The following is a 56,718-nucleotide window of genomic DNA, read 5'->3' on the forward strand; positions in this document are numbered from 1 at the left end:
AGTCTAATCCCTATTATATGGTCAAGTGAATAAGCGTACATGGCGGATGCCTTGGCGATTACAGGCGATGAAGGACGTGGAAGTCTGCGAAAAGTTTCGGGGAGCTGGCAATCAAGCTTTGATCCGGAAATGTCCGAATGGGGAAACCCGCACAGGCTTAAAACCCTGTCATCCTTTTACTGAATATATAGGTTTAAGGAAGCGAACCTGGTGAACTGAAACATCTAAGTAACCAGAGGAAAAGAAATCAATTGAGATTCCCGCAGTAGTGGCGAGCGACCCGGGAAGAGCCGATATGTGATAATTTATTGTATAGAAGAATCATCTGGAAAGATGAGCCGTAGTGGGTGATAGCCCCGTATTTTAAATACAGTAAGTGGTACTAGGCATATCAACAAGTAGGGCGGGACACGAGAAATCCTGTCTGAACATGGGGGGACCATCCTCCAAGGCTAAATACTCGTAATCGACCGATAGTGAACAAGTACCGTGAGGGAAAGGTGAAAAGAACCCCTGTGAGGGGAGTGAAATAGAATCTGAAACCGTGTACGTACAAGCAGTGGGAGCCCTTTTTAGGGTGACTGCGTACCTTTTGCATAATGGGTCAGCGACTTATATTCTGTGGCAAGCTTAACCGAATAGGGGAGGCGTAGGGAAACCGAGTCTTAATAGGGCGAATAGTCGCAGGGTATAGACCCGAAACCAGGCGATCTACCCATGGCCAGGCTGAAAGTTAGGTAACACTGACTGGAGGGCCGAACCCACATCTGTTGCAATAGATGGGGATGAGCTGTGGGTCGGAGTGAAAGGCTAATCAAGCTTGGAGATAGCTGGTTCTCCCCGAAAGCTATTTAGGTAGCGCCTCATGTAATTTACTTCCGGGGGTAGAGCACTGTTTCGGCTAGGGGGTCATCCCGACTTACCAACCCGATGCAAACTCCGAATACCGGAAAGTATTATCATGGGAGACACACAGTGGGTGCTAACATCCATTGTGGAGAGGGAAACAACCCAGACCGCCAGCTAAGGTCCCTAAATTATCGCTCAGTGGTAAACGATGTGGGAAGGCATAGACAGCTAGGATGTTGGCTTAGAAGCAGCCACCATTTAAAGAAAGCGTAATAGCTCACTAGTCGAGTCGGCCTGCGCGGAAGATTTAGCGGGGCTCAAGCGATATACCGAAGCTGCGGATGTATATTTTAAAATATATGTGGTAGGGGAGCGTTCTGTAAGCCTGTGAAGATGGACTCGTAAGAGCTGTTGGAGGTATCAGAAGTGCGAATGCTGACATAAGTAACGTTAATGCGTGTGAAAGACACGCACGCCGAAAGACCAAGGTTTCCTGTTCAACGTTAATCGGAGCAGGGTGAGTCGGCCCCTAAGACGAGGCAGAGATGCGTAGTCGATGGGAATCAGGTTAATATTCCTGAACTCTCGTATCATGCGATGGAGGGACGGAGAAAGCTAGACCAGCTGGTGATTGGTATACCAGTGTAAGCAGGTAGGCAGAGATCTTAGGCAAATCCGGGATCTTAATGCTGAGATGTGAATGCGAGGAGGTTACGACCTCCGGAGTGGTTGATGCTATGCTTCCAAGAAAAGCTTCTAAGCTATAGTGATATGAGAACCGTACCCCAAACCGACACTGGTGGTTGGGATGAGAATTCTAAGGCGCTTGAGAGAACTCGGGTGAAGGAACTCGGCAAAATCGTACCGTAACTTCGGGAGAAGGTACACCTTCCTTGGTGAATGCTTTACGCAGTAAGCTGAGGAGGGTCGCAGTGAAAAGCTGGCTGCAACTGTTTATCAAAAACACAGGACTCTGCAAACACGAAAGTGGACGTATAGGGTCTGACGCCTGCCCGGTGCTGGAAGGTTAATTGATGGGGTTAGCGTAAGCGAAGCTCTTGATCGAAGCCCCAGTAAACGGCGGCCGTAACTATAACGGTCCTAAGGTAGCGAAATTCCTTGTCGGGTAAGTTCCGACCTGCACGAATGGCGCAATGACGGCCAGGCTGTCTCCACCCGAGACTCAGTGAAATTGAAATCGCCGTGAAGATGCGGTGTACCCGCGGCAAGACGGAAAGACCCCGTGAACCTTTACTATAGCTTTACAGTGGATTTTGAATCTTTTTGTGCAGGATAGGTGGGAGGCTTTGAAGCTAAGACGCTAGTTTTAGTGGAGCCATCCTTGAAATACCACCCTGAAAGTTTTGGAATTCTAACTTAGATCCATCATCTGGATTAAGGACATTGTATGGTAGGTAGTTTGACTGGGGCGGTCTCCTCCGAAAGAGTAACGGAGGAGTACGAAGGTACCCTCAGCCCGGTCGGAAATCGGGCTATTGAGTGCAAAAGCAAAAGGGTGCTTGACTGCGAGACAGACACGTCGAGCAGGTACGAAAGTAGGTTTTAGTGATCCGGTGGTTCTGTATGGAAAGGCCATCGCTCAACGGATAAAAGGTACTCCGGGGATAACAGGCTGATTCCGCCCAAGAGTTCATATCGACGGCGGAGTTTGGCACCTCGATGTCGACTCATCACATCCTGGGGCTGTAGTCGGTCCCAAGGGTATGGCTGTTCGCCATTTAAAGTGGTACGCGAGTTGGGTTCAGAACGTCGTGAGACAGTTCGGTCCCTATCTGCCGTGGGCGTTGGATGATTGAGAGGGGCTGCTCCTAGTACGAGAGGACCGGAGTGGACGAACCTCTGGTGTTCGGGTTGTCACGCCAGTGGCACTGCCCGGTAGCTAAGTTCGGAATCGATAACCGCTGAAAGCATCTAAGCGGGAAGCGAGCCTCGAGATGAGTCATCCCCAGGTCCTAGAGACCTCTAAAGGGCCGTCCGAGACCAGGACGTTGATAGGCAGGGTGTGGAAGCGCTGTGAGGCGTGCAGCTAACCTGTACTAATGACCCGTGCGGCTTAACCATACAACACCCAAGAAGTGTGAGGCCTTGCAGGCTCAAGAGCACAACCTATTCATCGAAATAGTTTTTTCCGAATTACGATTTTATGCCTGGCGGCCATAGCGTTGTGGAACCACCTGATTCCATGCCGAACTCAGCAGTGAAACGCAACCGCGCCGATGATAGTGTGGCAGCTGCCATGTGAAAGTAGGTCACTGCCAGGCACCCAATATAGTACTCCTGACTATACAGCTTTTGCGGAGCGGTAGTTCAGTTGGTTAGAATACCGGCCTGTCACGCCGGGGGTCGCGGGTTCGAGTCCCGTCCGCTCCGCCATCATACAAAAGCCCTGACCTTACGGTCGGGGCTTTTTTCATGTCCGGCTGCGCCGGTGCGCCGGACTTGCTGGATGAGGTCGGTGCTGCGCACCTCAGCCTTCAAACCCAGTGCGTTTGCCACTCCGCCATTTTAAAGAAGCCCTGAGTTAACGCTCAGGGCTTTTATTTCTGGCCAAAGCTGCATTTTTTCTTTTTCCCTTGTTATAAGCTGCCTATACTCGTTCAATTCGTAGTAAATATTACTTAGGGATGAGTAAATATGATTAAAACCATCAGACACAAGAAGTCTGAGCTCTGTAGCCTGGTCGTATTACTTGCTTTGTTTTCTTCTGGTGCTTCGGCATCCCAGTCCTGTGTAGCAGAACCTTCAGTTGTTAATTCTGCGCCTTCCACATCTGCAATGAATCAGTCGCAGCTGCCGGAAACGATGACCAAAGAAGTAGAGAGTGCGGTTCGTCGTACTCTGGATTATGTATCCGCACCTGGCGTTATTGTCGGCATACAAACGCCTGAGGGAATATGGAAGAAAGCGTGGGGAGTGGCTGATCCTGCAACAGGTGAAGCAATGAAAGCAGGCATGCATACTCGCATTGGCTCTGTGACCAAAACCTTTACCGGCACTTTGCTGATGCAGCTGGCTGACGCCGGCAAATTATCGCTGGATGACACCATAGACACTTATGTGGCCGGTGTGCCTAATGGTAATAAGATTACGCTTCGCCACCTCGCCAATATGACCAGTGGTGTATCCAGCTATACCCGTGCAGAGGCGTTTCTTGATATTTTCTTTGAAGATCCTTCCCAGACCTATACTCCCGAGCAATTACTGAATTTTGCATTGCCGGCATCACCGGAGTTCGAGCCCGGCGCATCCTTTGATTATTCCAATACCAATACAGTGCTGCTGGGCATGGTGATTGAACAAGTAACAGGAAAACCTATTGAACAGAGTTTATCAGCCATGATCCTGGAGCCTCTTGGGCTCACGAATACTGTCTGGCCTGGTAATGCTGCTGATATGCCTGACCCTTTTGCACAGGGTTTTACACTGCAAGGAAATGCGGCCACACCTGAGCAGCCTTCTAATGCCACTCACTGGAATCCTTCCTGGGGCTGGACTGCCGGAGAGATGATTTCCACCATGGATGATCTGCTGATTTATGGCAGAGCGCTGGGTACTGGTAAAGGGTTACTTTCGCCAGCTGCTCAGCAAACGCGTTTAACATCATTTCCTGATCCCATGGGGTACGGGATAGGAATGGGCTGCGCTGCTGGCTGGGTCGGGCATACCGGTGAGTTGCCCGGATATAACACTACGCTGTTCTATCATGTTGCCAGCGATACCACTGTGGTGGTTCAGGCTAACAGCGATATACGCTCCGGAGACTGCTCTGATGAAGAAGTATTACCAAATAATCCTACCGGAATAAGCTGCGCTTCACCGGCATCGCGGGTATTTGAGGCAGTGTCTGTGGCACTGGGTCATCCTTTTTCCATGACAGCACCAGAGTAACGCCACTTGAATAAAATACAGCCATATCATTACCCGTATCTGTCAGCCTGTTTTACTGCGTTGACCATGCTGTCCCTGAGCACGTCTTCTCCGGTATTGGCTCAAGTCAGCGAAGCAGAGCAGGCTGTCGTAGAGCAAACCATTATTCTTCAGCGCCTTACCCCACCACAAAAGCGCGGCATGATTGATATTGACATCATGGATCAGCAAGATGAGCTGTCGGAGCAGGAAGCAGAAAAAGTCACGCTGGTACTTAATTCTGTTACTGTGGACGGTGCATTTACGCTTGAGCCGGAACAGCTCAGGGCCAGCTGGCAGTCTTTACTGGGAAAAGAAATAACTCTGGCCGATCTGTATCAGGTGGCCCGGGATATTGATGCAGCCTATCTGGCAGCAGGCTATTTCTCCATGACAGTAGTACCGGTACAGGATCTTGAGTCCGGTCATGTTCATTTTCAGGTTTATGAAGGCTATGTAGAGCGGGTAGAAATTACCAGTGATATTCCTGGCATGGAGCGGAGGCTGGCTCCCTATATTGATCGCCTGATGGCCATGCAGCCCATTCGAGTTAAAGAGGCGGAGCGAGTACTGCTGTTAATGAGTGATCTGGCCGGTGTTAATATTGAAGGAACCTTCATCAAACCCGATACGCCCCGGGCCGGAGGCCTGCTTAAACTGAATATCGGATTTAACCCGCGCTCAGTGATGGTTGCGCTGGATAATTTTGGCAGCGACGAGGTCGGGCCCTATGAGCTGGCCGCCAGTGCCGGGTTTAACGATGTCTTTGGCTATTTTGAGAGCAGTAACCTGCTGGCTCTGACGATTCCTGATGCACCGGAGCAAATGTCTATTTTTCAGCTCTCTCAGAATATACCTCTCGGTTATAACGGGTTGTTTACCGGTTACAACCTGTCCTACATTGAACAGCAACTCGGCGGATCTCTGGCGTCGCAGCATATAGAGGTTGAGTCAGTGGTCGTGAGTGCGGAGCTGTCTTATCCTTTTGTGCGTACTTTGCAGCAAAGCCTGTTTGGTCGTGCTGAAGTGACATTTCAGCACGATGATGTCGATATCATGAATACAGCGGTTGCGCGCACTCGTATACGCCGTGCCGAACTGATGCTGGATTATGACAGTGCCCTGAGCAGTGGCGACTTGTCTGCCATGGCCGGAGTGGGAGCCGGGCATATTTCCGATATGGATCTGGGTGAGCAGCCCGGTAACTATCATTACTGGCGGGCAGCGCTCAATTACTTGTATCCGGTAAATAATAATATCAATATGCAGCTGCGGACCGTCGGGCAGCATTCTCCTATGATGCTGCCGGCGTCTTCACAGTTTTCGGTGGGCGGGTTTTCATTCGGACGCGCCTTTGAAAGCGGAGCTATCAGCGGAGACAGTGGCATGGCTGCAGCTGCCGAACTGATGTATGAGGTGACAACAGATTTGTCTTTACTGCCATCGGTCGTGGTGACGCCTTTTATTGATTATGGCGTCACTCGTGAGCATCAACCGGGGGCGAGGGCTGAATATCAGGAATTGGGCTCTTACGGCATCAGTCTGGGCGGGACCCTTGCTGATCGCGTTTTGTTTGAGGTGAGTGTCGGTCTTCCCTGGCACAAGCCTGCCGACACAGACGAATCTGGCGGGCAGCTACTGTTCAGGCTGAGCAGTGTGTTTTAACTTATGCGGGCAGAGCCTGCCCGCATCGGTTTATACTGCCATAAAGTCCTGATGAAACGACTTCTCGCAGTAGCAGCAGCGAAAATGCACCTGGCCGCTGACGGCCCTTACGCGGAACTGGCTGCTGACCGGCTCTCTGCGGCTGATACAGTTACCGTTTGGGCAGGCAAATACGCCTTTGATCTTTTCCGGCAGATGTAACTGCAGTTTTTCAACTACTTCAAAGTCTTCAATCAGATTCACGGTCGCATCGGGTGCAAACAGCGCCAGCTGGTTGGCCTGTGCCGGTGACAGCCGCACGTTTTCTACTTTGATAATATCTTTGGCACCCAGTGCCTTGGACGGCAGATTAAGACCCACGGTAATACGCTCGCGGTTCTCTGCCAGACCAAACAGCTGCAAAATACGAATACCCTGACCGGCAGGAATATGGTCGATCACGGTGCCATTGTGAATGGCCTCGACTTGTAATTGGGTTTTATTCACGGCTGCTCCTTACAGGGTTTCATTCAATACCAGGGCCAGCAGGGCCTGGCGAGCATAGACGCCGTTCTCGGCCTGCTCAAAATAGTAGGCATAAGGGGTGTCATCCACCTCTACCGTAATTTCATCAATGCGCGGCAGCGGATGCAGTACCTTGAGGCTGTCTTTGGCATTTTCCAGTACTTGCGGTGTCAGTACATAGCGGGATGCCACATGCATATATTCGGTTTCGTCAAAGCGCTCTTTCTGTACCCGGGTCATATACAGAATATCGAGTTCGTCCATGATTTCTTCCATGCTGTCACGAAACTCAAAGTTAATGCCTTTTTCCTTGAGCTCATCACACAGATATTCCGGCATGGCCAGCGCCTGAGGGGCGATAAAGTAGAATTTGCAGCCAAACAGGCTCAGTGCCTGCGTCAGTGAGTGCACGGTGCGGCCGTATTTAAGATCACCCACAAAGGCCACGGTCAGGCCCTGCAGTGTGCCCTGAGTTTCATAGATGGTAAACAGATCCAGCAAGGTCTGAGTGGGATGCTGGTTGGAGCCGTCTCCGGCATTGATCACCGGCACTGATGAAAACTCCGCCGCCAGCCTTGCCGCGCCTTCCTGAGGATGGCGCATGACAAAGGCGTCGCTGTAAGAGCTGATAATGCGCACCGAGTCGGACAGAGTTTCGCCCTTTTTAGCCAATGAGGTGCTGCCGCTGTCGGAAAAGCCGATGACGGAACCGCCCAAACGATGCACGGCCGTTTCAAATGACAGCCGGGTGCGGGTGGAGGCTTCAAAAAAGCAGCTGGCAACCACTTTTTGTTTTAACAGCTCGGGTTGGGGCTGACTTTTAAGCTTCACGGCCGTGTCGATAACCAGTTCCAGCTCGGAGCGGGTAAAGTCAGATATGGATATGACATGCTTTTGATATAAAGGGTTTGCCATCAGCTGTGCTCTTGAAGTGAAATACGGGCCATAAAAAAGCCCCTGAATGGGGCCATCACAGAAACAGGATCGCAAACGCCAAAGCCGGTGCCGGCACAGGGCACCACTACCAATGAGTGGCAGCAGCAAGAGTAAGTCATGGGCAACTCCATGGGTTTGCGAATCGACCGGAATTATAGATAAATGCGTCGCCAAAGCAAAATTCACACAGCAGGACAGTGCCGGCGGTGAAAGAGTGAGCGAACAGGCTTGGGGTAAGCAAAAAGCCCTTTACCTTTGAATTCAGCTCTATATAATTCGCTTCGTGTTGCAGGGGCATAGTTCCAATTGGTAGAACAGCGGTCTCCAAAACCGACGGTTGGGGGTTCGAATCCCTCTGCCCCTGCCAGCTTCACCGAAAAGGCCAGCCTCAGTGCTGGCCTTTTTCGTTATGGAGTATTGATGAAATCACTACAGACCCGACTCTGGCAGTTTATGGCATTACCGGTATGGCAGTGCGCTCATGCCGAACGGCTGCCTTATGCTCCTGAACCCGTCCCTGTCGTTGCTGACGTTCGTCTTGTGATCGGACAAGGCCATCAGCTGCCGGCAACGCTGCTTAATGATCTGCTGATTGCGCTTGAAGGTGTACAGCCCGATATTCAGGAGGAAACGGCCTGGCTTGCCGCAGGCTGTCCTGATGCGCGTATTGTGCTGGGGTTTAACCTTACCGAGCCGGCCGGGCAGCTAAACTGGCAAGGTTCACTGCCGTTGTCTGCTTTACAAAAACGTGAACTCTGGAGCTGTTTATGCAGCCTGAATACCGGGCACTGACACCGGCAGATCTTGATGCCATGGTGGCGGTAGAGCTGGCTGCCCATCAGCATCCCTGGAGCCGCTCTTTACTGGCTGGTGCCTTTGACGCACGTTATTTCACCGGCTCCTTCTGGTATCAGCAACAGCTGCTAGGTTACTTTATTGCCGACAGGGTACTTGATGAAACCACCCTGATGAACATTTGTATCTCTCCTGAGTGGCAGGGTAAAGGGTTGGGCCGGTTACTGTTGCAGCACTATCTGGCTGACGCCCGGAAACTGGGTCTGTACTATTACTGGCTGGAAGTGAGAGCGTCCAACCAGGCCGCGATTGGGCTTTATCAGTCCTGTGGTTACCGGGAAACCGGCCGGCGTCGTGGTTACTATCCGGCAGGCAGCGGCACCGAAGATGCCGTCATGATGCAAAAACACGGTTAGTTTCTATACTGAAAAGCACACACTCTCGCAGGGACGCATTATGAGAGGCTTGCTTGCCATTGTGCTGGTGCTTGCAGGAATAGCACCTGCTCATGCCACTATCTATCAATATCGCGATGCCGCCGGTGTAGTGCATTACACCGACAACCGGCTCAAAGCCACTATCAGCCAGCGCTGGCATCAGGATGCCATTAACAAAGACGGTATTCTGGTGCGGGTGGTTAAACAAAACGATGGCCACCATTTCTATGCCCTTAACCGCCTTGCCAGCCAGGCGCGTTTTAATCTCAGGTTTGTAAAGCAGCAGAATGTCAGCATACCTGACGCCATGGAGCAACCGCTGATCCTGCCTGCCCGCCAGGAAACCTTTATCGGCAAGCTGGCGCCAGATAGCAGCGGCAGCTGGAGTTATGATTACGGTTTTGCTTACAGCAGCCATTATGAAAAGAATAAGGTCAACCAGGGGCACAAGGTACAGAAAATAGCCGGCAGTACTATTGTCAGCCCCCGGGTTAATGCCTGGAAGCAGCATTACAATCAACCCCGGCAAGGTGTACTTAATCTCTCCGGCGCTGTGAATATCAGCCCGCCGGTGGCCGGTGCCTTTCGTATTTCGCAAGGCTTTAACGGTGACTTCAGTCATAACAAGCGCTCCAACCGTTATGCCCTTGATATTGCATTGCCCGTTGGCACGCCTTTGCTGGCTACTGCCGATGGGGTGGTGGTCGCCGCGGTGGACCATCATGTTGGCGGTGGTCTTGAGGCCAGATACCGGGGCAAGTCCAATCATCTGCGCTTGCGTCATCCTGACGGTACCATGACGCTTTATGCTCATCTGAATACCGGCTCACTGAAAGTGAAAAAAGGCGATCGGGTAAGAGCCGGGCAGGTGGTGGCGGCCTCCGGGCATACCGGTTACAGCTCAGGCCCGCATTTGCACCTGGCGGTGCAGGTAAATAACAAGGGGCGAATGGAGTCCATCCCCTTTACTCTGAATGGCCGCCTGCCTGATGCTGGCAATACGCTGTTGGCCCGAGGCAGTGAAGGTAGTAACGAATGAAATTATTTCATTTGGTAAATGCATCATCAAGCGAGTGAACAAACCGTTTTGTCTTTGTATGATGGGGTTAACTGCTGCTGAATCTGCCTGACCTGGTTGTTGTTGTTGTTTGAGCGGTTATCAGGCAACTGCCGGCAGTTGCTTTATGCTTTTTGCTATGGTTTTTTAATCGACTTCTTATATAAAAAACCACAAAAAAGCAGGAACAGCAGTATGTCACAGATCGCCGAAGCAGCGCAGCGCGAGCCTCGCAGTATCAGTCACTATATGAGGGTATTGGGTCCGGGGATCCTGGGCGCTGCCGCCGCCATTGGCGGCTCTCATCTGGTGGCGTCCACCCAGGCCGGTGCCATTTATGGCTGGCAGCTGGTGGGGCTTATTCTGCTGGTTAATCTGCTCAAATATCCCTTCTTTCAGATTGGTGCCCGCTACACCATGGCCGCCAATGAAAGCCTGATTCAGGGCTATGATCGTATCGGCCGTGGTTATCTGCGTTTATTTACGCTGCTGAACCTGTTTTCTTCCGTGGTCAGCACGGCGGGTGTGGCCATGCTCTGTGGCAGCATTCTGGGGTTATTCATCGGCGACAGCCTGAGCGTGACTCAGCTCAGCATGATAGTGCTGGCAGGCTCACTGGCGTTCTTGATCACCGGTCACTACCGAACCCTGGACAGTGTGACCAAATGGATTATTGTGGGCCTGGCCATTGCCACCGTCACCGCCGTGTTTATTGCGCTTAACCGGGGGGGCGTGGCTACACCGGACTTTGTGGCACCCAGCCCCTGGAATCTGGCCTCGGTAGGCTTTCTGGTGGCCCTGATGGGCTGGATGCCGGCTCCTATTGAGCTGTCTTCCTGGAACAGTGTCTGGCTTCGGCAAAAGCAAAAGGATCTGGGGGGAACGCTGGAGTATAAAGACGCTCTGGTCGATTTTAACGTCGGTTACGTTACCTCCACGCTGCTGGCACTGGCCTTTGTAGCGCTGGGCACCCTGGTACTGCACGGCAGCGGTGAAACATTGGCTACGTCAGGCATTGCTTTTGCTCATCAGCTGGTGAACGTGTACGCCAGTGTGATGGGGGAGTGGAGCCGCTGGCTGATCGCCATAGTGGCGTTTCTGTGCATGTTTTCTACCACAGTAACCGTGCTCGACGGCTATAGCCGGGCGCTGAGTGAATGCTTCGTACAGTTTGGTCAGCTACAGGGCAGCGGCCCTACCGGCAACGGTGCCCGTTTCACCTATCCGCTGATGATAGCCATGGGCGTGGTGGCCGCCTTGATCATCATGTTTTTTAAAGGGGCGCTGCTGGCCATGCTGGAGTTTGCCATGATCTCCGCCTTTATCAGCGCCCTGGTGTTTGCCTGGCTGAACCTTCGACTGATGCGTTTGCCACAGGTGCCGGAACGCTACCGGCTGGGCAAGGGCATGGTGGCTCTGAGCCGGGTTGGCATTCTGTTCTTTGCTGGTTTTAATCTGCTGTTTGGTTATTGGTATTTGTTTGTGAAATAAGGCTTGCCGGCCCTGTGGTTCCGCAGGGCCGGCTGCGTTATACCGCTATTCCCGCCTTATGTGATCCTGCTCGCTAAATGACCACTTGGCCGGCACTGGATAAGTGTTACCTTACTCATTGAAAGTCAGAGCCTATCGAGGCTCGCGGAAAGATCAATTTATCTTTTTTGACCGTAACCAGTATATTGGCTTTCACGCTGTATTTTTCCTACGCACTACCTTCACTTGAAATTAATTGTATGTGTTTTAGGGTGTTTTTGTATCCAATATTGCCTAAAAATACAAAAAAAATTACTAGGTATGCGTTGGTAAAGTAAATGCGTTGTAAAAAAACGTCATTTTACTGGTGTGACACAGGCAAGGCTGCCGGAAGTTGAAGGAACAGCTTGCTGAAAACCGGGCGTGTTTGCCCGGGGTAATATCAACAAGGATCAGGGAATTATTATGTTAATCGGAATTCCAAGGGAAACGCTCAGCGGAGAGACACGGGTGGCCGCCACCCCCAAGTCCGTTGAGCAGCTGCGCAAACTGGGCTTTGAGGTCAGCGTCGAGCAGGGCGCGGGCAGCAAGGCCAGCTTTGAAGACGCTGGCTATCAGGCCGCCGGCGCGCAACTGGTAAATGCCGACGACGTCTGGCAGGCCACCATTATTTACAAGGTGAACGCGCCCACTGCCGACGAAATTGAGCGGCTGCAGGCAGGTACTACTCTGGTCAGCTTTATCTGGCCGGCGCAGAACCCTGAGCTGGTCGAGCAGCTCAAGAACAAAGGCGTGACCGTACTTGCCATGGACATGGTGCCGCGTATTTCCCGCGCCCAGTCGCTGGATGCGCTGTCGTCCATGGCCAACATTGCCGGCTACCGTGCCGTGGTGGAAGCCGCCCACGAGTTTGGCCGCTTCTTTACCGGTCAGATCACCGCCGCCGGCAAGGTGCCGCCGGCCAAGGTGCTGGTGATCGGTGCCGGTGTTGCCGGCCTGGCTGCCATTGGTGCTGCCGGCTCTTTGGGTGCCATAGTGCGCGCCTTTGATACCCGCCCCGAGGTAAAAGAGCAGATCAACTCCATGGGGGCCGAGTTCCTGGAGCTGGACTACGAGGAAGACAGCGATTCTTCCGACGGTTATGCCAAGGAGATGAGTCAGGCCTTTATCGACGCCGAAATGGCCCTGTTTATGGAGCAGGCCAAAGAGGTGGATATTATCATTACCACAGCGCTAATCCCTGGTAAGCCGGCCCCCAAACTGATTACTGCCGACATGGTGGCTGCCATGGCTCCGGGCTCTGTCATTGTGGATCTGGCCGCCCAGAACGGCGGTAACTGTGAGCTGACCAAGCCGGGCGAGCTGTTTGTGTCCGACAACGGCGTTAAGATCATCGGCTATACCGATCTCAACGGTCGCCTGCCGACCCAGTCCTCCACCCTGTACGCCACCAACCTGGTTAACCTGGCCAAGTTGCTGTGCAAGGAAAAGGACGGCAATATCCATGTCGACTTCGACGACGTGGTGCTGCGCAATATGACGGTGGTAAAAGACGGTGAAGTCACTTTCCCACCGCCGGCCATCAGCGTGTCGGCGGCCCCCAAGGCTAAAGCGGCTGCTCAGCCTCAGGCCGAGCCTGAAGCCAAAAAGCCAAGCAGGCTCAAATATTACCTGGGCGGTGCCGGCATTGTGTTGTTTGCCTGGCTGGCGGCGGTGGCACCGGCTGAGTTTCTGTCTCACATTACCGTGTTCGTGCTGGCCTGTATCGTGGGCTACTACGTGATCTGGAACGTGTCCCATTCCCTGCACACGCCGCTGATGTCGGTTACCAACGCCATCTCCGGCATTATCGTGGTAGGGGCCTTGTCCCAGGTGGGGTCGGAGAGTGGTTTTGTCAGCTTTATCGCCTTTGTGGCGGTGCTGATCGCCTCCATCAACGTGTTTGGCGGTTTTACCGTGACACATCGCATGCTGAAGATGTTTAGGAAGGGCTGATTAAATGTCACAAGGATTAGTAACTGCATCTTATATCGTGGCCGCCGTGCTCTTTATCATGAGCCTGGCCGGTCTGTCCAGGCAGGAGTCGGCCAAGGCCGGTAACTGGTATGGCGTGGCGGGCATGACCATTGCCCTGCTGGCCACCATTTTTAACCCCGAGGTCACCGGCCTGGGCTGGATTATCGTGGCTATGGCCATTGGGGCCGCTATCGGCATTCGCTTTGCGCTCAAGGTGGAAATGACCGAAATGCCGGAGCTGATTGCTATTCTGCACAGCTTTGTGGGGCTGGCTGCGGTCTTTGTGGGCTACAACACCTATATCGATCACGGTGACCTGTCCGGTGCCATGCTGAACATTCACAATACCGAAGTCTTCCTTGGTGTGTTTATCGGTGCGGTCACCTTTACCGGCTCCATCGTCGCTTTTGGCAAGCTGCGCGGCCTGGTGTCCTCCAAGCCGCTGACCCTGCCGCACCGCCACAAGCTCAACCTGCTGGCAGTGGTGGTGTCGGCCATGCTGCTGATCTGGTTTGTGCAGGTGGAAGGCTCTACCTTCGCCCTGCTGGTAATGACCCTGATTGCCCTGGCCTTTGGCTGGCATCTGGTGGCCAGCATCGGCGGTGCCGACATGCCGGTGGTGATCTCCATGCTCAACTCCTACTCGGGCTGGGCCGCGGCGGCGGCGGGCTTTATGCTGTCCAACGATCTGCTGATCGTGACCGGTGCCCTGGTGGGCTCTTCGGGTGCCATTCTGTCCTACATCATGTGCCGGGCCATGAACCGCTCCTTCATTTCGGTGATCGCCGGTGGCTTTGGCTCCGACGGCACAGTGTCTTCCGGTGAGGAAGAAGAGGGCGAATACACCGAAGTGAACGCTGAAGATGTGGCCGACATGCTGAAAAACTCCAGCTCGGTAATCATCACCCCGGGATACGGTATGGCGGTGGCCCAGGCCCAGTATCCGGTGGCGGAGCTGGTATCCAGGCTGCGCGCGGCGGGCGTCAAGGTGCGCTTTGGTATTCACCCGGTGGCGGGTCGTCTGCCCGGCCATATGAACGTGCTGCTGGCGGAAGCCAAGGTGCCCTACGATGTTGTGCTGGAAATGGACGAGATCAACGACGATTTCGACGATACCGATACCGTGCTGGTGATTGGTGCCAACGACACGGTTAACCCGTCGGCGGCGGAAGACCCGGCCAGCCCCATCGCCGGCATGCCGGTGCTGGAAGTGTGGAAAGCCCAGCAGGTGGTGGTGTTCAAGCGCTCCATGAATACCGGCTATGCCGGGGTGCAGAACCCGCTGTTCTTCCGGGAAAACAGCGTTATGTTGTTTGGCGACGCCAAAGACAGCGTGGACAATATTCTGCGCGCGCTGTAAGAGCCGGAAACGATTCGAGGGACGCTGCGGCGTCCCTTTTGTTTTGCATGTACAGATAAAAAAGAGAGCCGAAGCTCTCTTTTTTATTCAGGACCTGGTGTTCACTACAGCTGCACAGATTAGTTACCGCGGTAGGTAGAAAAGCCGTAAGGGCTCAGCAGCAGCGGCACATGGTAATGCTCTACCTGGCCATCGGCACTGAAAATTACCGGGATTTCGGGGAAGAAGGTGGCTGTGTCGTGCTTTTCAAACCACTCACCGGTTTCAAACGTCACTTTATAGGTGCCTTTTTCAAGCTCCTTGCCTTCCGGGTACAGGGCGGTAATACGACCCTGTTCGTTGGTGATGGCACTGTTAAGCTGTACCCAGTTGTCTCCCTGCTTCTGCTCCAGTACTACCTTCACATCGGGGGAAGGCAGACCATTTTCCAGGTTGAGTACATGAACGCTCAGCGGGTTGCCGGCAGCGAAGGTCAGGGTGGATACACCGGCCATCATGGCGCCGGCCAGAACATGTTTAAAATTCATGGCGATTCTCCGTGGTTAAGATTGGGTATAGCGTCACTGCTTGTATGTTCGCCGTGTCTGGCGAGATGGGTTCATCATGCCTGAGCTCGTCTTGCAAACCGCTTACTGCTTCATTACAAAACTGTCATTCGGCCGGCAACACACGGTTCTAATGGTAGACTGGCTTTATTAAATGGCACTGAGCGAGGCTGCATATGCGCATTCTGGTAGTAGAAGACGAAGCCAAAATTTCCGATTACCTTAAAAAGGGGTTTACCGAGTCCGGTTATCAGGTCGAGATAGCCAAAGACGGGCTGGAGGGGCGCTATCTGCTGGAAGAAAGCGTCTTTGATCTGGTGATCCTGGACATTATGCTGCCGGGGCTGAATGGCTGGCAGTTGTTACAGTTTATTCGCAGCGAAAGCGATACGCCCGTTATTTGCCTGAGTGCCCGGGATGCGGTGGAAGATAAGGTTCGTGGCCTGGAGCAGGGGGCCGATGACTATCTGGCCAAGCCGTTTTCGTTCGCCGAGCTGCTGGCCCGGGCCCGCAAGTTGTTGCGCCGGGGCAAGCCGGCCGAGCCGGTGTTTTATCAGCTGGCGGATCTGCAGCTGGATCCGCTGGCACGCCGGGTCAGCCGCAGCGGGCAGCGCATTGATCTTACCAATAAGGAATTTACTTTGTTACAGCTGCTGCTGTCTCATCAGGGCGAGGTACTGTCGCGTACTTATATTGCGTCACAGGTATGGCATATGAATTTTGACAGTGACACCAATGTGGTAGACGTTGCCATTCGCCGGTTGCGGGCCAAAATTGACGACGGCTTTGAGCCCAGGGTCATTCATACTGTGCGTGGCATGGGCTATGTCTGTGAGCTGAGAGAATGAAACAGATCCTGTCTTCGTTAAGTTTCAGGCTGGCACTGATGTTTGCGCTGGTCAGTGCCGTGCTGCTGGGCAGTATTGGTTTTTATCTCTATTTTTCACTGGAGCGTGAACTGGCCTGGCGGGATGATCAGAGCCTGCTCGGGCGTCTGGAACACATGCAGGCGCTGTTGACAAGCAGTGACAGTATCAAGGATTTACGCGACCGGCCTACGCTTTATGCCAATATGCTGGGCAATGAAGACAGCCTGTTATGGGTGCTGGATCAGGATGGTGAAGTACTGATCTCGGTGAATCCGGCCGGACTATCGGTACCTGTTGGCCTTTCCGCCGGGCAAACCCGTCTGGGTTATAACGAGGAAGGTAATGCCCGCCTTGCGTGGCATTACCTTAAACAAGGTAACCTTAATCTGATGTTGGTGGCGGGCAAGCTGCTGGCGCCAAGAGAGCAGATGCTGGCCGCCTACCGCCTGCGTTTGTTACTGGCGCTGGCAGGAGGGGCGCTGATAGCATTTTTATTGGGTTGGCTGGTCAGCCGGCGTGGCTTGATGCCGGTACGACGGCTGGCTAAGCAGGCAGGAGCCATTGATGTTCGCGAGCTGCACCGGCGTCTGAATACACGGCAATTACCTGAAGAGCTGCGTGAACTTGGCCATAGTCTCAACCATATGCTTGCTCGCCTGGAAGAGGGGTTTGGCAGGCTGTCGCGTTTTTCGGAAGATCTGGCTCATGAGGTCCGCACTCCGCTCAGTAATCTGATGGGGCATACCGAACATGTTTTACGCCGAAACCGCAGTACGGAAGAGTATGAAAGTTTGCTGGCGTCTCACCTGGAAGAGTATCAACGGCTGAGCCGTATGATTAACAGTATGCTTTTTCTGGCTCGCACCGAGCAGCCTCAGGCAGTGATTCAAGCTGAAGCGGTCACCCTGTCTATGCTGGTTGAACAGTTGTGTGAATATTTTGAAGGCATGGCAGAAGAGGCTGATACCAGCCTGGTTAACCAGGCCCACGGTGAAGTGTGGGCTGATCAGGAGCTGCTGCGCCGGGCGCTGGCCAATTTGCTGGCCAATGCCTTGCGTTATGGTGAGCCGGGACAGCCTATAGTGATTGGCAGTGAACACACTAGCAACAGCACTGTGATCAGCGTACACAATCACGGGCCGGCCATTGCCGCTGAGCACCTGCCCCGGCTGTTCGACCGCTTTTATCGCTGTGATCCTTCCCGCACTCAGGGAGGGGATACGGGTGGCCTCGGGCTGGCCATTGTCGACTCCATCATGCAGCTGCATGGCGGTAACGTCAGCGTGCGCAGCGATAACAGGGGCACAGTGTTTATGTTGCATTTTCCCATCAACGTTGCCATCGAGCCAGGCCGTGCTGATCCAGATAAGCGATGGTAAAGCCGGTCGCCTTGCCATTTTCCACAGTGAAATGCACCGAGCTGCGCGAACCTGCAGGCGCATTTTCATTATTGGGTTCAATGGCAAAGGTGTTACCACTCCAGTGAGTAAGGGGCAGCGGCACTCTGGCCGGCCCCAATGTCAGCAATAGTGCCCCTTGTTGCTGAGTGATAACGGCGGGGCCAAAATATGTGCTTTTATATTCACCGGTATAAGATTCATTTGCCTGTGCCGGCGTGGGAGATGTCGGGGCTTGCTGGCCTGCCAGATCTCCCACCGGCTGATACAGGGTTTTCATGGGCTCACGGTAGGCAGCATACCAGTCACGTTGCGGGCTGCCATAGCGTACTGTATCGGTAAAATCGGCAATCAGGCTTTCAGGCACGCCCACAGGGCCGCCGTTGGTGAGCACGACCATACCTATGTCTGCGGCCGGCCAGAGCTGAAACGCCGTGCTGGCACCCAGCAAAAATGCTCCCGAGTGGCCCAGGCGCAGATCGCCGGCTTCATCAAACCCCACATTAAACCCATAACCATAAAAAGAGGGTGGTTTCAGCAGACTGGGCAGCGGTTTATGCAGAGTTTGCGGGCTCATGGCCGGCAGCAGGGCCGCTTGTGTCAGTAAAGCTGATTCCCCCTTGCCGGTGTTGAGCAGTAATTTCAGCCACAGTGCCAGATCAGCAACCGATGAGGACACACCACCGGCAGGGGACTGAGCATCCGGAGTTCGCTGATAGAGCGGCTGAAACTGCTCATTTTCAAATGCATGCAAGCTGGCCCGGTTATCATGCGCCAGATAATCCTGATAGCGCGCACTGGTGCGCGTCATGCCCAGCGGCTGAAACAGGCTGGCTTCAGCCAGTTGTTCCCAGCTGGTGTTTGCGGCTGCAGCAACGGCTTCTGCAGCAGTGGTAGTGCTGAAATTGGCATAAGCATGAGACAGGCGAAAAGCGGTCAGGGGCTGTTGCTGCAGCCTGGCTATAATCTGCGCTCTGGAAAAGCCGATATCTTCCAGCTCGTCGCCGGCGGCAGCGGGCAGGCCAGAGCGGTGCGCCATCAAGTCCCCTATGGTGGCCTGCCTGGTTACATAGGCTGAGGCCAGTGCAAAATCGGGTAAATAGTCTGACACCGGATCATGCCAGCCGAGCTTGCCCTGAGTGATCTGGGTCGCGGCAATGGTAGCACTGATGGGTTTGGACAAAGACGCCAGCTGAAACACGGTATGTTCGTCCACCGCCCCGGGTTCGCCTTTCTTTCTGATACCAAACCCTTTGGCGAACAGGGTTTTATTATTATGCACCACGGCCACGGCAATGCCCGGTACGCCACTGCGCTGCTGAGTGCTGGCAATGTAGCCGGGCAGTTTTTCCAGCGCGGCTAATACGGCATCCTCTGAAACGTTTTGTTGGGCCTGTGCCAACACCGGCGTTGTGCTGACACCCAGAGCCAGTACAGTAACCAGCATGCTGGCTCTGGCAGAAAACAGTGATATGACGCCCATAAAGAAAGTCCGTTAAAAATGAATGAGTTCAAGATTATGCACAGCCGGCCAGATACGCCAGTCAATCAGAGCATGGATATAGGCCGGGGCTGGCCTTGCTGATTGCCAATTCATTAATAAACCCTTATTTTACAAAGGATTAAATAAAGGAGCAGAATAATGACAAGCAAAGGCGGGCTAGTGTCGCTGACACTGCCGGTGATGATGGGATATTTGCCGCTGGGAGCCGTGTTTGGCGTGCTTTGGGTGGATGCCGGGCTGACCTGGTACTGGGCACCGCTGATGAGTGTGCTGGTGTATGCCGGTGCCATGCAGTATCTGGCGGTGGGCTTGCTGGCTGCCGGCATTGGCTGGGTTGATCTGGCAGTAGCAGCGCTGCTGGTCAATTTCCGTCACTTGTTCTATGGCCTGTCGCTTTATCATTTGCTGCCCAAAGGCGTGATTGGCCGGCAGTACTTTATTTTTGGCATTACCGACGAAACCTATTCTCTGCTCAGTGCCTCGGGCAGAGTAAAAGATCCTGAAACCGCACTTTGGGTGGTATTGCTCAATCAAAGCTACTGGGTGCTGGGTACCCTGATTGGCATGGTGCTGGCAAAGGGATTACCGCCGGGCCTGCAGGGGCTGGATTTTGCTCTGACAGCACTGTTTACCGTGCTGGCAGTAGAGCAGATCCGCGCCAGAAAAGACTGGGGAGCAGTAGCGCTGGGCGTGATGGCTGCGGCTGTCTCTGCCATTTGGATGAGTGAGTACTTCCTGCTGGCTGCCTCCCTTATGCTGGTGCTGGTATTGCTGGCCTGGCCCGAGCACAAGAAAAAGGAGAAGCCGGCGCATGTCTGATGTGGATTATCTGTGGGCCGCGCTGATCATGGGGGGCGTTACCTTTGCTCTGCGCGCATTTCCCTTTGTAGCCAGAGGCGTTATTGCTCATCATCATCGTATTCAGGTCCTGGGCCGGCGGCTTCCGGTGGCCATGATGGTATTACTGACCCTGTATGCGGTAGGAGTGCATCACTGGAGTTCTCCTGCCGATGGCCGGGATCAGTTAATTGCCGTTGTGGTCGTGGCGGTGCTGCAATTATGGCGGCGGCAGGCGCTGACCAGCATTCTGGCGGGTACTCTGGTCTATATGACACTGGTTAATGGCTGGATTGGACTCTGAACCGGGCTGTTTTCGGCTATAATGCCGGTCTTTCTTGTTTAAAAGGAACCGAACATGAGTATTTCTGTACCCGTACGTCTGATGGGGCTGGCTGCCCTGTGTCTGAGTGGTCTGAGTCAGGCTGAGACCTTTGTGTTTACTGCCATTCCGGATCAGGATGAGCGCCGTCTGACCGAGCGTTTTGGCAAAATTGCCGACTATCTTTCCGAGCAGCTGAACGTAGACGTGAAATATGTTCCGGTAAAAAGTTATCCGGCCGCGGTCAGCGCTTTTCGTAACGATCAGGTTCAGCTGGCCTGGTTTGGCGGCCTGACCGGCGTGCAGGCCCGGGAACTGGTGCCCGGCAGTGAAGCGATTGCACAAGGTGCGGAAGACACAGCTTTTGTCAGCTATCTGATTGCTCATGAAAGCACGGGCCTGGCTGCAAGTGAGCAGTTACCTGCTGAACTGGCCGGCAAGCGCTTTACCTTTGGCGACAAGGGCTCTACCTCCGGCCGCCTGATGCCCGAGTTCTTTTTGCGTGAGCACTTTGAGCAGGCTCCTGAAACCTTGTTCTCCCGGGTGGGCTTCTCCGGTGATCACAACCGCACCATCAGTCTGGTGCAGTCCGGTGCCTATGAAGTGGGTGCCGTGAACTACGCAGTATGGGATGCCGAGCTGGAAAAGGGCAATATTGATGAAAGTAAGGTTAAAGTGATCTGGACCAGCCCGGAGTATCCCGATTATCAGTGGAGTATTCGTGGTGATGTAAATGCCCGCTTTGGTGACGGCTTTAAAGAAAAAGTGAAGCAGGCACTGCTGGAGATGAAAGATCCCGAGCTGCTGGCTGCCTTTCCCCGCTCCGGTTTTGTGAATGCGACCAACGACGATTACGCGCCCATTCGTGATACTGCCGTGGCCATTGGCATTATGGATCCTGAACAATAATGAGCGAGCCTGCCAGCCTGTTTCAGTTCCATGATGCCAGCCTTGGCTATGCCGGGCAGCCGGTATTGGAAGCGCTGAATCTGAATGTAAGGCAGGGAGACAAAATCGCCCTGCTGGGTGAGTCGGGCACCGGTAAAAGCACGCTACTGCGCCGGCTGCGTGAACTGCGGCCGGATGAAGTTGCTTGGTGTCCGCAGCAGCCCGGCCTGGTGCCTGTGCTGAGTACCTTTCACAACATTTATATGGGGCGACTGGCAGGCAATCCGTTCTGGTATAACCTGGCCAATCTGGTGAAGCCATTGGCCGGGCCCAAAAAAGAAATTACCGGGCTGGCCAGCCGGCTGGGTCTTTCCGGTCAGCTATGGCAACCGGCAGGAGCGTTATCCGGTGGTCAGCAAAGCCGGGTCAGTCTGGGCCGGGCCCTGTATCAGCAAAAGCCGGTGTTCATTGGTGATGAGCCGGTGTCGGCGCTGGATGAGCGTCAGGCTGCCGACCTGCTCACATTGGTGTGCGAACGCCACCAGACGGTGGTACTGGCGCTGCACAACGTGGAGCAGGCTCTTACTCACTGCACTCGCATTGTGGGACTGCGCCGGGGAAGGCTGGTGCTGGATGCGCCCAGCCGTGATCTGACGCCTGCCCAATTACGGGCTTTATATACTTCCTCATGACAACTTCTGCTTCAATGGGGCGAACCAGCCTGTTGTTTGTGGCGCTGGCGCTGCTGTGTCTGCCCTGGGCGGATTTTTCCATTACTGCTGTCGATCCCTGGTTTGAGCTGAGCCGTCTTGGTGCCGGCTTATTGCTACCTGCCTGGCCAGATACAGAAGTACTGCTGGCCGCATTGGCCAATACGCTTTCCTTTGCTCTGCAGGGGGTGGCGCTGGGGGCTGTGTTGGGGCTGGGCCTCGCCTGCGGCTATCGATCGGCGGGGGTGCGCCGGCTGGCAGCAGGACTGCGGGCAGTGCACGAGCTGTTCTGGGCTTTGCTGTTTATGCAACTGCTGGGGCTGTCGGCGCTGGCGGGTGTACTGGCCATCGCACTGCCCTACGCGGGCACCTTTGCCAAGATTTACGGTGAGCTGTTTGAAGAAGCAGATCCGGCCCCCGAGCAGGCACTGGCGGCGGGCTTTGGCCGCTTGACCCGGCTTGTCTATCTGCAATTACCGCTGTGCTGGCGGCAGATGGCGACTTACACCGGATACCGGCTGGAGTGTGGTATTCGCAGCTCCGCGGTGCTGGGTTTCATTGGTCTGCCCACCCTGGGCTACCATCTTGAATCTTTGTTGCGGCAGGGATATTACGATGAAGCCGCCGCTTTTTTTTATGCGCTGGTGCTGATTATCGCTACCCTGCGCTGGTGGTTGCGAAGCCGGCTGGTGCCGCTTTATCTGCTGGCCGCCATTATCTGGCTGCCGCCGGTGGCCAGCCTGAACTGGTCGCTGATGGCCCGTTTTTTTACCGAAGACATTATTCCGGCTCCGCTGAGGGCAGGGGACTGGGCCGGGCTCTGGCCCTGGTGGGCGCAGTTATGGCAGCAGCAGGCAGGGCCCGGACTTGCCAACACCCTGGTGCTGGCACTGGTGTCACTGGTACTGACCGGTATACTGGCACTGGTATGGTTTCCGGCCATTTCCCGGCGTTTTGGCAATGCCGTCAGCCGGCACGCCAGTCATGGCTGGCTGGTGCTGATGCGCTCACTGCCAGAGTATTTACTGGCCTTTGTAGGCATGTTGCTGCTGGGGCCGGGCATGCTGCCGGCCATGCTGGCGCTGGGGCTGCATAACGGGGCCATCATCGCTCATCTGCTCGGGCATCATCTCAACACCCTGAGCCTGCGGGAAGATGCACCGGGCGGTCTCAATCTGTATTTTTTTGAGGTGCTGCCCCGGCTGTATCGTGCCTTTATGGCCTACAGTCTGTATCGTTTTGAGAACCTGATCCGCGAAACGGCAATTCTGGGCATGCTGGGTATTCCCACGCTGGGCTTTTTTATTGATTCGGCCTTCAGTGAATTTCGTTTTGACCGGGCCATGGCGCTGCTGCTGGTGTGCGCCGGACTGAACATACTGGTCGATGTGGCAGCCCGCCGGCTGCGGCAGCGGCTGCACCTGGGCAACCGCGCCGAGGTGCTTTAAAGCACCAGGCCCCCATCAATTTTCAGCACCTGCCCGGTAATGTAACGGGCGCGGGCACTGGCCAGAAACAACACGCCCTGGGCAATGTCTGCAGGCTCCCCCAGGTGGCCAAGGGGAATGCGGGCAGTCAGTTTATCCAGCACCTTTTGCGGCACCGCCTGGGTCATTTCGGTATTGATAAAGCCGGGGGCGATGCAGTTGGCTCTTATGTTTGCGCCGCCCCGGGCCAGTTCTTTTGCCCAGCCTTTGGTCATGGCAATAATACCGCCCTTACTGGCAGCGTAGTTGCTCTGGCCGATATTACCGTCGGTGCCCACGATGGAAGAAATGCTGATAATACTGCCGCTGTGATGCTGCTGCATCAGTGGCAGCATGGCCTGAGTCGTTAAAAATACTCCCTTCAGATTGACCTCCAGCACGCTGTTCCAGTCGGCTTCAGTCATGCTGCCGAGCAGAGCATCCCGGGTAATGCCCGCGTTGTTTACCAGCACATCTAGGCGGCGCTGCTCGCTGTAAATGCGTTCATTAAGTCGTGCCAGCGCAGTTTTGTCACATACATTCAGCGTAACAGCAGTAACATTGTCATACTCTCTCAGCCAGTTTTCTGCTGGTGTCATATCGATATCACAGGCGTAGACCCGGTTTGCGCCGGCCTGAGCCAGGGTTTCACTGATACAGCGGCCCAGCCCGCGGGCAGCGCCGGTGACCACACATACATTGCCTTGCATATCCTGAGTCATGCTGTTCATCACGGATTCCTTATTAAGGTGGTGCCATTTAAGGCTGAAGCAAAGCAATGATAGTATAATTTTTGCGTTGCAGTATATTTTTTGGCTTTATATAGAAAGGCTGTTTTATTTCTTGTTGTGCAGCGCAATGTTAAGCGTGACTGAAAAATAACAGGCACAAAAAAGCCCGCACAAGGCGGGCTTTATAACGACGGAGGTAGTGTAATGCTTACTGACCGTTCCAGGCGGCGACCAGAGCACGCTCTTCATCGGTCATGCCGGTGATGTTACCCAGCGGCATATATTTGTTAGCCACAACCTGCTTCACAGTACCGGCCTGCAGCAGCAGATGCTCTTCGGTATCCAGCATGACGCCGGCAGGAGCTGCAGCAAAACCGGGTTGGCTAGGATTAGCTGCATGGCATTGTACGCAGCGGCTTTCCATTACCTGCAGTACCTGAGCAGTAGTCACTGCGGCTGCGGCAGGGGCGGCTGCCTCTTCGCCGGCAGCGGCAGTTTCAGACTGAGTCGCAGCCGGAGCAACTGCAGCAGGAGCAGGGGTGGATTTGGGCGCGCCAATCCAGATAGCAACCAGCAGCAGTGCAACACCGGCAATCGGGTAACCCGGACGAATGTGACCGGCGTGCATCAGCACGAAGTACTGACGGATCAGAGCACCTGCAAAGATGAACAGGGTCATGATCACCCAGGACAGTTCATGGCTGTAGGTGAAGGAGTAATGGTTACTCAGCATCAGCAGCACAACAGGCAGGGTGAAGTAGGTGTTGTGCACGGAACGCTGTTTGCCACGCTTGCCGTCAATCGGGTTTGGCGTTTCACCGGCTTTCATGGCAGCCACCATGCGGCGCTGGCCAGGAATAATCCAGAAGAATACGTTGGCAGACATGGCGGTAGCCATCACCGCACCGGTCAGCAGGAAGGCAGCACGGCCGGAGAAGATATGAGTGCTCAGATAAGCCACCACCACCATCATGACAGCAACCGCCACGGACAGAATGCCGTCGCGCTCCATGTTGGGACTGATACGCTTACACAGCTCGTTATACACGATCCAGCCCAGCAGCAGGAATGCCAGCGCGGCAATGTTAGCCTGCCAGCCAGTCATGTTGGCGGCCCACTCCCAGGGAGAATTGCGGTTAACCAGGTAGAAGCTGGGCTTGGTCAGATACAGCAGGGTGAACAGACCAAAACCTGACAGCCAGGTGGTGTAAGACTTCCAGAACGACCAGTGCAGGTCTTCGGGCAGCTGCTCGGGGCTGGTTGCATATTTCTGGTTGTGGTAAAAACCACCGCCGTGCACGGCCCACATTTCACCGAACACGCCTTTTTTCTTGCATTCTTCAGACTTGGGCGGACGCAGGCCGTTGTCGAGCATTACGAAATAAATGGATTCCCCTACCCAGGCAATGGCGGCAATCACGTGCAGCCAGCGGAGCAGCAGGTTACCAAAATCCAGCAGATACGCTTCCATGATGGTCTTACCTTCTCTGTTTCATTTGTATTGTTTGAGACCCTAGCGCATCGAAACAGATGCCCTGCCACTGGCGGGAGCTGAGACCACATGCGCTGCCTTGTGATTATCAAACTGTATACAGTTCAAAAATTAAACTGTTGACAATTTGTGTGGTGATTTTTTTCAAAAACATGAACTTTGTCAACATTCATTAACAGTTATTTTTCTTGCATTTGCAACCATTTGGTTGGGTTTAGTGCGGGTTGATATGAAAAAGTAACAGCTAATCAATGGTTTAAAGTTTTACCCTGAGGGAGATCACCAATTTGACCCACGAGTGAACTTTAAACGGCCGACATCATAGCGCATCTGCTTGTCGCTGCAACTATGCCGGCACGTCAGATTGAGACCGGAATCAGGCCATTATGTTTACATATGAATTCTCGGGCGGTATTCAATCGGTCTGGTAGCTCCTGAACTGAGCGACTCTGCAGGTGAGTAAATGGTGCAGGTGAGCAGGTTCAAAATCCGGGGCAAGCGCATTGAGCACATGGGCTACGCTTTCCAGCGTAGACAAGTTTTGCCCGCCGGGCCCTTTGCGCATGAGATAACGGCCGGCAGGGGCCCGGCTGAAACTGAGCTGTGGCAGCGTATTCAGCCAGGGGTTAAGGTAACGCAGCAAGCGGGTTTTGCGCCAGGTGCCATCGAGCACGATCAGACCGCCAATATCGGTTCTGATGCCGGGCTGTGAATCCACATCGGCGGCATTTTCTCCCGGATACAGCAGCCACCAGCGCCCTTGTGCCGGTGCCGGGAGCGGCGGCATGCGCTCTGCGACTATCCGTTGCAGGCCGGGCAGGGCCAGCTGCAGTAATGGCACTGTGCTTTTGGCGTGTCTGGCTTCCTGCGGATGTTGCAACACTACCACCGGCAAGGGGCAGGCCTGAGCGTTCACCTCGGCACAAAGGCAGGTGCGTTCCGGCAGAGCACAGCGGGGGCAGACAAGGCGGGACATATACCATCCTGACTGAGAAAAGGCCGATCATAACGGTGCAGAACCAGGGAAGAAAGTGCGAGGCGGCATCAGATGCATTGTGAAGCGTCGCCGAATAGGCGAAAATACTCACAGTTCAAATAACCCCAGCGGATTTCATGTTTTAAGGCGCTTTCGCCGCCGGCTCCGGTCCGTGTCAACCCAGAAGATTACACCATGTCAAACAGCACCATAGCGCAGGAAATTGCCAAGCGCCGTACCTTTGCCATTATTTCTCACCCTGATGCCGGTAAAACCACTATCACCGAAAAAGTGCTGCTGCACGGTCAGGCCATTCAGAGTGCCGGCACCGTCAAGGGCCGGGGGTCTGGCCAGCATGCCAAATCTGACTGGATGGAAATGGAAAAGGAGCGGGGCATCTCTGTGACCACGTCGGTGATGCAGTTTCCCTATAACGGCTGCCTGGTCAATCTGCTTGACACGCCGGGGCACGAAGACTTTTCGGAAGACACCTACCGCACCCTGACGGCAGTAGATTCCTGTCTGATGGTGATCGATGCTGCCAAGGGGGTGGAAGACAGAACCCGCAAGTTGATGGAGGTGACCCGGTTGCGGGATACCCCCATCATTACATTCATGAACAAGCTTGACCGGGACATTCGTGATCCCATGGAGCTGCTCGACGAAGTAGAAACCGAGCTGAATATCATGTGCGCGCCGGTCACCTGGCCCATTGGCAGCGGCAAGCTGTTCAAAGGGGTGTATCACCTGCATCGGGATGAGACCATTTTATATCAGTCCGGTCAGGGACATACTATTCAGGATGTACGCATTATCAAGGGACTGTCCAACCCTGAACTGGACGAAGCCGTGGGCGACGGCCTGGCAGAACAGCTGCGGGAAGAGCTGGAGCTGGTGATGGGGGCTTCCAACGAGTTTGATCAGGAGCTGTTCCTGTCCGGTGAGCTGTGTCCGGTATTTTTTGGTACTGCGTTGGGCAACTTTGGTGTGGATCATATGCTGCAGGGCCTGACTCAATGGGCACCGGCCCCTCAGCCTCGCCAGACCCACGAGCGTGAAGTGACGGCTGACGACGACAAGTTCTCTGGTTTTGTGTTCAAAATACAGGCCAATATGGATCCTCGTCACCGGGACCGCATTGCCTTCATGCGCATTGTGTCAGGTAAATATACCCAGGGCATGAAAATGAAACACGTGCGCATTGGCAAGACAGTGAGCATTTCCGATGCAGTCACCTTTATGGCCGGTGATCGTGAACGGGCGGAAGAGGCGTATGCCGGCGATATTATCGGACTGCACAACCACGGCACTATTCAGATTGGTGATACCTTTACGCAGGGTGAAGACCTCAAGTTTTCCGGTATTCCCAACTTTGCCCCTGAGCTGTTCCGCCGTATTCGTCTGCGCGACCCGCTCAAGCAAAAACAGCTTCTCAAAGGACTGGTGCAGTTGTCGGAAGAAGGTGCTGTACAGGTATTCCGGCCACTGGATAACAACGATCTGATTGTGGGTGCCGTGGGTGTGCTGCAGTTTGATGTCGTGGTGGCCCGCCTGAAGGCAGAATATAATGTTGATGCTCTGTACGAGTCTGTCAACGTGTCCACCGCCCGCTGGGTGTATGGCAGTGATGCTAAAAAACTGGACGAATTTCAGCGTAAGGTATCTGCAAACCTGGCCTTGGACGGCGGCGACAACCTCACCTATATCGCCCCCACCATGGTGAATCTGAACCTGACTCAGGAACGTTATCCGGATATTCAGTTCAGCAAAACCCGGGAGCACTAAGGCGTATAAAGTCCTGCAGCCGCCTGACGGCTGCAGGACTTCATCAGGCGTCGCTTTAGCCGGCGCAACCCCTCCGGTCATTTTTTCCTTAAAGGTGTTACACACCTTCTGCCAACTAAAGTGGCAGCTACAATACAGCTACCTTGAAGAAGTCTGCAGATATCGTGTTTTAACGTATGAAACTCACCGACACTCACTGTCATTTCGACTTTGACGCCTTTGCCGATAACAGGGCCGGCCACTGGCAGCGGGCGCAGGCTGCGGGTGTGCACCGGCTGCTGATCCCGGGCGTGGAAGAAGCCCAGTGGCCCGGACTGCCCCGCTTGTGCCGGCAGTTGCCCGGCACCCGCTATGCGCTGGGCTTGCACCCCTGGTGGCTGAAAACGGCGTCTGATCAGTGGCAGCAGAAGCTGATAACAGCGCTAAATAGCGCCGGTAACGATTGTGTGGCCATTGGCGAAACCGGGCTGGATATGGCCTGCAAGGTGCCCATGGAGAAGCAGGAATACGCCTTTGTATTCCAGCTCCGGCTGGCCTGCGAGCGCGGCCTGCCGGTCGTCATGCACAGCCACAAAACCCACGACGTGCTGCTGAAGTGGCTGCGTCGTTACCCGCCGGTGGGCGGTGTGGTACACGGCTTTGCCGGCTCGCTGCAACAGGCACAAAACTTCTGGAAGCTGGGTATTCATATCGGCGTGGGTGGCACCATTACCTATGAGCGGGCGCAAAAGACCCGTAATACCATGGCTGCCATGCCAGCGGAGTCTCTGGTGCTGGAAACCGACGCTCCCGACATGCCGTTGTGCGGCTTTCAGGGCCAGCCCAATCATCCGGAAAGGCTGCCGCTGGTGCTGCAGGCACTGGCGGATATTCGCCAGCAACCGCTCCCGGAGCTGGCTCTGACATTGGAGCAAAATGCAGCGCGATTGCTGCAGTGGTAACGAGGCTTTGCTCATAAAACCATCATTTCATTGAAATAAAGCTCGAAAATAGCCAGCTTTTCTCTACCCTGTGAGAGTCGGTCCTCAGTTTAAGGAAGAAGGCGATGACCCTGATCATGAGTGTGGTGGGCATGGCGGTGCTGGTGCTGATTGCCCTGCTGTTTTCAACTAACCGCAGCGCAGTCCGGCTTCGTACCGTGGCCGGCGCCTTTGCCATTCAGGCGGGGCTGGGAGCGCTTGTTCTGTATGTGCCTGCCGGCCGGGAAATGCTGACGTCATTATCCGATGGGGTGGCCCAGATTATTGCCTATGCCAATGACGGCATGAGCTTTTTATTTGGCGGCCTGGTGGGGGACGCTGCCTTTGAAAGCGGCCTGGGCTTTATCTTTGCGGTACGGGTGCTGCCGGTCATTATCTTCTTTTCGTCACTGATTGCAGTACTTTATTACGTGGGCATCATGCAATGGATTATTCGGCTGCTGGGGGGCGCGCTGCAAAAGGCGCTGGGCACCTCGCGTACCGAATCGCTGTCGGCCACCGCCAATATCTTTGTGGGGCAGACCGAAGCCCCCCTGGTGGTTCGCCCCTATATTGCCCGCATGACCGAATCGGAGTTGTTCGCGGTCATGTGCGGTGGTCTGGCGTCGGTGGCCGGCTCCGTACTGGCGGGTTATGCCTCTTTGGGGGTGCCGCTGGAATACCTGATTGCTGCTTCCTTTATGGCCGCGCCCGGTGGTCTGCTGTTTGCCAAGTTGTTGCTGCCGGAAACCGAAAAACCGGTCGCACAGGAGCACAGTGCCGCCGACGCCGCCACTGCAGACGATGAGCGTCCTGCCAACGTGATTGATGCCGCCGCCTCGGGGGCCAGCGCCGGCATGAAGCTGGCGATGAACGTGGGGGCCATGCTGCTGGCCTTTATTGGCCTGATTGCTCTGATCAACGGCATGCTGGGCGGCATTGGCGGCTGGTTTGGCATGGAAAATCTCAGTCTGGAGTGGTTACTGGGCTGGCTGTTCTCGCCGCTGGCGTTTTTGCTGGGAGTGCCCTGGGAGGAAGCCCGGCTGGCGGGCTCCTTTATTGGCCAGAAACTGGTGCTGAACGAGTTTGTGGCTTATGTGAATTTTGCCCCGTATCTGTCGGACGATCTGCTGCTGGAAAGTACCGGACAGGCCATGAGCGAACATACGCGCGCCATTATTTCCTTTGCTCTTTGTGGCTTTGCCAACCTGGCCTCGGTCGCCATTCTGCTTGGCGGCCTGGGTGGTATGGCCCCCGGCCGGCGGCACGATATTGCCCGTCTGGGGCTGAAGGCAGTGCTGGCAGGTACCCTGTCCAACCTGATGTCTGCCACCCTGGCCGGTTTTTTTCTGGCACTGGGTGCGCTTTAACACATCGTTACAGGAGATAACCCCATGAGCAAGGCAGACTCCGCCATCCGCATCCTGAGCCTGATGGATCTGACCAGTCTTAATGACGACGATACCGATGCGAATATCATTGCACTGTGTCACAGTGCGGTAACCACTGCCGGCAGCCCGGCGGCATTGTGTGTGTATGCGCGGTTTGTGCCTTTGGCCAAAACTACACTGCAAGAGCTGGGAGTGGCGAATCATATCAGCGTGGCCACCGTGACCAATTTTCCTGCGGGTGATAGTGATATTGCCGCTGCTGTGCAGCAAACCCGGACAGCCATCGCAAACGGGGTTGATGAGGTGGATCTGGTGTTTCCCTGGCGGGCGCTGATGGCCGGAGACGAGCACATTGGCCTGGCCATGGTCAAAGCCTGCAAGGCCGTCTGTGGTGAACGGCTGCTCAAGGTGATTATTGAAAGCGGAGCGCTGGCCGAGCCGGTCTTAATACAGCGGGCCAGTGAGCTGGCCATTGAGGGTGGAGCCGACTTTATTAAAACTTCTACCGGCAAGGTGGTGGTGAATGCCACTCCTGAAGCGGCAGAAGTGATGCTTAACGTGATTCGCGACAAGGGTGGTCATATCGGCTTCAAGGCTGCTGGCGGAGTGCGCACGCTGGAGCAGGCAGAGGCTTATCTGGCGCTGGCCGCACGGATAATGGGACCGGGCTGGGCCACGCCGGCGCGGTTTCGTTTTGGTGCTTCCGGCCTGTTGCGTGACCTGCTTAAGGTGTTGCAGCTACCTGAGCAGCACGCCAATAAAACGGCCGGATATTGATCTGATTGATGCCGCTGGTAAAGGCGGAAGGAGACCCGATGAAACGCGCTATTGTGCTGGTACTGGACTCTTTTGGTATTGGTGCCGCTCCCGATGCCGCCAAGTTTGGCGACGCCGGTGCCGATACCCTGGGGCATATTGCTGCCGCCTGTGCCGAAGGCCGGGCCAATGATGGCCGCAGCGGCCCGCTTCACTTGCCCAATCTGGCCCGGCTGGGGCTGTTTCATGCCCATGCCGGCAGCACGGGAGCAGTGGCTAAAGGGGTGCAGCTGCCCGCCGAAGTGACCGGCAGTTACGGCTATGCCGCCGAGCTGTCGTCGGGCAAGGACACGCCATCGGGCCACTGGGAAATTGCCGGTGTGCCCGTGCTGTTTGACTGGGGCTACTTTACCGACACCGACAACAGCTTTCCCGCATCCTTGGTAAATGATCTGGTCAGTCAGGCTGGTTTACCGGGCATTCTCGGCAATTGCCATGCCTCGGGCACCACCATTCTGGAACAGCTGGGCGAGGAGCATGTGCGCACCGGCAAACCCATCTGCTACACCTCGGCCGATTCGGTATTTCAGATTGCCTGCCACGAGCAGTACTTTGGCCTGGAACGGCTCTATGCCCTGTGCGAGATTGCCCGGAAATTACTGATGCCGTACAACATCGGCCGGGTTATTGCCCGGCCCTTTGTGGGCGAGAGTGCCGTCGATTTTGTGCGCACCGGTAACCGCCGGGATTACAGTATTGAGCCGCCGGCTTCCACAGTGCTGCAGAAGTTGACCGACGAGCTCAACGGCGAGGTGGTGTCCATCGGCAAAATCGCCGACATTTACGCGCACTGCGGCATCACCCGCAAGATCAAGGCCAGCGGCCATGATGCCTTGTTTGACGCCACTCTGAGTGAGCTGAGCCGGGCCGGCCACAATACCCTGATAATGACCAACTTTGTGGAGTTTGACTCAAGCTTCGGCCACAGACGAAACGTGGCGGGATATGCGGCTGCGCTGGAAGCCTTTGATCGTCGTCTGCCCGAGCTTCTCGGCCAGCTTGCGCCTGATGATCTGCTGATCCTGACCGCGGATCACGGCTGTGATCCCACCTGGCCCGGCACCGAGCATACACGGGAATATATTCCCGTGCTGGCCACCGGTGCCGGTCTTGAGCCGGGTTCGCTGGGCCAGCGGGATACCTTTGCCGATATCGGGCAGACACTGGCAAATTACTTTGGAACCAGCCCCATGAATTACGGGCGTTCCTTTCTCTGAACTTTTTATTCGTTAATGGGAAGAGACAATGGCGACTCCTCATATCAAGGCTGAGCGTGGCGATTTTGCCGATACTGTGCTGATGCCCGGCGATCCGCTGCGGGCCAAATACATTGCCGATACCTTTCTTGCCAATGTGCGCCAGGTGAATGGAGTGCGCAATATGCTGGGCTTTACCGGCAGCTACAAGGGCAGAAGCGTATCCGTGATGGGTCATGGCATGGGCATTCCTTCCGTGTCCATTTATGCCAAGGAACTAATCACCGAGTTTGATGTAAAAAAACTGATTCGAGTAGGTTCCTGCGGTGCAGTACGGGACGACATCAGGCTGATGGACCTGGTGATTGGCCTGGGAGCCAGCACCGAATCAAAAGTGAACCGCACTCGCTTTATGGATCATGATCTGGCGGCCATAGCCGACTTTGCGCTGACTCAGAATGCAGTGATGGCGGCTAATAACCTTAGGGTGCCGGTCAAGGTGGGTAACCTGTTTTCGGCAGATCTTTTCTATACCCCGCAGAGCGAGCTATTTGAGCTGCTCAGGCGTTACGGCATAGTGGGTGTCGAAATGGAAGCGGCGGGTCTTTATGGTGTGGCGGCGGAATACGGTGCTCAGGCGCTGACCATCTGTACCGTGTCGGATCATATTCTGCGGGGCGAACAACTCAGCGCTGACCAACGCCAGACCGGTTTTGATCAAATGATGGAAGTTGCGCTGGAGTCGGTGTTACTGGAAGTCTGATGGCCGGCGCAGGCGGAGCAGGGTAAAGACCAGCAGAGCGCCCAGCGCGCTGGTCAGGGGCAGCAGCCAGCTCAGGTGCTGATATATACGCCGCCAGATGGATACCTGCTCATCATTCAGTGCAGCACTGGCCATATTGAGTTGCAGAAAGCCGGCAATGCGCTCCTGCTGGTAAATAGCACGCACATAAACCCGGCTGTTGTTGCTTTTATTGGGGGTGACGGCGGCCAGCAGACGTCCGCCACCGTCGTACAGACGTGCCCCCAGCACAAAAGGCGACTGGCTGAGCTCGGTGACCAGCTGCTGCTGGGCATCGCTGTCTTCGGCGGTCAGTGCCCGCAGTGCCTGAAATTCGGCAAAGTCGGCCAGGGCCGACGCCGAGTTTTGATACGGCAGCCGCTGCCAGCGCTGGCCCAGCTGGTTCAGTGCCAGCCACTGCTGTAGTGCCAGCAGTAGCAGCAGCAAGGCTGCCAGCGGCCCGAGCCAGCGTTTGTAATCTGATGGAAGCTTTCTCATGACCGCCAATATTGTCTCTTGCCTGCTTAAAAAGCAATACGCTACCCTGAGCGCCGGTTTGTCGTCATGAAAGGAAGAAAAGTGGCACTGTTTCTAAATGAGTTGCACGAGCGTGTGGTGCAATGGCAGGGCGTGCTGGCCCAGCAAACATATCTTTGGCAGCAGGGTAAATGGATAGCAGGGCAGTTGCCGGCTACCGGTGGCTGGCTGGTTTTGCTGGCGGAACAGCTGAACAAGCAGGCATTTGTCAGCAGCCTGCAGGTGCTGGATGAAGCCGGTGTAAACGCTGAGCTGTGCAAGGTAGAGACGGTGGCAACTCGTGAGCTCGCCGTGCTGCGGTTGTCGTCCTGGTCTCCTGCGCTCAAGGCCGCGCTGCAGCAGCAGGCAACCGACTGGGATGTAGCCTGTGTACCTGAGCTGCCGTCAAGTAACCAGCCCGGTCTGGTGCTGATGGATATGGACTCCACCGCCATTCAGATTGAATGCATAGATGAAATTGCCGCGCTGGCAGGTGTGGGTGAAGAAGTAGCCGCCGTGACCCGAGCTGCGATGGAAGGGGCACTGCCGTTTTCTGAAAGCCTGCGCCGGCGGGTGGCAGCACTGGCCGGTGCCGATGCCAGTATTATTGATGCTGTCATTGACCGCATGCCGCTGATGCCGGGACTGACCGAGCTGGTGACCGGTCTTAAGGCTATGGGCTGGAAAGTGGCGATTGCTTCTGGTGGCTTTGTGCCCTTTGCCCGCCATCTGCAGCACCTGCTGGGGCTGGATGCCGTGTTTGCCAATACCCTGGAAATTGTCGACGGCAAGCTGACCGGCAGAGTGCTGGGCGACATAGTGGATGCCGAGGCCAAGGCTCGTATTCTGGAAACGCTGGCTCAGCAGCACGGCATGGCGCTCAGCCAGACAGTGGCCATTGGCGATGGTGCCAATGATCTGCACATGCTGGCTAAAGCCGGTCTGGGCGTGGCCCTGCATGCCAAGCCGCTGGTACAGGAGCAGGCACCTGTATGCCTGAACCAGCTCAGTCTTGAGGGGGTGTTGGGGCTGCTGCGGGCCCGTTAAGCTGTACTCTTGCCCGTGCCAGATCGGTAATGTTGAAGATCTGGCACTGTAACGCCAGCTCCGCCAGATTTTGTTCCAGCAGTTGGGTTTTATAGAGTGATACCTCAGCCAGCTGATTCCATTCCGGTACATTTAACGTCAGCTGACGTAATTGCAACCGGTTCACTGCAGCAAGACACACAGTGACTCTGTCCTGGCCTGCCATCAGTTGCTGCTGCTGCTCTGCGGCCGGGTTAACCTGCAAGAGTGAAGTCTGATCTGCTTTTTCTGTTATCCATAACTCGGTTACCAGATGGCTTTTGCCATCTGGCCGTTGCAATGCACTTGCCATGGATTGCAGCAGCTGACGAGTAATCAGCAATCCCAGCTGCGCCAGCCTTTTATCGTCGGTGAGCATGGTCATCAGCCGCTGCCGCACCGGACTTGCCAGGCTGCCCTGTACGTAAAACCCACCATCGTTGCGGCCAAGTAAAAAGGCCGGTCCGGACAGCTGCTGCAATGCCTGCCGGATCAGCCATCTCATCCAGGCGGGTTGCTGGCTTCCTTCGGCTCTTGCCCGCAGCTTGTCCTGGTTCTGGTTCAGCAGTGCACTGAAAAAACGGCTGCCACCGTGGCCTTTAGCCCCTTGAATAGCATGCAGATGCATCACCTTACCGCCCTGGCTGATATTGACTACCCGGTAGGGTAACTTTTTCAGGTTCCAGTCCGGGCTGAGTTTGTTCAGCTCCGGCAGGCTGATGTGAACAGTGGCCGGCAAGGTCAGCTCAACCGGCTGCGGCAGCATCAGTTTCATGCCTGCGACGGAAATATCTTCACTAGCACCGTGTAATGGCTTGTCGTCCAGCAGTAATTCTACCGGCGTTTCAAAACGAAACCGGGTTTCCTTGCGGGCTGGTGACTGACGCAATAACACGGGGGTTATTTGTTTTGCCGGTGATGTCAGCAGCCAGGGCAGCAGCAAACGGCCATTTGCCGGAAGCAGTGTCCGGGGCTCCGGTGCCGGCAAGGGTGTTAACCATAATTGCCATTTGAGTGGTGAAAGCCGCTCCTTGCCCAGCAGATCCAGGTTTTCGGTGATCTGATCAGTAAACAGTACGGGCCGAATGCTCAGATGATAAAGCTGCAGGGTACCTGCACGTTGGCCTTTGCAGATAAACTGTTGTAGCAACTGCTTTTGCAACAACTGACTTTGCTCGGCAGCAAAATAATAGCTGTCCTTTTTACCCTTCAGTTTAAAACCATACAGGAACACAGGCTCATGCTGGCGCGCTGCCATGGCAAGAATTCGTTCGGGAGGCAGCAAGACCGGCAACAAATCACCTGCCTGCTCGTGACGCCAGTATTCCAGCAGCTTTTTACCGAAGCGGTTGCACAGTATTTCCTGTAATTCGCCCTGCTCATCAAAAAATAATGACTGCCCCAGCCCGGACTCCAGCAGCGTCTGCCCCCAGCACTGTGCCAGCGCTGTACTATACAGATCTTCGGCATTCTGTCCGTAACGTGCCCGGTTTTGTTCGATAAACAATGACAGCGCCTCTTGCCAGGCGGAGTCCGGCTCTATGCGCTGCAGCGCAGCCCGTTCCTGGCGCTGCGTTTTTTCCTGTTCTTTGGCTGAGACAGGCAGCTGTGTCAGCTGAAAGCACTTTGGCTCAGCCAGACAGGCAAATTCCGGCAGCTCGGCAAGCGCAGGAAAAGATACGGATACTTTTTGGGGCAGGATCAATCCGGGGGGCACCGTCAGCATGATGCCACTGACTGAAATATCCAGGGTATTGACCTGAATATGGCCATCTTCAAGATGCAGCTCAGCCGGAGTAACAAACTGCACCCTTGGCTCTTTGCGCCGGGTGCCGAAACCGGGCTGATGCCAGGGAGTAGCATTAAACAACGCCGGTTGTTTGCGCATGGCAGCCAGATCAGCCAACAAGGTTTCGTAGAGGCCCCGGGTATAATCACCGTTATATTGCCCCAGCAGCTGCATAAAACGCTGCTCCAGTTTGGGGGGAAGCATATGGTTAAGGCCACGATGAAATACCTGGCGGCATTGTTCCGGAAACAGCTGCTGTAAATCCAGCACACGCAGACAGGGCGCTTTCAGCCGGTTGATTTCAGCGGCCAGCTGGTAGCGGGTTTGAGCATCAGCATCGGGTAATAAGCCTGCCAGCAGGGTCTCTGTGTCCTGCTGATAACTTAGCGGGATAAGACGGTTTAGCAAGGCTTTATAAGGGCTGAAGTCCATATCAGTACAGGCTTGAGTGAGCGAAAAACTTAAGCCAGTATAACAGCTTGTTAATTAATGAGTGAGGCAGCATGGCCAAGTCTAAAACCGCTTTCGTCTGTGGCGAGTGTGGTGCCGAATTTCCCCGCTGGCAGGGACAGTGCTCTGAATGTAAAGAGTGGAATACCGTCAGCGAAATCCGGCTGGCCCCGGCCACATCTTCTGCAAGCCGCAATTCCCGTTTTTCCGGTTATGCCGGCGTGCAGGAAAGCAAGGTGCAGACCCTGAACGAAATTGCCATGACCGAAATTCCCCGCATTGACAGCGGTTTTCGCGAGCTGGACCGGGTGCTGGGCGGCGGTCTGGTGCCGGGCTCTGCCATTCTGATTGGTGGCAACCCGGGGGCGGGCAAAAGTACCTTGCTGCTGCAGGTAATGTGTGGCCTGGCCGGACGTATGAAAACGCTTTATGTTACCGGCGAGGAGTCATTGCAGCAGGTAGCCATGCGAGCTCAGCGGCTTAATCTGCCCCGGGATCAGCTGCGCATGCTGTCGGAAACCAGTGTGGAGCAAATTTGCCATGTGGCCCGGGAAGAAAAGCCGGCGGTCATGGTGATCGACTCGATTCAGGTGATGCATGTGGCGGATGTGCAGTCGGCACCGGGCTCGGTCAGTCAGGTGCGGGAAGCGGCCGCTCAGCTGACCCGTTTTGCCAAGCAGCAGGGGGTGGTGATCCTGATGGTGGGGCATGTGACCAAAGACGGCACTCTCGCCGGCCCCAAGGTGCTGGAACATTGCATTGACTGCTCGGTACTGCTCGATGGTGCTGCCGACAGCCGCTTTCGTACCCTGCGCAGCCACAAAAACCGCTTTGGCGCGGTCAACGAGCTGGGGGTGTTCGCCATGACCGAAACCGGCATGAAAGAAGTGAGCAATCCTTCTGCCATTTTCCTCAGCCGGGGCGAGGAAAACGTTAATGGCTCTGTGGTGATGGTGATCTGGGAAGGTACCCGTCCCCTGCTGGTAGAGCTGCAGGCGCTGGTGGACTATTCCCAGCTGGCCAATCCGCGCCGGGTAACCGTGGGCCTGGAGCATAACCGGCTGGCCCTGTTGCTGGCGGTGCTGCACCGTCATGGCGGTATGCAGATGGCGGATCAGGATGTGTTTGTTAATGTGGTGGGTGGCGTGCGGGTAGAAGACACCAGTGCAGATCTGGCATTGTTGCTGGCGCTGGTATCAAGCTTTCGTGACAAGGCGTTACCTAAAGAGCTGGTAGTGTTTGGCGAAGTAGGGCTGTCAGGAGAAATTCGTCCTGTGCCATCGGGGCAGGAGCGGCTGATGGAAGCTGCCAAGCACGGCTTTACCCGCGCCATTGTACCTTGGGCCAACCGGCCCAAACAGGCTCCGGAAGGTATGGAAGTGATCGCCGTTAAAAAACTGGAAGAGGCGCTGGAAGCACTGTAATTGCCGGGGCTGCGCGCCGGCGTCAGGCCGGCGTGCCTTATTGGTCTTCTGCCAGCAACTGTTCAAACTGGCGGTGCAGTAACTGCTCGTTGCCCAGATTGAGCTCTACCAGCCGGCGCAAGCGAGTGGCACTGTCCAGATCCAGTTGTTTACATTCCAGTCCCAGCAGATGATTTTCATGATGACGCTGGTATCCGTGCATGGTGATCTGGCTGCCATCATCGAGCATAAGCTGCAGGATCAGTTCACCGCCGTCGTTGATTTGCCATGGCGTGTTCAGCGTCAGCAGGGCACCGTGCAGGGAAATGTCCTTTACCTGTGCTGTAAAGGGATGGCCGTCGGCGTCGATCAGCAGGGCACTGGCGTTAAACTCAATGCGGCTGAAGGCTCTGCGTTCACTCATAACGGCTCCTTCAGGCCGGTTCACCGGAAGCGGGTTCGCTGGTATCCAGGTGATCGGCAAGACGAATGGCCGTAACAAGGCGATCTTCCAGAGAGAAACGCTCTTCCAGTACCTCACCAAGCCGGTTTAAATCCTGATCAAGCTCCATCATGACCTCGTCATCGGCCTCGTGGTACTTGTCATGAAAGTTGAGTGCTTCATCTGTATTACGTTTAATACGCGGATAAATGCGCTCTGCCAGCACACGGGCGTTACCCGTTGAAGCTTCATAGGCGGCAAGCACGTGGTCATAGACTTCAAAATGACCGGCAGACACATAATCTACCAGCTGACCACAGAACTCATGCAGCTCTTCATTGGCGGGCAGTGTTTTCTTGTTGGTAGACAGGCGAATATATTCAACGAGTAATTGCTGACGTGCATTCAGAAAGGTGTCCAGTGCCTTGTGTATTCCGCCAAGCCTGGCTTTGGTTTGTTCCAGTTTCCCGAGCATGGTTCCCTCCGTGGGCTGCCTGATGGGCTCAGCTTCTATAACTAATGAAAAGTGATGCTGGGGTCAATAGCCAGTGGTGAATTTGTAACCGGAGCGGGAGCCAGAGCCGGCTTTTTCGCGTTCCTGTGCTGTGATGGTACAATGCGGCCAAATTTTGTCACCCGATGCGGAAACACGGAATGAAACCACTCAAGAATGATACTTATCTGCGTGCGCTGATGCGTCAGCCGACCGATTACACTCCGGTATGGATGATGCGTCAGGCCGGTCGTTATCTGCCCGAATACAAGGCAACCCGGGCCGAAGCCGGCGATTTTATGTCTTTGTGCCGTAATGCCGAGCTGGCCTGTGAAGTGACTTTGCAGCCGCTGCGTCGTTTTCCGCTGGATGCGGCCATTCTGTTTTCCGACATTCTGACCATTCCCGATGCCATGGGGCTGGGCCTGTACTTTGAAACCGGTGAAGGTCCGCGCTTTGAGCGTCCGGTTACCTGTGCTGCTGACGTCAAGCGCATCGGTATGCCCGATCCGGAAGGCGAGCTGGGCTATGTGATGAACGCAGTGCGCACCATTCGCCGCGAGCTGCAGGGTGAAGTGCCGCTTATCGGTTTTTCCGGCAGCCCCTGGACCCTGGCCACCTACATGGTGGAAGGCGGCAGCTCCAAGGCCTTTACCAAAATCAAGAAGATGATGTATGCCGATCCGCAGACGTTGCACCTGCTGCTCGACAAGCTGGCTGACAGCGTCATCAGCTACCTCAATGCTCAGGTGGCGGCTGGGGCCCAGTCACTGATGATCTTTGACACCTGGGGTGGCGTGCTCACGCCGCGGGACTACAACGACTTCTCGCTGCAGTATATGGCCAAAATAGTCGATGGTCTGACCCGTGAAGCCGATGGCCGCCGGGTGCCGGTGACACTGTTCACCAAAAACGGTGGTCAGTGGCTGGAAGCCATTGCCGCCACCGGCTGTGACGCCGTGGGTCTGGACTGGACCATTAATATTGCCGATGCCAAACGCCGGGTGGGCGATAAGGTGGCGCTGCAGGGCAATATGGATCCGTCCATGCTGTATGCTTCCCCTGAGCGCATCGAGCAGGAAGTGGCCACCATTCTGGACGGCTTTGGCCATGGTCCCGGCCATGTGTTTAATCTGGGCCACGGCATTCATCTGGATGTGCCACCGGAGCACGCCGGTGCCTTTATTGAGTCTGTCCATCGTCTGTCTCGCCCCTATCACGCCGGGTAAGCCAGGGCACAGATATAAAAAAAGCGCCGAAAGGCGCTTTTTTTATGCTGGTATATTAACTGGCACCAAGCTGTTGCTTGAACTGTTTGACCCGGGTCAGGAAGGCTTGTTTTTCCTTACCGGTCAGGCCTTCGGCCATGGGCAGTTTAACCTGCATGGGGTCGACGGCTCTGTTGTTGACCAGAAACTCGTAATGCAGGTGCGGACCGGTAGAGCGACCGGTGTTGCCCGACAGTGCAATGCGTTCACCGCGGCGTACCTTGTCACCGGGTTTAACCAGGAATTTGCTCAGGTGCAGAAAACGGGTGGTATATTTACGGCCGTGACGGATCACCAGATAGTTGCCTGCCAGCCGGTGGCGAACGGCTTTAACCACAACACCGTCACTGGGTGCCAGCACCGGTGTGCCGGTAGGAACGGCAAAGTCAGTGCCCTTGTGCGGCCGAACCCGACCGGTAACAGGATGCTTGCGATGCAGGTTAAAATTGGAGCTGATGCGGGAGCTGTGCTTAAGCGGTATACGTAAAAAACCACGCTCCATGCTGTTGCCTTCGGCATCATAGAAATTGCCGTCTTCATGGCGGAACACCTGATAAGTGCGACCGCCATTAACAATTTCAACAGCCTGAAGTTCAGATTTGCCGGTGCTCTCGCCTTCTACAAATTCACGCTTGACCACCACTCTGAAGGTATCGCCCTGGCGCAGGTCACGGGCAAAATTCAGCTGCCACTGAAACAGGTTGGCCACTTTCTGGATTTGACCGGCAGACAGGCCGGCACTGCGGGCACTGAGATAAAAGCTGCCATTGATGGTGCCCTTGAGGCTGCGGCTTTCCCAGTGGCTTTCCTCGGTTTTCAGCCGGCTTTCATAGCCATCGCCACTACGGCTGAAAATGCGGGTATGCATAATATCCCGCTGCAGTTTGAACTCCTGCAGCAGGTTGTCCTGGTCAATCAGCAGATACAGGGTCTGGCCCGGACGCAGACCGTCGAGTACTCTGTTTTCATCGGCATCCAGCAGCTTGTACATAGTGGCCAGAGGCAGACCAAGACCGTTAAAAATGGTGCTCAGAGTATCACCGTTCTGCACAACATATTCCTGCCATTCGGGTTCCTGGGCAGCAATTTCATCCAGCGCATCCACCGGCTCAACCGCGCCGATATCATCATTGGGCAGTGCATAAAACTCGGTACTGTCAACCCGCTCTTGCTGAGGAACATGCAAAGCAGCCGGAATACTGATCCGTACCGGCTTGTTCATCAGCTCGCCGGGTGTAGGTATCAGAGCGGCAGTAGAAAGGGTCAGACCACTAAGCAGAACAATGCCATACAGGTGACGCTTGGGCAGGGGAGAGGGCATGTCCTGCAGTCTGCTTTGTATCGGGCGGAAAAACTTCATCCGGGTTACCTGTGCCTGTGAAAACTACACGATGCAAGCGTGTTGTTATGACTTTCTAATACAAAAAGCGATAAAAACACCATTTTTAATTACAAAATGGCCCGTTACATGACGGGCCACCAAGGTTAGTGCATCACTTGATATGAAAGTTCGGCATTATACAAAAAATAGTGTCCGAGTGTTTATCTTTCATTCAATAAACAAGCGGCCATATCGTCCGCCAGCTTTAACATAAAGTGGAAATAGCCGTCTGAATCTGGCTTAACCGCCGTGGCCAGAGGATCCAGTTCAGCCACCCTGGCCTGGGTTCCTCGTACGACTGCATTGACTACCGCTGGCCGGAACTGAGGCTCGGCAAACACGCACTCGGCGTTCGCCTGCTTCAACGCCTCATGAATGCTGGCCACGGTTTTGGCACCGGGAGCCCGCTCCGGGCTAATGGTAAAATGCCCGAGAGAAGGAATGTGGTAGTGCTGTTCCCAATAGCCATAGGCATCATGGAATACAAAGTATCCTTTGTCTCTGGCCGGTGCCAGGCGTGCCGACACCTGTTCGTCAGCCGCCGCCAACTTTGCCTCAAAGCGCATCAGGTTTTGTTGATATCGATCAAGGTTGGTGTGATCCAGCTCACCCAGGCGAGTTGTGATCATTCGAGCAATCTGCAGCGCATTGTGCGGATCCAGCCAGATATGAGGATCCCGGTCGCCATGATGATGATCATGGTGATCTTCCTGCTGAGTGATCACGATTTTCCCGTTATCATGGTGCTTGTCTTCATCATGATGATGCTCGTCATGAGGTTCATGTTCATCATGGTGATCATGAGGTGACAATCTGTTCATTAATGCCAGGCTGCCCGAATGATCTTTCAGCAAAGGCTCAAGAAACTGTTCCAGCTCCGGGCCCACCCAAATGACCAGATCAGCGTCATTGATACGGTGCAGATCAGAAGGCTTAAGGGCATAGTCGTGCGGTGAAGTACCCGGCTTTAACAGCAGGGCGGCAGGCTCGCCGCCGTCGGTAATGGCATTGGCAATCAATTGCAGGGGTTTGACCGTGGTCAGCACGTTCACGGCATTGGCCTGGCCGGCAAAGAACAGACCGAGAAAAAACAGGGCTCTCATGGCGGGTACACTCTGGATGATGAATGGAGTTTATCTGAATCGAAATGTTATAATATTACAAATGCTGAAGTAAAGGCGTATCGCCAATGACCAAACTGGTAGAGCTGACCAACGTCGGCCTGGAGGCTGACGGTAACGTCATTCTCGATAGTATTTCTCTTAGTCTGCACAGGGGCGAGATCCTGACCGTGGTCGGCCCCAACGGTGCAGGTAAAAGTTCATTGATCAAACTGGTGCTGGACTTGCGCAAGGCAACTCAGGGCCGGCTGTGGCGCAAGTCCGGTCTGCGGGTAGGGTATGTGCCGCAGAAACTGCATCTTGATCCTGTGCTGCCGCTCACGGTGGCGCGTTTTCTGAGTTTGTCCTGCGGCCGCCGGCTGACAGTGGCACAGGCGCTGGCCCGGGTAGGTGCTGAGCGGCTGGCCGAGCGGGCCATGCAGGCACTGTCCGGCGGCGAAATGCAGCGTATTCTGCTGGCCCGGGCGCTGATGATGGCACCCGAGTTGCTGATCCTCGATGAACCCGCTCAGGGGGTGGATGTGCACGGCCAGACCGAGCTGTATGCGCTGATCCAGCAGCTGGCCGGTGAGCTGCAATGCGGTGTCCTGATGGTGTCTCATGATCTGCATCTGGTGATGGCCAGTACCCACAGAGTGATTTGTCTCAACCGTCATGTCTGCTGCCACGGCGAGCCCGAACAGGTAGCCCGTCATCCTGAATTTGCCCGTTTGTTCGGCCGGCCTGAGCTGGCACAGCTGGCGGTGTATACCCATCATCACGACTGTGACGACGAACACCACGGAGATGTGCGCCATGTGGGATAGTTTTTTGCTTTACGCCTTGCTGGCGGGCCTGGGTATCGCCTTGCTGGCCGGGCCATTAGGCAGTTTTGTGGTGTGGCGGCGCATGGCCTACTTCGGCGATACCCTGGCTCACTCTTCCCTGCTGGGTGTGGCCATGGGCCTGCTGCTGCAGATTAACCTGACTCTGGCGGTGCTGGTAGCCTGTGTGCTGCTGGGTCTGTTGCTGGCCGGACTGCAGCGTGGCAGCCGGCTGGGCACGGATACTCTGCTCGGCATTCTGGCCCACACTTCCTTGTCTCTGGGGCTGGTGGCTCTGGCCTTTATGGATAATATCCGGGTCGATCTGATGGCCTATCTGTTCGGGGACCTGCTGGCCATTCAGACCTCCGATCTGCTCTGGATTTATGGCGGTGGTGCCCTGTTGCTGCTGGTGCTGCGCAAGTTCTGGAGCCCGCTGTTGTCCATTACTGTCAGCGAAGAGCTGGCCCGGGTGGAAGGTCTCAAGGTAGAGCGGCTTAAACTGCTGCTGCTGCTGATGATAAGCGTCTTGATTGCGGTGGCGATGAAGTTTGTGGGGGCGCTGATTATTACTTCACTGCTGATTATTCCTGCCGCCACCGCCCGGCGCTTCAGCCGCACGCCCGAACAAATGGCCGCGCTGGCCTCGGGTATCGGCGTGCTGGCGGTGCTCGGCGGCCTGCAGTTGTCGGTAAGCTACGACACCCCCACAGGCCCGTCCGTGGTGGTGGCCGCCGCCGCGCTGTTTCTGCTGTCTCAGGTTGTGCCAAAACGGGGTTAACCAGTAGTGCGAAGTTGCATGTTGTCTGCTTTGCCATGCTTCCCCGTCGGACAAAGCGCACTGCTTCTCCGGCACGCCGTGAATACCTCCCTGTAGGCTCCGTCGCGCCATCCCTGGCGCGAAGGGCACGGCGAAGCAGATACCCTTTGCCCTCCCTAGGCTGGCATCCAATTGCCTGTTAGTTTTTAAATCGGCAGCTCTACCATTTCACGAAGTGACAGCGGGGATTGCCGTAGCCGACCGTCAAATGCCAAGGAAGGCATTTGCCGAGCGTCCCATGGAGGGGCTTGAAGCGTGTCGGCGTAGTGCAACCGTGCTGTCGCTTCGCATTGCGGAGTCTTCCGGCTTTCAGCTCTTCAACACGGCATGCACCCGCGCTCTTAGAGCGGGTAGCTCTTCCTGCTCGAACCAAGGGTTTTGCGTCAGCCAGCGGCGGTTACGTGGGGAAGGGTGGGGCAGGGGCAGGCGGTCCGGAGCGAATTCGCGCCAGTGACGAACTGTGTCGGTAAGGGTGGCACAGCGCTTGCCCAGATAATAACGCTGAGCATACAAACCAATAAACAGCGTCAGCTGCACATTGGGCAGGGCGGCCAGAATGCGTTTGTGCCAGGCGGGTGCGCATTCGGGCCGGGGCGGCAGATCGCCGCTGTTGCCCCGGCCCGGATAACAAAACCCCATGGGCATAATGGCAATCTGCTCAGGATCGTAAAACTGCTCGCGGCTTACCTGCAGCCAGCGGCGCAGCGTATCGCCGCTGGGGTCGTTCCAGGGAATGCCGGTTTGATGCACTTTTGTGCCCGGGGCCTGGCCGATGATCAGAATACGCGCTCCCGTGCCCAGCTGCACCACAGGGCGCGGCCCCAGAGGCAGATGAGCTTCACACAGCCGGCAGGCGCGTATCTCGGCAAGCAGCGTTTGCATCAATAACCCAGATCGAAGTTCACCACGCCTTCCATGGTTTTGCCTTCAATAAACTTCAGATAGTTGCGGCTGAACCGGGTCACGATTTGATCCGGAAAGCTGTAGCCCGAGTTATGGGGTGTGATCACTACATTGGGCATGTCCCACAGCGGGCTGTCTTGCGGCAGTGGTTCGGTGGCAAACACATCCAGCACGGCGGCACCAATACGGCCGGTGCGCAGGGCGTGCAGCAGGGCGGTTTCGTCCACCGCATCCCCCCGGCCCACGTTACAGAAAATCACCCCGGGCTTGATGTGATTCAGCCGGTCTTCATCAAACAGCTTGCGGGTCTGGGGAGTAGACGGCAATACGCTCACCACTACATCGGCCTGGGGCAGCACCTTGTTCAGCGCTGGCGGCTGAAAGGTACGGTCAAAGTTGGGCGCTTCGCGGCCGGTGCGGCTCATGCCCAGCACCTTCATGCCAAAATGACGGGCGGTACCGGCCACATGCTGGCCAATGCTGCCGGTGCCCAGGATCAGCATGGTTTTTCCCGCTAGGCTCTGGTATGCGATAGGCTGCCAGTTATGATGACGTTGCTGCTCCCGGTAATGACGCAGATGGCGGGTTAGCGACAGCAGATGAGCAAAGATATATTCACTCACCAGCGGGCCAAAAATACCACGCACGTTGGTCAGCTGATAGTCCTGGCGAAGGCCCGGGCCCAGCAATACATCCACGCCGGCATAAGTAGACTGCACCCACTTTACCTGGCGGGCTTCCTTCAGCCAGGGCTTAATGCGGGCAGGCTCGCCCAGCAGAATGTCAGCCCGTTCCAGACCGGCACGAATTTCGTTTTCATTGCCGGGCATCAGCACCGTCAGACCCGGCAGATAAGCCTTACTCAGCAGATCCTGATAGTGATGATTGTCCTGGCTGAGCAGCAGCAGGGTATGATTGGCCATACCTTTCTCCTTGAAATGGGGTGTTCGCCGGTTTTTATGAGACAATGACACAGGCAAAATCTTATACCAGTGTTTGCGCCGTAAATTGTGAGCCTGAAGGCAAACGGTTTTTAAGTAAACGGCAGCAAACCCAACTACAAGGAATTTCGCGTGTTCGGCGATAAATTTTATAAAAAGCTCAACAAACTGACGCCCTGGCAGCAAACCGTGTTTGCGCTGGCGCTGGCTGAGCGCATGTATCCTAATTACCGGCTGTTTGCCGAGACCGCTGGTTTTGGCGACGGTAACCGTTTTCGTCACTGTCTGGATGTACTCTGGACCTATCTGACAGTCAAGGGCTCCCGGGTGGATTTATCTGCTGAGCTGGAAGCATTTGAGAATATTATTCCGGATCCGAACAAATTTGAATCCTATGGTGCCTGGCCGGCACTGGATGCCTGTGTGGCGCTGGGAACGGCCTACAACTCGGTGATTTGCCGCATCGGCGAAGAAGCGGTGGAAGCAAGTAACGCGTCTCTGGGCACGGTCGCCGGTTTTGCCGAGCTGATGGCGGAGCGGGAGCTGGAAGAGCATGAACTCTACGAGCATGAGCTGATGGAAGCCGAGATGGAATTTCAGGTAGAGTTGCTTGAGCGGGTGGCTCAGCCAAGGGATGCCGATACCATTCTGGCAGTGCGGGACTTTGCCGCACAGGGCGGTGTGTCTAATATTGGTATCGGTCTGGAGTAAATAAGGTGGCTGCGCGGTTATTCGCGCAGCAGGCTGCCCACCTGCAGCATGGGGGCCACGTCCAGATCGTGGGCGTTCATCATGGAAGAAATACGCTGCAGCGACGACAACAGCAGGTTTTGCTCCCACTCATCCAGCGACTGAAAGCGCTGTATAAAGCTTTCTTGCAGCGGCCGCGGTGCGGTTTTCAGCTTTTCCACGCCGTCTTCGGTTAGCACAGCGTGTACCTTGCGTTTATCGGTCTGGCTGCGCTCACGGCGAACCAGATTTTTCTGCTCCAGCCGGTCAATAATGGTAGTGGCGGTGGCCTGACTCATATTGGTGGCCTGGGCCAGTTTACGCATGGTGATATCACCATGTTCGCTGATGGACTGCATCAGCAGCAACTGAGGGCCGGTAAGACCGGACGCCTTGCTGAGCTGGCGTGAATGCAGATCGATGGCGCGAATGATCTGGCGCAGGGCCACCAGTACCTCTTCATGTTTTTCCACAATCAACCTGTTATCTCTGGAATTAAAGGCGGGCTTGCCGAAATTGCGCGCACCATAGCGCAAAACCGGTAAAGTGAAAAGATCCGCCTTGTGGATTACAGATCTCTGACGTGACTCATGATTAATTGTATGTACAATTGAGTTTCACCAGCAGGAGGCCATGTGACCCCTTCCATTCCCCTTTATCAACAGATCAAGCAACATATTCTGGCCCGTATCGAGTCGGGGGAATACCGGCTTCATCAGCAAATTCCCCCCGAGCAGGAGCTGGCTGAGCAGTTCAGGGTCAGCCGAATGACTGCTCACAAGGCCATTCGCGACCTGGTGCAGGAAGGCTATCTGATGCGCCGGGCCGGGCTGGGGACCTTTGTCACCGAGCCCAAGGCGGAGTCACCCCTGGCGGACATCAATAATATTGCCGATGAGGTGCAAAGCCGGGGCCATGACTACACCAACAGAGTGCTGGTGCTGGATCGACGCCGGGCCGACGAGGAAGTGGCCCTCAATATGGGCATGCGGCTCAACTCAAACGTGTTTCATTCGGTGCTGGTTCATCTGGAAAACGGCGTACCCATTCAGGTGGAAGAGCGCTTCGTCAACCCTCAGCTGGCGCCGGACTACCTGAGCTGCGATTTCACCCGGCAGACCCCCAATGCCTATCTGGTGGCCCAGTGTCCACTGTCTGATATGGAGCATATTGTTGAAGCCCGGCTTGCCCCGGCCAACATAGCCGATTGGCTGCAGATTGCCTCAGAGCAACCCTGTCTGCTGGTGACTCGCCGCACCTGGTCCCTCAACCAGCTGGTGAGCTTCGCCCGCCTCTGGCACCCCGGCAACCGCTACAAGCTGAGATCCACACTCAAGTTATAGGGAGCAGGGAATGGGGAATAGGGAGTTGGGATTCCCCAATCCCTATTCCCCGGTGTTTACCGCCAGCGGGTCAGTTGCAGATCCAGGCTGTGGCTGCCGTCGGTAAGCTGAACTTCCTCTTCCTGCAGGGTGGCGAACAGGTCCATGCTGCGCTGGCACAGTTCCCCCAGTTGCGCCGGTTGCGGATCGGCCAGATGGAAAATCTCCAGTCTCGGCAAATGACCCAGCTCCACCTTGTGCTTGTTCCACCATTCATCGGCACTACGGCCGCCATAGCTGTAAATCACCACTCGCTCGGCCTGGGACAACGCCTGCTTGATGCGCTTGACGCTGGGTTCACCCAGCTCCACCCACAACACAATGCGACCGTCTGGGGCCCTTTGCCACAGCTCGGGCTCGTCGTCGGTGCTCAGCCCCTTGGTAAAGCTTAAATCTTCATCGGCATGGCGCATAAAGGCCAGCAGCCGCACCATCAGGCGAATGTCGGTTTCGGACGGATGTTGAGCCACGGTCAGGCTGTGAGCCTCGTAATAATGGCGGGTCAGATCACTGATATTGATGCGCACCTTGCGCAGGGTGGCGGAAAGGGCCATGAAGGGATTCCGTATAAAAGCGGACATAGTAGCGGCAAGCGGCGTACTGGGCCAGTCTGCGCCGTACTCGACCACGGATTTTTCGGCATGTTATTCAGTTTTATGTATATACAAATACCATGTTCGCCTTTCTCATATGTAAAATAATTGTGTGATCCGGATCCTTTATTCCTACTTTGTCTGATTTTTTTGGTTGCCAAGGCGGGCATTGTTCTTTTAAATGTATATACAAATAACGCAGAAAGGAGCCTGTCATGTCACAACCGGATCGCCTCTGGATCAACGTCACCCTGTTTGACGGCCTTAATAGCGCCGCTCAACCCATGGCGGTGGCGGTAAAAAATGGTCTGATCGAGCGGGTGTGTGCCATGAGCGAGCTGCCGGCCAGCGAACAGGCTGCCGGCGAGGTGATTGACGCTCAAGGGCGAGTGCTGACTCCGGGGCTGGTGGACTGCCATACCCATCTGGTGTTTGGCGGCAGCCGCGCCGGCGAGTTTGAGGCCCGGCTCGAAGGCAAGAGCTATGAAGAGATCGCCCGTGCCGGCGGCGGCATTCTCAGCACGGTGCGCGCCACTCGCGTGGCCAGTGAAGAGCAGCTGTTTGCCGCTGCCCTGCCACGCCTTGAGGCGCTGATGAGTGAAGGCGTGACCACGGTGGAGATCAAGTCCGGCTACGGCCTGACCGTGGAAGACGAACTCAAAATGCTGCGGGTGGCCCGCCGCCTCGGCCATGAGCGGCCGGTGCGGGTGGTGACCACTTTGCTGGGGGCCCATGCCCTGCCGCCGGAATATAAAGATGATGCCGACGGCTATATCGATCTGGTGTGCACCCGCATGATCCCGGCGGCGGCCGCCGACGGGCTGGCGGATGCGGTGGACGTATTCTGCGAGGGCATTGGCTTTTCTGTGGCTCAATGCCAGCGGGTGTATGCCGCCGCCAGGCAGCATGGGCTGGCCATCAAGGGTCACACAGAGCAGCTGTCCAATCTCGGCGGCAGCGCTGCCGCGGCCAGGGCCGGGGCGCTGTCGGTGGATCATATCGAGTATCTGGACGAAGCCGGCGTCAGGGCGCTGGCCGAGGCTGGCACCGTTGCTACCCTGCTGCCGGGCGCCTTTTACATGCTGCGTGAAACCAAAGTACCGCCCATTGAGCTACTGCGTCGCCATGGCGTGCCCATGGCTCTGGCCACCGATGCCAACCCCGGTACTTCCCCTATTTTCAGCCTGCGGCTGATGCTGAACATGGCCTGCACCCTGTTCCGGCTCACGCCGCAGGAAGCCCTGAGCGGCGTCACCGCCCACGGTGCCCGCGCTCTGGGGCTGCATGAACAAACCGGACGCATTGCTCCCGGCCTGCAGGCGGATTTCTGCCTGTGGAACACGAACAATCCGGCCGAGCTGGCTTACAGCGTGGGTCTGCCCACCCTGGCCCAACGCGTGTTCGCCGGCAAGACTCACTGAATTGAAATTACTGTATTGATTACGACACTGAAGAGGGAATTTTCCATGTCTCAGCAAAACCTGTCATCTCAAAACAAGCGTCACGATCCCCGCCGTGTGATCAAGGCACCCACCGGCGTCAACAAAATCTGTAAAAGCTGGCTCACCGAAGCCGCTTACCGCATGCTGCACAACAACCTGCACCCGGATGTAGCCGAGCGCCCCGAGGATCTGGTGGTGTACGGCGGCATCGGCCGCGCGGCCCGCAACTGGCCCTGTTTTGATCGCATCAAGGATGTGCTGACCCGGCTGGAAGACGACGAAACCCTGCTGATCCAGTCCGGCAAGCCGGTGGGCGTGTTCAAGACCCACGCCGACGCCCCCCGGGTGCTGCTGGCCAACTCCAACCTGGTGCCCCACTGGGCCAACTGGGAGCACTTTAACGAGCTCGATAAAAAGGGCCTGATGATGTACGGCCAGATGACCGCCGGATCCTGGATCTACATCGGCTCTCAAGGCATTGTGCAGGGCACTTACGAAACCTTTGTGGCCATGGCCAAGCAGCACTTTAACGGCGACGCCAAAGGTCGCTGGATCCTCACCGGCGGTCTGGGCGGCATGGGCGGTGCCCAGCCCCTGGCGGCCACCATGGCCGGCTTCAGCTGTATTGCGGTGGAATGTGACGAAACCCGCATCGACTTCCGTCTGCGTACCCGTTACGTCGATAAAAAGGCCTATAGCCTGGATGAAGCGCTGGGCATCATCGATGAAGCCAAGAGCAAGGGCGAGGCAGTGTCCGTGGGCCTGCTCGGCAACTGTGCCGACATCTTCCCGGAAATCGTGGCGCGCGGCATAGTGCCCGACGTGACCACCGATCAGACCAGTGCCCACGATCCCCTGAACGGCTATCTGCCCAAGGGCTGGACCATGGACTACGCCGCTGAGATGCGCCGCAAGGACGAAGCCGCCGTGGTGGATGCCGCCAAGGAGTCCATGGCCATTCAGGTGCGCGCCATGCTGGCGCTGCAGGAGCGGGGCTCGGCCACTACCGATTACGGCAACAACATTCGCCAGATGGCCAAAGAAAAGGGAGTGGACAACGCCTTTGACTTCCCCGGCTTCGTGCCGGCCTATATTCGCCCGCTGTTCTGCCAGGGTATCGGCCCGTTCCGCTGGGTAGCGCTGTCCGGCGATCCGGAAGACATTTACAAGACCGACGCCAAGGTGAAGGAGCTGATCCCGAATGATCCGCACCTGCACAACTGGCTCGACATGGCCCGGGAGCGCATCAGCTTTCAGGGTCTGCCGGCGCGGATCTGCTGGGTGGGTCTGAAGGATCGCGCCCGTCTTGGCCAGGCATTCAATGACATGGTTAAGAACGGCGAGCTCAAGGCGCCCATAGTAATAGGCCGGGATCACCTGGACTCCGGCTCGGTAGCCAGCCCCAACCGGGAAACCGAAGCCATGAAGGACGGCTCCGATGCGGTCTCCGACTGGCCGCTGCTGAACGCCCTGCTGAACACCGCCGGCGGTGCCACCTGGGTATCTCTGCACCACGGTGGCGGCGTGGGCATGGGCTTCAGCCAGCACTCGGGCGTGGTGATCGTCGCCGACGGCACCGACGCCGCCGCCGCCCGTCTGGGCCGCGTGCTGCGCAACGACCCGGGCACCGGGGTGATGCGTCATGCCGATGCCGGCTATGATATTGCCATTGATTGCGCCCGGGAGCAGGGCCTGGATCTGCCCATGGTGAATGGCTTGAGCAAGAAGGACTGAACACGATGAACACACTGACCATCAACCCCGGAAAAATGACCCTGGCGCAAATGCGCCAGGCCTATCAGCAGCCGGTTAAGCTGAGCCTGGACTCCAGCACCCATAAGGCCATTCAGGCCTCGGTGGATTGCGTGAACCGCATGGTGGCGGAAGACCGCACCGTCTATGGCATCAACACCGGCTTTGGCCTGCTGGCCAACACTCGCATCAAACCCGAAGATCTGGAAACCCTGCAGCGCTCCCTGGTGCTGTCCCACGCCACCGGCCTGGGCGAACTGGTGAGCGACAATCTGGTGCGACTCATCATGGTGCTCAAGATCAACGGTCTGGCCCGGGGCTTTTCCGGCATTCGCCTGGACGTGCTGGAGGCACTGATGGCGCTGGTTAACCATGAGGTCTACCCCTGTATTCCCGGCAAGGGCTCCGTGGGTGCTTCAGGGGATCTGGCGCCGCTGGCGCACATGAGCTGCGTGCTGCTGGGCGAGGGTCATGCCCGCTATAAGGGGGAGATCATCAGTGCCGGCCAGGCATTGGAGATCGCCGGACTCAAGCCCATGGGGCTGGCACCGAAGGAAGGCCTGGCGCTGCTGAATGGCACCCAGGTGTCCACCGCCTTTGCCCTGCGCGGCCTGTTTGAGGCGGAAGACTTGTTCGCCGGGGCCATTGCCGTGGGCGGCCTGACGGTGGAAGCCACCCTGAGCTCACGCCGTCCGTTTGACCCGCGCATTCACGACGTGCGTGGCCAGCAGGGGCAGATCGATGCCGCCGCCGCCTACCGCCACGTGCTGGGCGAGGCGAGCGAGATTAGCCGCTCTCACGTTAACTGTGCCAAGGTGCAGGATCCGTATTCCCTGCGCTGTCAGCCCCAGGTGATGGGCGCCTGTCTGACCCAGCTGCGTCAGGCCGCCGAGGTATTGTTAATTGAAGGCAACGCCGTGTCCGACAACCCGCTGGTGTTTGCCGACGACAACGACGTGATTTCCGGCGGCAACTTCCACGCCGAGCCGGTGGCCATGGCCGCCGACAACCTGGCCCTGGCCATTGCCGAAATCGGATCCTTAAGCGAGCGCCGGGTGTCGCTGATGATGGACACCCATATGTCGGGCCTGCCGCCCTTCCTGGTGGAAAACGGCGGGGTCAACTCCGGCTTTATGATTGCTCAGGTGTCGGCAGCAGCTTTGGCCTCCGACAACAAGGCGCTGGCGCACCCGCACTCGGTGGACTCGCTGCCCACTTCCGCCAACCAGGAAGACCATGTCTCCATGGCCCCCAACGGCGGTCGCCGGCTGTGGGACATGGCGGAAAACACCCGGGGCGTGCTGGCCATTGAATGGCTGGCAGCCTGTCAGGGGCTGGACTTCCGCGGTGGCCTGCACACCACCGAAGTGCTGGAGCAGGCGCGCCAAACCCTGCGTGAGCGGGTGAGCTATTACGACAAGGACCGTTTCTTTGGTCCGGATATCGAGCAGGCCAACGCCCTGCTCAAGGCCAACGTGCTCAGCCATCTGGTACCGGCAGGACTGTTGCCGAGCCACTGAGCCGGACAGATAGGGACGCACTGTTGCACCGTCACGGGGCTGCCTCGGCAGCCCCTGTTTTTTTGTCCAGTAGTCCCATGCTAGACTCGCCTCTTTCTTAGCGCCGGGAAAGGTGGTCGATGGCGAATTTCAGAACTCATATTCAGGTGGCAAGCGCCGCCAGCGGTTTGCTGGCCGCCGGTATGGTGTGGGCAGAGGAAGTGACCTTAACTCAGGCTTGTCTGTTGTGGCTGGCGGGCAGTCTGGGCGGTATTTTGCCGGATATGGATTCGGACTCATCCCGCTCTTTGAATATCGTATTCCGGCTGTTTGGTGCCCTGGCAGCGACGCTGGCGTTATTGTTTGGCCAGCAGCATTTGTCGCTGGTTGATACCCTGGTGCTGGGGGCGGTGGGTTATGGCCTGGTACGCTATCCGCTGTGCTGGTTTTTTGCGCATTTCACCGTGCACAGGGCCAGCCTGCATTCGTTGCTGGCCAATGCGGTATTTGGTCTGATGACAGTGGTGGTAGCCGATCGTTTGTTTAGTCAGCCATCAGATATGGCCTGGTTTACCGGCCTGTTTGTGTTTCTTGGTGCCTGCATTCACCTGCTGCTGGACGAGCTGTACAGTATCGATCTGGAAGGCCGACGCATTAAAAAATCCTTTGGTACTGCCTTCAAGCTGATTGAGTGGCCGGCACCGCTGCCCAACCTGCTGTTGCTGGCACTGCTGGCGGGCGCAATCTGGCTGGCACCGGCTCAGCCGGACCTGGGCGGCCTGCTGGTGCGGCTATTGCCGGTTTCTCACATCTGGTAGAATGGCGGCGCTTAATACCCCCCATATACAGGACAACAGTGATGAGCCTCGCAGACAAGGTTTTGGCCGTTAATAATGATCTTCCCATTCGAACCCACCAGCCGGTACACAGCGGTAAGGTGCGCTCCGTTTACTGGCTGACGGAAGCAGACAGCCGCCGGCTGATCCAGGAAAAAGGCTATAAAGTCGCCCCCGATGCGCCGCTGGCGATCATGGTGATCAGCGACCGTATCTCCGCTTTTGATTGCATCTGGCACGGCGAAGAAGGTCTTAACGGCGTACCGGGCAAGGGCGCGGCGCTGAATGCCATCTCCAATCACTGGTTCCGTCTGTTCAAGGAGCAGGGCCTGGCCGACAGCCATATTCTCGACATTCCCCATCCCTTTGTGTGGATAGTGCAAAAGGCCACCCCGGTCAAAATTGAAGCTATTTGCCGTCAGTACATCACCGGATCCATGTGGCGCAGTTATGAAAAGGGTGAGCGGGAGTTTTGCGGTATTCGTCTGCCCGAAGGGCTGAAAAAGGATCAAAAGCTGCCTGAGCTGCTGATGACGCCATCCACCAAGGGCATTCTCAAGGGTATTCCCGGCGTGCCGGAAGCGGACGACGTCAACATCACCCGCCAGAACATTGAAGACAACTTCGCCGCCTTTAATTTCAAAAGCCGGGACGACATCGCCACTTATGAGCGGCTGCTGAAAGAAGGCTTTGAGGTGATAAGCCAAGAGCTGGCGAAAATCGATCAGGTGTTTGTGGATACCAAGTTCGAGTTTGGCTATGTCACCGACGATCAGGGCAACGAAAAGCTGATCTACATGGACGAGGTGGGCACGCCCGATTCATCCCGCATCTGGGATGGACCGGCCTACCGGGAAGGTCGAATTGTGGAAAATTCAAAAGAGGACTTTCGCCAGCTGCTGCTTAAGCATTTTCCCGATCCGGACATTCTGCTCAACAAGGAGCGCATGCCCGAGCGGGAAGCCCTGGCCGAGAACAATGCCCTGCCGGTAGAAGTGCTGATGAATATTTCCCGCACCTATGTGGGCATTGCCGAGAAAATCACCGGCCAGAAACTGGAACTCTCTGACAATCCCAAGGCCGACATTATCGCCATACTGCGCGACCAGTACGGCCTGGTGGATTAAGCCCGGCCTCAGTCGGACAAAGGGACGGTTTCACGACACGCTTCGCTGAATTGCCACTCACTAAAAAGCCTGCTGCGAACATAATAAATGTTCGTTCAGGCGTTTTAGTTCGTCACGGCGAGTAAGCTCGCCCCCTGGGCGCTCGGCAAATGCATCTGACCGCCAGGGATGGTGGGAATGCCGAACATGCAGGAGCAATTTTCGGCCATGGCATTTGATCGGTCGTGAAACCGCTCCCTTTACCCTCCTTGCGAGCATTGGCCTACAATCCCTCACTCAGAA

General features: G+C 55.9%; 51 protein-coding genes, 2 tRNA genes and 2 rRNA genes (1 of these 55 only partly in view). 37 read left to right on the top strand and 18 right to left on the bottom strand.

Going from position 1 to position 56,718, the window contains the following annotated elements:
* Nucleotides 1-19 precede the first annotated feature (19 nt).
* The 5 genes from R0I78_RS14380 (at nt 20) to R0I78_RS14400 (ending at nt 6,441) form a co-directional block, all read left to right on the top strand.
* Nucleotides 20-2,931 (top strand): 23S ribosomal RNA (locus tag R0I78_RS14380).
* Nucleotides 2,932-3,016: 85 nt separating this feature from the next.
* Nucleotides 3,017-3,131: ribosomal RNA gene (rrf, locus tag R0I78_RS14385) — 5S ribosomal RNA — on the top strand.
* Nucleotides 3,132-3,166: 35 nt separating this feature from the next.
* Nucleotides 3,167-3,243 (top strand) — tRNA-Asp (locus R0I78_RS14390).
* A gap of 261 nt (nt 3,244-3,504) precedes the next feature.
* Complete coding sequence (locus R0I78_RS14395) at nt 3,505-4,758, top strand: serine hydrolase domain-containing protein (RefSeq protein ID WP_317075818.1); 1,254 nt, start codon at nt 3,505-3,507, stop codon at nt 4,756-4,758.
* A 66-nt stretch (nt 4,759-4,824) separates the two neighbouring features.
* Nucleotides 4,825-6,441 (top strand): ShlB/FhaC/HecB family hemolysin secretion/activation protein, encoded by a 1,617-nt coding sequence (locus R0I78_RS14400; RefSeq protein WP_317075819.1) that lies wholly within the window; start codon nt 4,825-4,827, stop codon nt 6,439-6,441.
* A 30-nt stretch (nt 6,442-6,471) separates the two neighbouring features.
* Here the strand turns inward: R0I78_RS14400 and pyrI are convergent, their stop codons facing one another.
* Nucleotides 6,472-6,927 (bottom strand): aspartate carbamoyltransferase regulatory subunit, encoded by a 456-nt coding sequence (gene pyrI, locus R0I78_RS14405; protein WP_019935208.1) that lies wholly within the window; start codon nt 6,925-6,927, stop codon nt 6,472-6,474.
* A 9-nt stretch (nt 6,928-6,936) separates the two neighbouring features.
* Nucleotides 6,937-7,860, bottom strand: coding sequence for an aspartate carbamoyltransferase (gene pyrB / locus R0I78_RS14410; protein ID WP_019935209.1), 924 nt, complete (start codon nt 7,858-7,860; stop codon nt 6,937-6,939).
* 311 nt (nt 7,861-8,171) lie between these two features.
* On the opposite strand from pyrB, the gene R0I78_RS14415 reads away from it, so the two are divergent.
* The 7 genes from R0I78_RS14415 to pntB all read left to right on the top strand — a co-directional run bounded on the left by R0I78_RS14415 (nt 8,172) and on the right by pntB (nt 15,016).
* Nucleotides 8,172-8,248: transfer RNA gene (locus tag R0I78_RS14415), tRNA-Trp, on the top strand.
* Between the two features lie 53 nt (nt 8,249-8,301).
* Nucleotides 8,302-8,673, top strand: a complete 372-nt coding sequence (locus R0I78_RS14420) for a hypothetical protein (RefSeq protein WP_317075820.1) — start codon at nt 8,302-8,304, stop codon at nt 8,671-8,673.
* Nucleotides 8,649-9,092, top strand: coding sequence for a ribosomal protein S18-alanine N-acetyltransferase (rimI, locus tag R0I78_RS14425; protein ID WP_019935212.1), 444 nt, complete (start codon nt 8,649-8,651; stop codon nt 9,090-9,092). The genes R0I78_RS14420 and rimI overlap by 25 nt, the downstream gene beginning before the upstream one ends.
* Before the next feature lie 40 nt (nt 9,093-9,132).
* Nucleotides 9,133-10,152 (top strand): M23 family metallopeptidase, encoded by a 1,020-nt coding sequence (locus tag R0I78_RS14430; RefSeq protein ID WP_317075821.1) that lies wholly within the window; start codon nt 9,133-9,135, stop codon nt 10,150-10,152.
* Between the two features lie 213 nt (nt 10,153-10,365).
* Nucleotides 10,366-11,661 (top strand): NRAMP family divalent metal transporter, encoded by a 1,296-nt coding sequence (locus R0I78_RS14435; protein ID WP_019935214.1) that lies wholly within the window; start codon nt 10,366-10,368, stop codon nt 11,659-11,661.
* Between the two features lie 444 nt (nt 11,662-12,105).
* Nucleotides 12,106-13,635, top strand: a complete 1,530-nt coding sequence (locus R0I78_RS14440; RefSeq protein ID WP_026344859.1) for a Re/Si-specific NAD(P)(+) transhydrogenase subunit alpha — start codon at nt 12,106-12,108, stop codon at nt 13,633-13,635.
* Between the two features lie 4 nt (nt 13,636-13,639).
* Nucleotides 13,640-15,016, top strand: coding sequence for a Re/Si-specific NAD(P)(+) transhydrogenase subunit beta (pntB, locus tag R0I78_RS14445; protein WP_026344860.1), 1,377 nt, complete (start codon nt 13,640-13,642; stop codon nt 15,014-15,016).
* 119 nt (nt 15,017-15,135) lie between these two features.
* On the opposite strand, the gene uraH is transcribed toward pntB, so the two are convergent.
* Entirely contained in the window at nt 15,136-15,543 is a 408-nt protein-coding gene (uraH, locus tag R0I78_RS14450; protein WP_019935217.1) for a hydroxyisourate hydrolase, read from the bottom strand.
* Nucleotides 15,544-15,737: 194 nt separating this feature from the next.
* On the opposite strand from uraH, the gene R0I78_RS14455 reads away from it, so the two are divergent.
* Together R0I78_RS14455 and R0I78_RS14460 are read left to right on the top strand one after the other, a co-directional pair.
* The gene (locus R0I78_RS14455) at nt 15,738-16,409 is read left to right on the top strand and encodes a heavy metal response regulator transcription factor (protein ID WP_317075822.1); all 672 of its coding nucleotides are present in this window, start codon (nt 15,738-15,740) and stop codon (nt 16,407-16,409) included.
* Entirely contained in the window at nt 16,406-17,809 is a 1,404-nt protein-coding gene (locus R0I78_RS14460; RefSeq protein WP_317075823.1) for a heavy metal sensor histidine kinase, read from the top strand. Before R0I78_RS14455 ends, R0I78_RS14460 begins: the two co-directional genes overlap by 4 nt.
* Here R0I78_RS14460 and R0I78_RS14465 read toward each other — a convergent pair.
* Nucleotides 17,760-19,310, bottom strand: coding sequence for a serine hydrolase (locus R0I78_RS14465; protein WP_317075824.1), 1,551 nt, complete (start codon nt 19,308-19,310; stop codon nt 17,760-17,762). The two genes, R0I78_RS14460 and R0I78_RS14465, sit on opposite strands and share 50 nt — an antisense overlap.
* Nucleotides 19,311-19,469: 159 nt before the next feature.
* Here R0I78_RS14465 and R0I78_RS14470 point away from each other — a divergent pair, with 159 nt between their 5' ends.
* The 5 genes from R0I78_RS14470 to R0I78_RS14490 are packed head-to-tail and all read left to right on the top strand — an operon-like array spanning nt 19,470 to nt 23,536.
* Complete coding sequence (locus R0I78_RS14470) at nt 19,470-20,150, top strand: AzlC family ABC transporter permease (RefSeq protein ID WP_317075825.1); 681 nt, start codon at nt 19,470-19,472, stop codon at nt 20,148-20,150.
* A complete protein-coding gene (locus R0I78_RS14475; protein ID WP_317075826.1) occupies nt 20,143-20,472 on the top strand; it encodes a branched-chain amino acid transporter permease in 330 nt (109 codons plus the stop codon). The genes R0I78_RS14470 and R0I78_RS14475 overlap by 8 nt, the downstream gene beginning before the upstream one ends.
* A 54-nt stretch (nt 20,473-20,526) precedes the next feature.
* Nucleotides 20,527-21,399 carry a putative selenate ABC transporter substrate-binding protein gene (locus tag R0I78_RS14480; RefSeq protein WP_019935223.1) on the top strand — a complete coding sequence of 291 codons (873 nt, stop codon included), beginning with the start codon at nt 20,527-20,529 and terminating at the stop codon, nt 21,397-21,399.
* Nucleotides 21,399-22,070, top strand: coding sequence for an ATP-binding cassette domain-containing protein (locus R0I78_RS14485; RefSeq protein ID WP_019935224.1), 672 nt, complete (start codon nt 21,399-21,401; stop codon nt 22,068-22,070). Before R0I78_RS14480 ends, R0I78_RS14485 begins: the two co-directional genes overlap by 1 nt.
* A complete protein-coding gene (locus R0I78_RS14490; RefSeq protein ID WP_317075827.1) occupies nt 22,067-23,536 on the top strand; it encodes an ABC transporter permease in 1,470 nt (489 codons plus the stop codon). The genes R0I78_RS14485 and R0I78_RS14490 overlap by 4 nt, the downstream gene beginning before the upstream one ends.
* Here R0I78_RS14490 and fabG read toward each other — a convergent pair.
* From fabG to R0I78_RS14505, 3 genes are all read right to left on the bottom strand, one after another.
* Nucleotides 23,533-24,285 (bottom strand): 3-oxoacyl-ACP reductase FabG, encoded by a 753-nt coding sequence (gene fabG, locus R0I78_RS14495; protein WP_317075828.1) that lies wholly within the window; start codon nt 24,283-24,285, stop codon nt 23,533-23,535. The two genes, R0I78_RS14490 and fabG, sit on opposite strands and share 4 nt — an antisense overlap.
* Nucleotides 24,286-24,493: 208 nt before the next feature.
* Nucleotides 24,494-25,756 carry a urate hydroxylase PuuD gene (locus R0I78_RS14500; protein ID WP_019935227.1) on the bottom strand — a complete coding sequence of 421 codons (1,263 nt, stop codon included), beginning with the start codon at nt 25,754-25,756 and terminating at the stop codon, nt 24,494-24,496.
* A gap of 436 nt (nt 25,757-26,192) precedes the next feature.
* Nucleotides 26,193-26,753, bottom strand: a complete 561-nt coding sequence (locus R0I78_RS14505) for a tRNA-uridine aminocarboxypropyltransferase (RefSeq protein ID WP_317075829.1) — start codon at nt 26,751-26,753, stop codon at nt 26,193-26,195.
* Between the two features lie 195 nt (nt 26,754-26,948).
* Here R0I78_RS14505 and prfC point away from each other — a divergent pair, with 195 nt between their 5' ends.
* The 6 genes from prfC to deoD all read left to right on the top strand — a co-directional run bounded on the left by prfC (nt 26,949) and on the right by deoD (nt 33,663).
* Nucleotides 26,949-28,538 carry a peptide chain release factor 3 gene (prfC, locus tag R0I78_RS14510; RefSeq protein WP_019935229.1) on the top strand — a complete coding sequence of 530 codons (1,590 nt, stop codon included), beginning with the start codon at nt 26,949-26,951 and terminating at the stop codon, nt 28,536-28,538.
* Between the two features lie 176 nt (nt 28,539-28,714).
* The gene (locus R0I78_RS14515) at nt 28,715-29,479 is read left to right on the top strand and encodes a TatD family hydrolase (RefSeq protein ID WP_317075830.1); all 765 of its coding nucleotides are present in this window, start codon (nt 28,715-28,717) and stop codon (nt 29,477-29,479) included.
* 104 nt (nt 29,480-29,583) lie between these two features.
* Complete coding sequence (locus tag R0I78_RS14520) at nt 29,584-30,867, top strand: NupC/NupG family nucleoside CNT transporter (protein ID WP_019935231.1); 1,284 nt, start codon at nt 29,584-29,586, stop codon at nt 30,865-30,867.
* A 24-nt stretch (nt 30,868-30,891) separates the two neighbouring features.
* On the top strand, nt 30,892-31,665 hold the full coding sequence (gene deoC / locus R0I78_RS14525) for a deoxyribose-phosphate aldolase (RefSeq protein ID WP_317075831.1): 774 nt from the start codon (nt 30,892-30,894) through the stop codon (nt 31,663-31,665).
* A 38-nt stretch (nt 31,666-31,703) separates the two neighbouring features.
* Entirely contained in the window at nt 31,704-32,921 is a 1,218-nt protein-coding gene (locus R0I78_RS14530) for a phosphopentomutase (protein WP_317075832.1), read from the top strand.
* 28 nt (nt 32,922-32,949) lie between these two features.
* Nucleotides 32,950-33,663 carry a purine-nucleoside phosphorylase gene (gene deoD, locus R0I78_RS14535; protein WP_019935234.1) on the top strand — a complete coding sequence of 238 codons (714 nt, stop codon included), beginning with the start codon at nt 32,950-32,952 and terminating at the stop codon, nt 33,661-33,663.
* Here the strand turns inward: deoD and R0I78_RS14540 are convergent.
* On the bottom strand, nt 33,649-34,179 hold the full coding sequence (locus tag R0I78_RS14540; protein ID WP_317075833.1) for a hypothetical protein: 531 nt from the start codon (nt 34,177-34,179) through the stop codon (nt 33,649-33,651). The genes deoD and R0I78_RS14540 overlap by 15 nt on opposite strands.
* An 87-nt stretch (nt 34,180-34,266) precedes the next feature.
* Here R0I78_RS14540 and serB point away from each other — a divergent pair, with 87 nt between their 5' ends.
* A complete protein-coding gene (serB, locus tag R0I78_RS14545; RefSeq protein WP_410506593.1) occupies nt 34,267-35,244 on the top strand; it encodes a phosphoserine phosphatase SerB in 978 nt (325 codons plus the stop codon).
* Here serB and R0I78_RS14550 read toward each other — a convergent pair.
* The gene (locus R0I78_RS14550; protein WP_317075835.1) at nt 35,204-37,483 is read right to left on the bottom strand and encodes a PilZ domain-containing protein; all 2,280 of its coding nucleotides are present in this window, start codon (nt 37,481-37,483) and stop codon (nt 35,204-35,206) included. The two genes, serB and R0I78_RS14550, sit on opposite strands and share 41 nt — an antisense overlap.
* A 71-nt stretch (nt 37,484-37,554) precedes the next feature.
* Between R0I78_RS14550 and radA the strand changes: the two genes are divergently transcribed.
* Nucleotides 37,555-38,925, top strand: coding sequence for a DNA repair protein RadA (gene radA, locus R0I78_RS14555; RefSeq protein WP_019935238.1), 1,371 nt, complete (start codon nt 37,555-37,557; stop codon nt 38,923-38,925).
* Between the two features lie 37 nt (nt 38,926-38,962).
* Here radA and R0I78_RS14560 read toward each other — a convergent pair whose 3' ends face one another.
* Together R0I78_RS14560 and rsd are read right to left on the bottom strand one after the other, a co-directional pair.
* Entirely contained in the window at nt 38,963-39,328 is a 366-nt protein-coding gene (locus R0I78_RS14560) for a PilZ domain-containing protein (protein ID WP_019935239.1), read from the bottom strand.
* Nucleotides 39,329-39,338: 10 nt separating this feature from the next.
* Entirely contained in the window at nt 39,339-39,821 is a 483-nt protein-coding gene (rsd, locus tag R0I78_RS14565) for a sigma D regulator (protein ID WP_019935240.1), read from the bottom strand.
* A 179-nt stretch (nt 39,822-40,000) separates the two neighbouring features.
* On the opposite strand from rsd, the gene hemE reads away from it, so the two are divergent.
* Nucleotides 40,001-41,068 carry a uroporphyrinogen decarboxylase gene (gene hemE, locus R0I78_RS14570; protein WP_317075837.1) on the top strand — a complete coding sequence of 356 codons (1,068 nt, stop codon included), beginning with the start codon at nt 40,001-40,003 and terminating at the stop codon, nt 41,066-41,068.
* A gap of 55 nt (nt 41,069-41,123) precedes the next feature.
* Here hemE and mepM read toward each other — a convergent pair whose 3' ends face one another.
* Complete coding sequence (mepM, locus tag R0I78_RS14575; protein WP_317075838.1) at nt 41,124-42,467, bottom strand: murein DD-endopeptidase MepM; 1,344 nt, start codon at nt 42,465-42,467, stop codon at nt 41,124-41,126.
* 182 nt (nt 42,468-42,649) lie between these two features.
* The gene (gene znuA, locus R0I78_RS14580) at nt 42,650-43,591 is read right to left on the bottom strand and encodes a zinc ABC transporter substrate-binding protein ZnuA (RefSeq protein ID WP_317075839.1); all 942 of its coding nucleotides are present in this window, start codon (nt 43,589-43,591) and stop codon (nt 42,650-42,652) included.
* 86 nt (nt 43,592-43,677) lie between these two features.
* On the opposite strand from znuA, the gene znuC reads away from it, so the two are divergent.
* Together znuC and znuB are read left to right on the top strand one after the other, a co-directional pair.
* Nucleotides 43,678-44,415: a zinc ABC transporter ATP-binding protein ZnuC gene (znuC, locus tag R0I78_RS14585; RefSeq protein WP_019935244.1), complete on the top strand. Its 738-nt coding sequence runs from the start codon at nt 43,678-43,680 to the stop codon at nt 44,413-44,415.
* Nucleotides 44,405-45,193: a zinc ABC transporter permease subunit ZnuB gene (znuB, locus tag R0I78_RS14590; protein ID WP_317075840.1), complete on the top strand. Its 789-nt coding sequence runs from the start codon at nt 44,405-44,407 to the stop codon at nt 45,191-45,193. Before znuC ends, znuB begins: the two co-directional genes overlap by 11 nt.
* Before the next feature lie 348 nt (nt 45,194-45,541).
* On the opposite strand, the gene R0I78_RS14595 is transcribed toward znuB, so the two are convergent.
* Nucleotides 45,542-46,114 (bottom strand): uracil-DNA glycosylase family protein, encoded by a 573-nt coding sequence (locus R0I78_RS14595; RefSeq protein WP_317075841.1) that lies wholly within the window; start codon nt 46,112-46,114, stop codon nt 45,542-45,544.
* On the bottom strand, nt 46,114-47,058 hold the full coding sequence (locus R0I78_RS14600; protein ID WP_019935247.1) for a D-2-hydroxyacid dehydrogenase: 945 nt from the start codon (nt 47,056-47,058) through the stop codon (nt 46,114-46,116). Before R0I78_RS14600 ends, R0I78_RS14595 begins: the two co-directional genes overlap by 1 nt.
* Nucleotides 47,059-47,208: 150 nt before the next feature.
* Between R0I78_RS14600 and R0I78_RS14605 the strand changes: the two genes are divergently transcribed.
* Nucleotides 47,209-47,787, top strand: a complete 579-nt coding sequence (locus tag R0I78_RS14605) for a YjaG family protein (RefSeq protein WP_019935248.1) — start codon at nt 47,209-47,211, stop codon at nt 47,785-47,787.
* Nucleotides 47,788-47,804: 17 nt separating this feature from the next.
* On the opposite strand, the gene R0I78_RS14610 is transcribed toward R0I78_RS14605, so the two are convergent.
* Nucleotides 47,805-48,278 carry a MarR family winged helix-turn-helix transcriptional regulator gene (locus tag R0I78_RS14610; RefSeq protein ID WP_026344862.1) on the bottom strand — a complete coding sequence of 158 codons (474 nt, stop codon included), beginning with the start codon at nt 48,276-48,278 and terminating at the stop codon, nt 47,805-47,807.
* A gap of 162 nt (nt 48,279-48,440) precedes the next feature.
* Between R0I78_RS14610 and hutC the strand changes: the two genes are divergently transcribed.
* The gene (gene hutC / locus R0I78_RS14615) at nt 48,441-49,148 is read left to right on the top strand and encodes a histidine utilization repressor (RefSeq protein WP_317075842.1); all 708 of its coding nucleotides are present in this window, start codon (nt 48,441-48,443) and stop codon (nt 49,146-49,148) included.
* Between the two features lie 56 nt (nt 49,149-49,204).
* Here the strand turns inward: hutC and R0I78_RS14620 are convergent, their stop codons facing one another.
* The gene (locus R0I78_RS14620) at nt 49,205-49,741 is read right to left on the bottom strand and encodes a YaeQ family protein (RefSeq protein ID WP_317075843.1); all 537 of its coding nucleotides are present in this window, start codon (nt 49,739-49,741) and stop codon (nt 49,205-49,207) included.
* A gap of 254 nt (nt 49,742-49,995) precedes the next feature.
* Between R0I78_RS14620 and hutI the strand changes: the two genes are divergently transcribed.
* The 5 genes from hutI to R0I78_RS14645 all read left to right on the top strand — a co-directional run bounded on the left by hutI (nt 49,996) and on the right by R0I78_RS14645 (nt 56,436).
* Nucleotides 49,996-51,201: an imidazolonepropionase gene (gene hutI / locus R0I78_RS14625; RefSeq protein ID WP_317075844.1), complete on the top strand. Its 1,206-nt coding sequence runs from the start codon at nt 49,996-49,998 to the stop codon at nt 51,199-51,201.
* 45 nt (nt 51,202-51,246) lie between these two features.
* Nucleotides 51,247-52,956: a urocanate hydratase gene (gene hutU, locus R0I78_RS14630; protein ID WP_317075845.1), complete on the top strand. Its 1,710-nt coding sequence runs from the start codon at nt 51,247-51,249 to the stop codon at nt 52,954-52,956.
* A 5-nt stretch (nt 52,957-52,961) separates the two neighbouring features.
* Nucleotides 52,962-54,494 (top strand): histidine ammonia-lyase, encoded by a 1,533-nt coding sequence (gene hutH, locus R0I78_RS14635; RefSeq protein ID WP_317075846.1) that lies wholly within the window; start codon nt 52,962-52,964, stop codon nt 54,492-54,494.
* Nucleotides 54,495-54,613: 119 nt separating this feature from the next.
* The gene (locus R0I78_RS14640) at nt 54,614-55,291 is read left to right on the top strand and encodes a metal-dependent hydrolase (RefSeq protein WP_317075847.1); all 678 of its coding nucleotides are present in this window, start codon (nt 54,614-54,616) and stop codon (nt 55,289-55,291) included.
* Nucleotides 55,292-55,332: 41 nt separating this feature from the next.
* Complete coding sequence (locus R0I78_RS14645) at nt 55,333-56,436, top strand: phosphoribosylaminoimidazolesuccinocarboxamide synthase (RefSeq protein WP_317075849.1); 1,104 nt, start codon at nt 55,333-55,335, stop codon at nt 56,434-56,436.
* 276 nt (nt 56,437-56,712) lie between these two features.
* On the opposite strand, the gene R0I78_RS14650 is transcribed toward R0I78_RS14645, so the two are convergent.
* Nucleotides 56,713-56,718 carry the end of a putative quinol monooxygenase gene (locus tag R0I78_RS14650; RefSeq protein ID WP_019935258.1) on the bottom strand. 342 nt of this gene lie beyond the right edge of the window, so only the last 6 of its 348 coding nucleotides appear in the window; its start codon lies off the right edge, out of view; its stop codon occupies nt 56,713-56,715.

Source organism: Oceanimonas sp. CAM02, from assembly GCF_032842915.1.
In the GTDB taxonomy this organism is placed as follows: domain Bacteria; phylum Pseudomonadota; class Gammaproteobacteria; order Enterobacterales; family Aeromonadaceae; genus Oceanimonas; species Oceanimonas smirnovii.

What these genes read in the sequence shown, in the direction of transcription:
- R0I78_RS14500 (WP_019935227.1), bottom strand. Translation starts at nt 25,756, where the DNA reads ATGGAAGCGTATCTGCTGGATTTTGGTAACCTGCTGCTCCGCTGGCTG.
- mepM (WP_317075838.1), bottom strand. Translation starts at nt 42,467, where the DNA reads ATGAAGTTTTTCCGCCCGATACAAAGCAGACTGCAGGACATGCCCTCT.
- fabG (WP_317075828.1), bottom strand. Translation starts at nt 24,285, where the DNA reads ATGAACAGCATGACTCAGGATATGCAAGGCAATGTATGTGTGGTCACC.
- R0I78_RS14550 (WP_317075835.1), bottom strand. Translation starts at nt 37,483, where the DNA reads ATGGACTTCAGCCCTTATAAAGCCTTGCTAAACCGTCTTATCCCGCTA.
- R0I78_RS14455 (WP_317075822.1), top strand. Translation starts at nt 15,738, where the DNA reads ATGCGCATTCTGGTAGTAGAAGACGAAGCCAAAATTTCCGATTACCTT.
- R0I78_RS14465 (WP_317075824.1), bottom strand. Translation starts at nt 19,310, where the DNA reads ATGGGCGTCATATCACTGTTTTCTGCCAGAGCCAGCATGCTGGTTACT.
- radA (WP_019935238.1), top strand. Translation starts at nt 37,555, where the DNA reads ATGGCCAAGTCTAAAACCGCTTTCGTCTGTGGCGAGTGTGGTGCCGAA.
- hutI (WP_317075844.1), top strand. Translation starts at nt 49,996, where the DNA reads ATGTCACAACCGGATCGCCTCTGGATCAACGTCACCCTGTTTGACGGC.
- R0I78_RS14490 (WP_317075827.1), top strand. Translation starts at nt 22,067, where the DNA reads ATGACAACTTCTGCTTCAATGGGGCGAACCAGCCTGTTGTTTGTGGCG.
- R0I78_RS14395 (WP_317075818.1), top strand. Translation starts at nt 3,505, where the DNA reads ATGATTAAAACCATCAGACACAAGAAGTCTGAGCTCTGTAGCCTGGTC.
- R0I78_RS14475 (WP_317075826.1), top strand. Translation starts at nt 20,143, where the DNA reads ATGTCTGATGTGGATTATCTGTGGGCCGCGCTGATCATGGGGGGCGTT.
- R0I78_RS14540 (WP_317075833.1), bottom strand. Translation starts at nt 34,179, where the DNA reads ATGAGAAAGCTTCCATCAGATTACAAACGCTGGCTCGGGCCGCTGGCA.
- hutU (WP_317075845.1), top strand. Translation starts at nt 51,247, where the DNA reads ATGTCTCAGCAAAACCTGTCATCTCAAAACAAGCGTCACGATCCCCGC.
- prfC (WP_019935229.1), top strand. Translation starts at nt 26,949, where the DNA reads ATGTCAAACAGCACCATAGCGCAGGAAATTGCCAAGCGCCGTACCTTT.
- pyrB (WP_019935209.1), bottom strand. Translation starts at nt 7,860, where the DNA reads ATGGCAAACCCTTTATATCAAAAGCATGTCATATCCATATCTGACTTT.
- R0I78_RS14645 (WP_317075849.1), top strand. Translation starts at nt 55,333, where the DNA reads ATGAGCCTCGCAGACAAGGTTTTGGCCGTTAATAATGATCTTCCCATT.
- R0I78_RS14595 (WP_317075841.1), bottom strand. Translation starts at nt 46,114, where the DNA reads ATGCAAACGCTGCTTGCCGAGATACGCGCCTGCCGGCTGTGTGAAGCT.
- R0I78_RS14400 (WP_317075819.1), top strand. Translation starts at nt 4,825, where the DNA reads ATGCTGTCCCTGAGCACGTCTTCTCCGGTATTGGCTCAAGTCAGCGAA.
- R0I78_RS14435 (WP_019935214.1), top strand. Translation starts at nt 10,366, where the DNA reads ATGTCACAGATCGCCGAAGCAGCGCAGCGCGAGCCTCGCAGTATCAGT.
- deoD (WP_019935234.1), top strand. Translation starts at nt 32,950, where the DNA reads ATGGCGACTCCTCATATCAAGGCTGAGCGTGGCGATTTTGCCGATACT.
- uraH (WP_019935217.1), bottom strand. Translation starts at nt 15,543, where the DNA reads ATGAATTTTAAACATGTTCTGGCCGGCGCCATGATGGCCGGTGTATCC.
- R0I78_RS14505 (WP_317075829.1), bottom strand. Translation starts at nt 26,753, where the DNA reads ATGTCCCGCCTTGTCTGCCCCCGCTGTGCTCTGCCGGAACGCACCTGC.
- R0I78_RS14485 (WP_019935224.1), top strand. Translation starts at nt 21,399, where the DNA reads ATGAGCGAGCCTGCCAGCCTGTTTCAGTTCCATGATGCCAGCCTTGGC.
- rsd (WP_019935240.1), bottom strand. Translation starts at nt 39,821, where the DNA reads ATGCTCGGGAAACTGGAACAAACCAAAGCCAGGCTTGGCGGAATACAC.
- R0I78_RS14460 (WP_317075823.1), top strand. Translation starts at nt 16,406, where the DNA reads ATGAAACAGATCCTGTCTTCGTTAAGTTTCAGGCTGGCACTGATGTTT.
- R0I78_RS14600 (WP_019935247.1), bottom strand. Translation starts at nt 47,058, where the DNA reads ATGGCCAATCATACCCTGCTGCTGCTCAGCCAGGACAATCATCACTAT.
- znuB (WP_317075840.1), top strand. Translation starts at nt 44,405, where the DNA reads ATGTGGGATAGTTTTTTGCTTTACGCCTTGCTGGCGGGCCTGGGTATC.
- hutH (WP_317075846.1), top strand. Translation starts at nt 52,962, where the DNA reads ATGAACACACTGACCATCAACCCCGGAAAAATGACCCTGGCGCAAATG.
- pntB (WP_026344860.1), top strand. Translation starts at nt 13,640, where the DNA reads ATGTCACAAGGATTAGTAACTGCATCTTATATCGTGGCCGCCGTGCTC.
- R0I78_RS14560 (WP_019935239.1), bottom strand. Translation starts at nt 39,328, where the DNA reads ATGAGTGAACGCAGAGCCTTCAGCCGCATTGAGTTTAACGCCAGTGCC.
- R0I78_RS14640 (WP_317075847.1), top strand. Translation starts at nt 54,614, where the DNA reads ATGGCGAATTTCAGAACTCATATTCAGGTGGCAAGCGCCGCCAGCGGT.
- R0I78_RS14470 (WP_317075825.1), top strand. Translation starts at nt 19,470, where the DNA reads ATGACAAGCAAAGGCGGGCTAGTGTCGCTGACACTGCCGGTGATGATG.
- R0I78_RS14480 (WP_019935223.1), top strand. Translation starts at nt 20,527, where the DNA reads ATGAGTATTTCTGTACCCGTACGTCTGATGGGGCTGGCTGCCCTGTGT.
- znuA (WP_317075839.1), bottom strand. Translation starts at nt 43,591, where the DNA reads ATGAGAGCCCTGTTTTTTCTCGGTCTGTTCTTTGCCGGCCAGGCCAAT.
- R0I78_RS14520 (WP_019935231.1), top strand. Translation starts at nt 29,584, where the DNA reads ATGACCCTGATCATGAGTGTGGTGGGCATGGCGGTGCTGGTGCTGATT.
- deoC (WP_317075831.1), top strand. Translation starts at nt 30,892, where the DNA reads ATGAGCAAGGCAGACTCCGCCATCCGCATCCTGAGCCTGATGGATCTG.
- rimI (WP_019935212.1), top strand. Translation starts at nt 8,649, where the DNA reads ATGCAGCCTGAATACCGGGCACTGACACCGGCAGATCTTGATGCCATG.
- R0I78_RS14420 (WP_317075820.1), top strand. Translation starts at nt 8,302, where the DNA reads ATGAAATCACTACAGACCCGACTCTGGCAGTTTATGGCATTACCGGTA.
- hemE (WP_317075837.1), top strand. Translation starts at nt 40,001, where the DNA reads ATGAAACCACTCAAGAATGATACTTATCTGCGTGCGCTGATGCGTCAG.
- znuC (WP_019935244.1), top strand. Translation starts at nt 43,678, where the DNA reads ATGACCAAACTGGTAGAGCTGACCAACGTCGGCCTGGAGGCTGACGGT.
- R0I78_RS14515 (WP_317075830.1), top strand. Translation starts at nt 28,715, where the DNA reads ATGAAACTCACCGACACTCACTGTCATTTCGACTTTGACGCCTTTGCC.
- R0I78_RS14620 (WP_317075843.1), bottom strand. Translation starts at nt 49,741, where the DNA reads ATGGCCCTTTCCGCCACCCTGCGCAAGGTGCGCATCAATATCAGTGAT.
- R0I78_RS14430 (WP_317075821.1), top strand. Translation starts at nt 9,133, where the DNA reads ATGAGAGGCTTGCTTGCCATTGTGCTGGTGCTTGCAGGAATAGCACCT.
- R0I78_RS14440 (WP_026344859.1), top strand. Translation starts at nt 12,106, where the DNA reads ATGTTAATCGGAATTCCAAGGGAAACGCTCAGCGGAGAGACACGGGTG.
- R0I78_RS14530 (WP_317075832.1), top strand. Translation starts at nt 31,704, where the DNA reads ATGAAACGCGCTATTGTGCTGGTACTGGACTCTTTTGGTATTGGTGCC.